At 59.1% G+C, this 52,979-nt stretch carries 67 protein-coding genes and 3 tRNA genes (1 of these 70 only partly in view); 35 read left to right on the forward strand and 35 right to left on the reverse strand.

What is annotated here, in order from left to right:
- Positions 1 to 301: the 5' portion of a DUF1654 domain-containing protein gene (locus CKW24_RS16405; protein ID WP_095169224.1), read on the reverse strand. Its footprint begins 17 nt before the window's first position; only the first 301 of its 318 coding nucleotides appear in the window; the start codon lies at positions 299 to 301; its stop codon lies beyond the left edge, outside the window.
- Between the two features lie 490 nt (positions 302 to 791).
- On the opposite strand from CKW24_RS16405, the gene CKW24_RS28190 reads away from it, so the two are divergent.
- On the forward strand, positions 792 to 953 hold the full coding sequence (locus tag CKW24_RS28190) for a hypothetical protein (protein WP_159987303.1): 162 nt from the start codon (positions 792 to 794) through the stop codon (positions 951 to 953).
- Here the strand turns inward: CKW24_RS28190 and CKW24_RS16410 are convergent.
- On the reverse strand, positions 940 to 1,158 hold the full coding sequence (locus tag CKW24_RS16410) for a hypothetical protein (RefSeq protein WP_095169225.1): 219 nt from the start codon (positions 1,156 to 1,158) through the stop codon (positions 940 to 942). The genes CKW24_RS28190 and CKW24_RS16410 overlap by 14 nt on opposite strands.
- 588 nt (positions 1,159 to 1,746) lie before the next feature.
- Here CKW24_RS16410 and CKW24_RS16415 point away from each other — a divergent pair.
- The 8 genes from CKW24_RS16415 (at position 1,747) to CKW24_RS16445 (ending at position 6,408) form a co-directional block, all read left to right on the forward strand.
- Positions 1,747 to 1,995, forward strand: a complete 249-nt coding sequence (locus tag CKW24_RS16415; RefSeq protein WP_095169226.1) for a hypothetical protein — start codon at positions 1,747 to 1,749, stop codon at positions 1,993 to 1,995.
- Positions 1,992 to 2,225 carry a hypothetical protein gene (locus CKW24_RS16420; protein WP_095169227.1) on the forward strand — a complete coding sequence of 78 codons (234 nt, stop codon included), beginning with the start codon at positions 1,992 to 1,994 and terminating at the stop codon, positions 2,223 to 2,225. The genes CKW24_RS16415 and CKW24_RS16420 overlap by 4 nt, the downstream gene beginning before the upstream one ends.
- A complete protein-coding gene (locus CKW24_RS28465) occupies positions 2,222 to 2,356 on the forward strand; it encodes a hypothetical protein (protein ID WP_256585490.1) in 135 nt (44 codons plus the stop codon). Before CKW24_RS16420 ends, CKW24_RS28465 begins: the two co-directional genes overlap by 4 nt.
- 156 nt (positions 2,357 to 2,512) lie before the next feature.
- Complete coding sequence (locus CKW24_RS16425; RefSeq protein ID WP_256585491.1) at positions 2,513 to 3,670, forward strand: hypothetical protein; 1,158 nt, start codon at positions 2,513 to 2,515, stop codon at positions 3,668 to 3,670.
- 52 nt (positions 3,671 to 3,722) lie between these two features.
- Positions 3,723 to 4,712, forward strand: a complete 990-nt coding sequence (locus CKW24_RS16430; protein WP_095169228.1) for a RecT family recombinase — start codon at positions 3,723 to 3,725, stop codon at positions 4,710 to 4,712.
- Positions 4,712 to 5,374 carry a lambda exonuclease family protein gene (locus tag CKW24_RS16435; protein ID WP_095169229.1) on the forward strand — a complete coding sequence of 221 codons (663 nt, stop codon included), beginning with the start codon at positions 4,712 to 4,714 and terminating at the stop codon, positions 5,372 to 5,374. The genes CKW24_RS16430 and CKW24_RS16435 overlap by 1 nt, the downstream gene beginning before the upstream one ends.
- A 2-nt stretch (positions 5,375 to 5,376) precedes the next feature.
- Complete coding sequence (locus tag CKW24_RS16440; RefSeq protein ID WP_095169230.1) at positions 5,377 to 5,970, forward strand: hypothetical protein; 594 nt, start codon at positions 5,377 to 5,379, stop codon at positions 5,968 to 5,970.
- Between the two features lie 69 nt (positions 5,971 to 6,039).
- A complete protein-coding gene (locus CKW24_RS16445; protein ID WP_095169231.1) occupies positions 6,040 to 6,408 on the forward strand; it encodes a hypothetical protein in 369 nt (122 codons plus the stop codon).
- 855 nt (positions 6,409 to 7,263) lie between these two features.
- Here CKW24_RS16445 and CKW24_RS16455 read toward each other — a convergent pair.
- The gene (locus CKW24_RS16455) at positions 7,264 to 7,458 is read right to left on the reverse strand and encodes a hypothetical protein (protein ID WP_095169233.1); all 195 of its coding nucleotides are present in this window, start codon (positions 7,456 to 7,458) and stop codon (positions 7,264 to 7,266) included.
- A gap of 93 nt (positions 7,459 to 7,551) precedes the next feature.
- Here CKW24_RS16455 and CKW24_RS16460 point away from each other — a divergent pair, with 93 nt between their 5' ends.
- Entirely contained in the window at positions 7,552 to 8,481 is a 930-nt protein-coding gene (locus CKW24_RS16460) for a DNA adenine methylase (RefSeq protein WP_256585492.1), read from the forward strand.
- Here CKW24_RS16460 and CKW24_RS16465 read toward each other — a convergent pair.
- Positions 8,449 to 8,835, reverse strand: a complete 387-nt coding sequence (locus tag CKW24_RS16465; RefSeq protein WP_095169234.1) for a hypothetical protein — start codon at positions 8,833 to 8,835, stop codon at positions 8,449 to 8,451. The two genes, CKW24_RS16460 and CKW24_RS16465, sit on opposite strands and share 33 nt — an antisense overlap.
- Positions 8,836 to 8,893: 58 nt before the next feature.
- Here CKW24_RS16465 and CKW24_RS16470 point away from each other — a divergent pair, with 58 nt between their 5' ends.
- Positions 8,894 to 10,939: a DNA cytosine methyltransferase gene (locus CKW24_RS16470; RefSeq protein ID WP_095169235.1), complete on the forward strand. Its 2,046-nt coding sequence runs from the start codon at positions 8,894 to 8,896 to the stop codon at positions 10,937 to 10,939.
- Positions 10,940 to 11,006: 67 nt separating this feature from the next.
- On the opposite strand, the gene CKW24_RS27935 is transcribed toward CKW24_RS16470, so the two are convergent.
- Complete coding sequence (locus CKW24_RS27935) at positions 11,007 to 11,810, reverse strand: hypothetical protein (RefSeq protein WP_143501224.1); 804 nt, start codon at positions 11,808 to 11,810, stop codon at positions 11,007 to 11,009.
- Between the two features lie 165 nt (positions 11,811 to 11,975).
- Here CKW24_RS27935 and CKW24_RS16475 point away from each other — a divergent pair, with 165 nt between their 5' ends.
- The 7 genes from CKW24_RS16475 (at position 11,976) to CKW24_RS16500 (ending at position 15,318) form a co-directional block, all read left to right on the forward strand.
- Positions 11,976 to 12,338, forward strand: a complete 363-nt coding sequence (locus CKW24_RS16475) for an HNH endonuclease (protein ID WP_095169236.1) — start codon at positions 11,976 to 11,978, stop codon at positions 12,336 to 12,338.
- Complete coding sequence (locus CKW24_RS16480; protein ID WP_095169237.1) at positions 12,335 to 12,691, forward strand: hypothetical protein; 357 nt, start codon at positions 12,335 to 12,337, stop codon at positions 12,689 to 12,691. Before CKW24_RS16475 ends, CKW24_RS16480 begins: the two co-directional genes overlap by 4 nt.
- Positions 12,688 to 12,882 (forward strand): hypothetical protein, encoded by a 195-nt coding sequence (locus CKW24_RS16485; RefSeq protein WP_095169238.1) that lies wholly within the window; start codon positions 12,688 to 12,690, stop codon positions 12,880 to 12,882. Before CKW24_RS16480 ends, CKW24_RS16485 begins: the two co-directional genes overlap by 4 nt.
- Before the next feature lie 49 nt (positions 12,883 to 12,931).
- The gene (locus CKW24_RS16490; protein WP_095169239.1) at positions 12,932 to 13,279 is read left to right on the forward strand and encodes a phage protein NinX family protein; all 348 of its coding nucleotides are present in this window, start codon (positions 12,932 to 12,934) and stop codon (positions 13,277 to 13,279) included.
- Between the two features lie 191 nt (positions 13,280 to 13,470).
- On the forward strand, positions 13,471 to 13,809 hold the full coding sequence (locus CKW24_RS27940; RefSeq protein ID WP_143501226.1) for a hypothetical protein: 339 nt from the start codon (positions 13,471 to 13,473) through the stop codon (positions 13,807 to 13,809).
- 46 nt (positions 13,810 to 13,855) lie between these two features.
- Positions 13,856 to 14,269, forward strand: a complete 414-nt coding sequence (locus tag CKW24_RS28470; protein WP_256585493.1) for a hypothetical protein — start codon at positions 13,856 to 13,858, stop codon at positions 14,267 to 14,269.
- Positions 14,200 to 15,318: a tyrosine-type recombinase/integrase gene (locus CKW24_RS16500; RefSeq protein WP_256585496.1), complete on the forward strand. Its 1,119-nt coding sequence runs from the start codon at positions 14,200 to 14,202 to the stop codon at positions 15,316 to 15,318. Before CKW24_RS28470 ends, CKW24_RS16500 begins: the two co-directional genes overlap by 70 nt.
- Before the next feature lie 69 nt (positions 15,319 to 15,387).
- On the opposite strand, the gene CKW24_RS16505 is transcribed toward CKW24_RS16500, so the two are convergent.
- The 9 genes from CKW24_RS16505 to thrS form a co-directional block, all read right to left on the reverse strand.
- Positions 15,388 to 15,464 (reverse strand) — tRNA-Pro (locus tag CKW24_RS16505).
- A gap of 89 nt (positions 15,465 to 15,553) precedes the next feature.
- Entirely contained in the window at positions 15,554 to 15,910 is a 357-nt protein-coding gene (locus tag CKW24_RS16510) for a MerR family transcriptional regulator (protein ID WP_027620568.1), read from the reverse strand.
- Positions 15,891 to 16,193, reverse strand: coding sequence for an integration host factor subunit alpha (gene ihfA, locus CKW24_RS16515; RefSeq protein WP_002553164.1), 303 nt, complete (start codon positions 16,191 to 16,193; stop codon positions 15,891 to 15,893). The genes CKW24_RS16510 and ihfA overlap by 20 nt, the downstream gene beginning before the upstream one ends.
- A 3-nt stretch (positions 16,194 to 16,196) precedes the next feature.
- A complete protein-coding gene (pheT, locus tag CKW24_RS16520) occupies positions 16,197 to 18,575 on the reverse strand; it encodes a phenylalanine--tRNA ligase subunit beta (protein WP_095169242.1) in 2,379 nt (792 codons plus the stop codon).
- A gap of 26 nt (positions 18,576 to 18,601) precedes the next feature.
- Positions 18,602 to 19,618, reverse strand: a complete 1,017-nt coding sequence (gene pheS / locus CKW24_RS16525; RefSeq protein WP_095169243.1) for a phenylalanine--tRNA ligase subunit alpha — start codon at positions 19,616 to 19,618, stop codon at positions 18,602 to 18,604.
- Between the two features lie 109 nt (positions 19,619 to 19,727).
- Complete coding sequence (gene rplT, locus CKW24_RS16530) at positions 19,728 to 20,084, reverse strand: 50S ribosomal protein L20 (protein ID WP_003174975.1); 357 nt, start codon at positions 20,082 to 20,084, stop codon at positions 19,728 to 19,730.
- 28 nt (positions 20,085 to 20,112) lie between these two features.
- Positions 20,113 to 20,307 carry a 50S ribosomal protein L35 gene (rpmI, locus tag CKW24_RS16535; protein ID WP_002553160.1) on the reverse strand — a complete coding sequence of 65 codons (195 nt, stop codon included), beginning with the start codon at positions 20,305 to 20,307 and terminating at the stop codon, positions 20,113 to 20,115.
- A gap of 60 nt (positions 20,308 to 20,367) precedes the next feature.
- Complete coding sequence (infC, locus tag CKW24_RS16540) at positions 20,368 to 20,919, reverse strand: translation initiation factor IF-3 (protein WP_172435341.1); 552 nt, start codon at positions 20,917 to 20,919, stop codon at positions 20,368 to 20,370.
- Entirely contained in the window at positions 20,919 to 22,841 is a 1,923-nt protein-coding gene (gene thrS / locus CKW24_RS16545) for a threonine--tRNA ligase (protein ID WP_095169244.1), read from the reverse strand. Before thrS ends, infC begins: the two co-directional genes overlap by 1 nt.
- Before the next feature lie 385 nt (positions 22,842 to 23,226).
- Between thrS and CKW24_RS16550 the strand changes: the two genes are divergently transcribed.
- Together CKW24_RS16550 and CKW24_RS16555 are read left to right on the forward strand one after the other, a co-directional pair.
- Entirely contained in the window at positions 23,227 to 23,523 is a 297-nt protein-coding gene (locus CKW24_RS16550) for a hypothetical protein (protein ID WP_095169245.1), read from the forward strand.
- A gap of 296 nt (positions 23,524 to 23,819) precedes the next feature.
- Complete coding sequence (locus tag CKW24_RS16555) at positions 23,820 to 24,032, forward strand: cold-shock protein (RefSeq protein WP_003179963.1); 213 nt, start codon at positions 23,820 to 23,822, stop codon at positions 24,030 to 24,032.
- 73 nt (positions 24,033 to 24,105) lie between these two features.
- Here the strand turns inward: CKW24_RS16555 and CKW24_RS16560 are convergent, their stop codons facing one another.
- The gene (locus CKW24_RS16560) at positions 24,106 to 24,420 is read right to left on the reverse strand and encodes an I78 family peptidase inhibitor (RefSeq protein WP_095169246.1); all 315 of its coding nucleotides are present in this window, start codon (positions 24,418 to 24,420) and stop codon (positions 24,106 to 24,108) included.
- A 170-nt stretch (positions 24,421 to 24,590) separates the two neighbouring features.
- Positions 24,591 to 24,896, reverse strand: a complete 306-nt coding sequence (locus tag CKW24_RS16565) for a hypothetical protein (RefSeq protein ID WP_095169247.1) — start codon at positions 24,894 to 24,896, stop codon at positions 24,591 to 24,593.
- 132 nt (positions 24,897 to 25,028) lie between these two features.
- Here CKW24_RS16565 and CKW24_RS16570 point away from each other — a divergent pair, with 132 nt between their 5' ends.
- Positions 25,029 to 25,241, forward strand: coding sequence for a hypothetical protein (locus CKW24_RS16570; RefSeq protein ID WP_095169248.1), 213 nt, complete (start codon positions 25,029 to 25,031; stop codon positions 25,239 to 25,241).
- 32 nt (positions 25,242 to 25,273) lie between these two features.
- Here CKW24_RS16570 and CKW24_RS16575 read toward each other — a convergent pair whose 3' ends face one another.
- The 8 genes from CKW24_RS16575 to CKW24_RS16610 form a co-directional block, all read right to left on the reverse strand.
- Positions 25,274 to 26,302, reverse strand: a complete 1,029-nt coding sequence (locus tag CKW24_RS16575; RefSeq protein WP_095169249.1) for a nucleoside hydrolase — start codon at positions 26,300 to 26,302, stop codon at positions 25,274 to 25,276.
- Between the two features lie 36 nt (positions 26,303 to 26,338).
- Positions 26,339 to 26,743 (reverse strand): D-ribose pyranase, encoded by a 405-nt coding sequence (gene rbsD / locus CKW24_RS16580; protein WP_095169250.1) that lies wholly within the window; start codon positions 26,741 to 26,743, stop codon positions 26,339 to 26,341.
- A complete protein-coding gene (gene rbsK, locus CKW24_RS16585) occupies positions 26,740 to 27,657 on the reverse strand; it encodes a ribokinase (protein WP_095169251.1) in 918 nt (305 codons plus the stop codon). The genes rbsD and rbsK overlap by 4 nt, the downstream gene beginning before the upstream one ends.
- 23 nt (positions 27,658 to 27,680) lie before the next feature.
- Positions 27,681 to 28,700 (reverse strand): LacI family DNA-binding transcriptional regulator, encoded by a 1,020-nt coding sequence (locus CKW24_RS16590; protein ID WP_095169252.1) that lies wholly within the window; start codon positions 28,698 to 28,700, stop codon positions 27,681 to 27,683.
- A 2-nt stretch (positions 28,701 to 28,702) separates the two neighbouring features.
- Entirely contained in the window at positions 28,703 to 29,680 is a 978-nt protein-coding gene (locus CKW24_RS16595) for an ABC transporter permease (protein WP_095169253.1), read from the reverse strand.
- Positions 29,677 to 31,230, reverse strand: a complete 1,554-nt coding sequence (locus CKW24_RS16600; RefSeq protein ID WP_095169254.1) for a sugar ABC transporter ATP-binding protein — start codon at positions 31,228 to 31,230, stop codon at positions 29,677 to 29,679. The genes CKW24_RS16595 and CKW24_RS16600 overlap by 4 nt, the downstream gene beginning before the upstream one ends.
- Positions 31,231 to 31,287: 57 nt before the next feature.
- Positions 31,288 to 32,244: a sugar ABC transporter substrate-binding protein gene (locus CKW24_RS16605; RefSeq protein ID WP_095169255.1), complete on the reverse strand. Its 957-nt coding sequence runs from the start codon at positions 32,242 to 32,244 to the stop codon at positions 31,288 to 31,290.
- Between the two features lie 161 nt (positions 32,245 to 32,405).
- Positions 32,406 to 32,852 carry a hypothetical protein gene (locus CKW24_RS16610; protein ID WP_095169256.1) on the reverse strand — a complete coding sequence of 149 codons (447 nt, stop codon included), beginning with the start codon at positions 32,850 to 32,852 and terminating at the stop codon, positions 32,406 to 32,408.
- A 345-nt stretch (positions 32,853 to 33,197) separates the two neighbouring features.
- Here CKW24_RS16610 and CKW24_RS16615 point away from each other — a divergent pair, with 345 nt between their 5' ends.
- The 3 genes from CKW24_RS16615 to CKW24_RS16625 all read left to right on the forward strand — a co-directional run bounded on the left by CKW24_RS16615 (position 33,198) and on the right by CKW24_RS16625 (position 35,449).
- A complete protein-coding gene (locus CKW24_RS16615; protein WP_095169257.1) occupies positions 33,198 to 34,286 on the forward strand; it encodes an asparaginase in 1,089 nt (362 codons plus the stop codon).
- 190 nt (positions 34,287 to 34,476) lie between these two features.
- Entirely contained in the window at positions 34,477 to 34,755 is a 279-nt protein-coding gene (locus tag CKW24_RS16620) for a DUF1654 domain-containing protein (RefSeq protein ID WP_095169258.1), read from the forward strand.
- A gap of 4 nt (positions 34,756 to 34,759) precedes the next feature.
- A complete protein-coding gene (locus tag CKW24_RS16625) occupies positions 34,760 to 35,449 on the forward strand; it encodes an endonuclease (protein WP_095169259.1) in 690 nt (229 codons plus the stop codon).
- Positions 35,450 to 35,488: 39 nt separating this feature from the next.
- On the opposite strand, the gene CKW24_RS16630 is transcribed toward CKW24_RS16625, so the two are convergent.
- Together CKW24_RS16630 and CKW24_RS16635 are read right to left on the reverse strand one after the other, a co-directional pair.
- Positions 35,489 to 36,400: a siderophore-interacting protein gene (locus tag CKW24_RS16630; protein WP_095169260.1), complete on the reverse strand. Its 912-nt coding sequence runs from the start codon at positions 36,398 to 36,400 to the stop codon at positions 35,489 to 35,491.
- Between the two features lie 72 nt (positions 36,401 to 36,472).
- Positions 36,473 to 36,838 carry an SPOR domain-containing protein gene (locus tag CKW24_RS16635; RefSeq protein WP_095169261.1) on the reverse strand — a complete coding sequence of 122 codons (366 nt, stop codon included), beginning with the start codon at positions 36,836 to 36,838 and terminating at the stop codon, positions 36,473 to 36,475.
- Positions 36,839 to 37,085: 247 nt separating this feature from the next.
- Here CKW24_RS16635 and csrA point away from each other — a divergent pair, with 247 nt between their 5' ends.
- Positions 37,086 to 37,277 (forward strand): carbon storage regulator CsrA, encoded by a 192-nt coding sequence (gene csrA / locus CKW24_RS16640; protein ID WP_008057174.1) that lies wholly within the window; start codon positions 37,086 to 37,088, stop codon positions 37,275 to 37,277.
- 157 nt (positions 37,278 to 37,434) lie between these two features.
- On the opposite strand, the gene CKW24_RS16645 is transcribed toward csrA, so the two are convergent.
- Entirely contained in the window at positions 37,435 to 37,890 is a 456-nt protein-coding gene (locus CKW24_RS16645; RefSeq protein ID WP_095169262.1) for a DUF2214 family protein, read from the reverse strand.
- A 208-nt stretch (positions 37,891 to 38,098) separates the two neighbouring features.
- Here CKW24_RS16645 and CKW24_RS28195 point away from each other — a divergent pair, with 208 nt between their 5' ends.
- A complete protein-coding gene (locus tag CKW24_RS28195; protein ID WP_159987304.1) occupies positions 38,099 to 38,239 on the forward strand; it encodes a hypothetical protein in 141 nt (46 codons plus the stop codon).
- Positions 38,240 to 38,558: 319 nt separating this feature from the next.
- Here CKW24_RS28195 and CKW24_RS16655 read toward each other — a convergent pair whose 3' ends face one another.
- Positions 38,559 to 39,203, reverse strand: coding sequence for an FMN-dependent NADH-azoreductase (locus tag CKW24_RS16655; RefSeq protein WP_095169264.1), 645 nt, complete (start codon positions 39,201 to 39,203; stop codon positions 38,559 to 38,561).
- 97 nt (positions 39,204 to 39,300) lie between these two features.
- On the opposite strand from CKW24_RS16655, the gene CKW24_RS16660 reads away from it, so the two are divergent.
- Positions 39,301 to 40,158 carry a LysR substrate-binding domain-containing protein gene (locus CKW24_RS16660; protein WP_095169265.1) on the forward strand — a complete coding sequence of 286 codons (858 nt, stop codon included), beginning with the start codon at positions 39,301 to 39,303 and terminating at the stop codon, positions 40,156 to 40,158.
- 17 nt (positions 40,159 to 40,175) lie between these two features.
- Here the strand turns inward: CKW24_RS16660 and CKW24_RS16665 are convergent, their stop codons facing one another.
- A complete protein-coding gene (locus CKW24_RS16665; protein ID WP_256585494.1) occupies positions 40,176 to 40,796 on the reverse strand; it encodes a hypothetical protein in 621 nt (206 codons plus the stop codon).
- Between CKW24_RS16665 and CKW24_RS16670 the strand changes: the two genes are divergently transcribed.
- On the forward strand, positions 40,786 to 41,313 hold the full coding sequence (locus CKW24_RS16670) for a GNAT family N-acetyltransferase (protein ID WP_095169267.1): 528 nt from the start codon (positions 40,786 to 40,788) through the stop codon (positions 41,311 to 41,313). The genes CKW24_RS16665 and CKW24_RS16670 overlap by 11 nt on opposite strands.
- Positions 41,314 to 41,397: 84 nt before the next feature.
- On the opposite strand, the gene CKW24_RS16675 is transcribed toward CKW24_RS16670, so the two are convergent.
- Positions 41,398 to 41,474 (reverse strand) — tRNA-Val (locus CKW24_RS16675).
- A gap of 183 nt (positions 41,475 to 41,657) precedes the next feature.
- Between CKW24_RS16675 and CKW24_RS16680 the strand changes: the two genes are divergently transcribed.
- Entirely contained in the window at positions 41,658 to 42,941 is a 1,284-nt protein-coding gene (locus CKW24_RS16680) for an FAD-binding oxidoreductase (RefSeq protein ID WP_095169268.1), read from the forward strand.
- Positions 42,942 to 42,982: 41 nt separating this feature from the next.
- On the opposite strand, the gene CKW24_RS16685 is transcribed toward CKW24_RS16680, so the two are convergent.
- The 3 genes from CKW24_RS16685 to CKW24_RS16695 form a co-directional block, all read right to left on the reverse strand.
- The gene (locus CKW24_RS16685; protein WP_177440675.1) at positions 42,983 to 44,191 is read right to left on the reverse strand and encodes a DSD1 family PLP-dependent enzyme; all 1,209 of its coding nucleotides are present in this window, start codon (positions 44,189 to 44,191) and stop codon (positions 42,983 to 42,985) included.
- 71 nt (positions 44,192 to 44,262) lie between these two features.
- Positions 44,263 to 45,594, reverse strand: a complete 1,332-nt coding sequence (locus CKW24_RS16690) for a D-arabinono-1,4-lactone oxidase (RefSeq protein ID WP_177440677.1) — start codon at positions 45,592 to 45,594, stop codon at positions 44,263 to 44,265.
- Positions 45,595 to 45,679: 85 nt separating this feature from the next.
- The gene (locus CKW24_RS16695; RefSeq protein ID WP_095169271.1) at positions 45,680 to 46,066 is read right to left on the reverse strand and encodes a cytochrome c5 family protein; all 387 of its coding nucleotides are present in this window, start codon (positions 46,064 to 46,066) and stop codon (positions 45,680 to 45,682) included.
- Between the two features lie 420 nt (positions 46,067 to 46,486).
- Between CKW24_RS16695 and CKW24_RS16700 the strand changes: the two genes are divergently transcribed.
- Both CKW24_RS16700 and CKW24_RS16705 read left to right on the forward strand, forming a co-directional pair.
- The gene (locus tag CKW24_RS16700) at positions 46,487 to 48,112 is read left to right on the forward strand and encodes an NADP-dependent glyceraldehyde-3-phosphate dehydrogenase (protein ID WP_095169272.1); all 1,626 of its coding nucleotides are present in this window, start codon (positions 46,487 to 46,489) and stop codon (positions 48,110 to 48,112) included.
- Between the two features lie 30 nt (positions 48,113 to 48,142).
- Positions 48,143 to 49,222 (forward strand): FUSC family protein, encoded by a 1,080-nt coding sequence (locus CKW24_RS16705; RefSeq protein WP_177440673.1) that lies wholly within the window; start codon positions 48,143 to 48,145, stop codon positions 49,220 to 49,222.
- Between the two features lie 7 nt (positions 49,223 to 49,229).
- On the opposite strand, the gene CKW24_RS16710 is transcribed toward CKW24_RS16705, so the two are convergent.
- Positions 49,230 to 50,123, reverse strand: a complete 894-nt coding sequence (locus tag CKW24_RS16710) for a DMT family transporter (protein WP_095169273.1) — start codon at positions 50,121 to 50,123, stop codon at positions 49,230 to 49,232.
- A gap of 132 nt (positions 50,124 to 50,255) precedes the next feature.
- Here CKW24_RS16710 and CKW24_RS16715 point away from each other — a divergent pair, with 132 nt between their 5' ends.
- Complete coding sequence (locus CKW24_RS16715; protein WP_095169274.1) at positions 50,256 to 50,693, forward strand: Lrp/AsnC family transcriptional regulator; 438 nt, start codon at positions 50,256 to 50,258, stop codon at positions 50,691 to 50,693.
- A 57-nt stretch (positions 50,694 to 50,750) separates the two neighbouring features.
- Positions 50,751 to 51,080, forward strand: coding sequence for a YceK/YidQ family lipoprotein (locus tag CKW24_RS16720; protein WP_095169275.1), 330 nt, complete (start codon positions 50,751 to 50,753; stop codon positions 51,078 to 51,080).
- Between the two features lie 65 nt (positions 51,081 to 51,145).
- Here the strand turns inward: CKW24_RS16720 and CKW24_RS16725 are convergent, their stop codons facing one another.
- The gene (locus CKW24_RS16725; RefSeq protein ID WP_095169276.1) at positions 51,146 to 51,817 is read right to left on the reverse strand and encodes a Bax inhibitor-1/YccA family protein; all 672 of its coding nucleotides are present in this window, start codon (positions 51,815 to 51,817) and stop codon (positions 51,146 to 51,148) included.
- Positions 51,818 to 51,941: 124 nt separating this feature from the next.
- Here CKW24_RS16725 and CKW24_RS16730 point away from each other — a divergent pair.
- Both CKW24_RS16730 and CKW24_RS16735 read left to right on the forward strand, forming a co-directional pair.
- Positions 51,942 to 52,029, forward strand: a tRNA-Ser gene (locus CKW24_RS16730).
- A 292-nt stretch (positions 52,030 to 52,321) separates the two neighbouring features.
- A complete protein-coding gene (locus tag CKW24_RS16735; RefSeq protein WP_095169277.1) occupies positions 52,322 to 52,966 on the forward strand; it encodes an NAD-dependent DNA ligase in 645 nt (214 codons plus the stop codon).
- Positions 52,967 to 52,979 lie beyond the last annotated feature (13 nt).

Genomic DNA, 52,979 nt, shown 5'->3' on the forward strand with positions numbered 1-52,979 from the left:
CCTCAATGGCAAATGCGTCATCCACTTCAACCACGCGATCCTCCTCAGCCTGAGGCTCCCACTTCAGGGTCACCGACTCGTCGTCGTTGAACGTCATGTCTATCCCGTCCGTCTCGGATAGAAATCCCATCACCTCCTCCCACTCGCGATCGCCATCCGTATCCAGGCGATGGATCGTTACCCAGCGCTGAACCTGCGCCGCCGGGTGATTAATCATCGAGGATACGCGTAGTCCCAACCGCTCTACCCCGCTGATTTCTTCCCTCTGCGCTGGTTTTCCCTGCTTCTTCGCCTTCGTCATTTGCAACTCCAAATGCTGTATATCCATCCAGTACAGACAGACTATAGCGAAGCTTTACAGAAATGTAACTACCAATTCCCGGCGAGCAGGGAGTGGTGGCAAAACAGCGCTCGCCAAATCAATTTAGCATTTGCTATTGACGTATTATTTAGCAGTTGCTAATTTACGTCCATCGCAGCGCTACAGGGACTGCGAAGGGCCTCAACAGACCCGCCGCTCTTTAACAGCTCGGGAACCTCGCAGATCGATCCCCAGACATGGGCACAGCGCGAGCAACAAATTCGATCTCCATGCCAGCTCTGGAACTGGCCGGACTCCCTACAAGGGAGAACGCCAAACCATGCAAGCCAGCCGGCGAAGAACACCGAACACGAAATGTGTGACGCCGGCCAGGTGGGGAAACCGAGGCGCCAAGCATGGGGCGGACAACAGATTTCACTGGCTGGCCTTGGCGACAGGGCCAGACGGGAAATCAACCGAGGAAAGCGCCATGAAAACACAAGCCCTGCAAGTCGAAGTGCGATTCCCGAAGAAGGGCGAGGAAGAGTTCGACTTGATCGTCGAGCAATTGGCAGCGGCAGTGTACGAGAAGGTGAAGGAGCGCCTAGAGCAAGATGCTAAAGGCGCTAGAGGCGATATCAGCGACGCTTGAACGCTTTATCGAGACGCTTTTTCATGTCCTGAACAAGCTTGTCGGCCTCTTTCTGGGCTGCCTCTCTCAACTTTGCCGTAACAGCCGCTTTATCCCCGATATCCGCGCTGCATTCGCTGCATCGGACCATCTGGTCGACCTCATCGTCATCTGGAATTACGAGCATCTTGCTCCCGCACGCTGCACATACTGCAGAAATCTGCATAAGTCTTTCCTTGCTGATTGGTGGAACTCTCAGCATATCCGGGAAGTGCGTCACCTGCGTAGTGGTGAGATGGCTGCTAGCCACTAAACAAACTGCACCACGTCAGCTTGACGATAACTGCCCGAGCACCTGGTACTCCCCAGCACCAGGCCGCATCGGAGTGTGATCTGGTTGCGACGAAGGCGCGGCCTCGATGCCTGGTCGGTGGATTGGGTCAGATCACACCCCGATGCGGACGATTCTGCACCGCGCAACGCGGCCCCCTGCAATCACAGCTTGATAGGTGGCCACTGCCTTCCCAGTGAGCGAACCATAGGAGGATGACCATCATGTAATAGCTGACTGATCCACCTGCGTGGCGCAGCAAGCCTGAAGGCTGCGCCCAATACCCTGACAGGCAGCGGACAGTAGGCGAGTCCGAGGGCATAGCTGGCCAGACTCGACGCACGGGAGGAAGCGCTCCCCGCCTGCATCCCCCTTCCCCGACACCACTCGCATGCACTCCCCTCCGCGCCCAACGGCAACCAGCGGAATGGATGAGTGCAGCCGAGTTTTGTTGGATCAACACCCGCCACTCTGGAGGCGCCCATGTCCACCAGCTATGCAGACAGCGCCCAGGCTCGAGAGTGGGACAAGCGCTTCGACGATTGGGGGCGACCCAAAGCTCCGAAGGAAGACGGCTTCCACGATTACGAGGCTGCCGCACTGGCGCTGAGTGAAGCTCAGGCGGTCCGCGCCGCGCTGCAATTGCAGGAGCGCAAGGCCGCCGCCAAGCGCATCAACGCAGCAGTTGAACAAATCGGTGACTTCTTCGGCATGAATGGAGAAAAGACATGAGCCAGCAGCATCGCGACCACCAGACGGCGGTCACCTGGATCGAGGGTGAAATCAACAACATGATTCGCGACCTCGGCAAGCCCAACGCCAGCTCGGCAGCGACATCAGTCATCACCCTCGCCTACATGTTGCGCGCCATCGACGACGATGAGCACCGGCACTACCGGGCACGCATCGACCAGATCTACGACACCTACAACGCTTCGATCACGCAGGGAGCTGCAGCATGACCATCATCGCTCGTAACGCCAAAGCAATGGCCGAAGCCCTGCAGCGCCAGGGCTTTTTTCTGGTGGCCGATCTACCGCAGCGCATCAAGATCAAAACGCGCCGCGGCATGTTGATTGCGAGGGTGTCGTGACGGCTCACCAGCGGGCGCGCCGCCTGCTGATCTGGCGCGGCTCTTTCCCCGCCCTAACCCTCTTTGCCTTCCTGATGCTGCTCAGCGCTCTCGCCGATCGCATCACTCAATAACTCACACCTTCAAACGCTGCGCACCGCGCGGTAAGGAATAGTCATGTCCGCAAATAAACAAGCACTCACGCAAGACTCGCTCGAAATGGGCGAAGCTGAAGACGCACAAAACTCTGTCGTCCCTTCGGTTGCCGTCACCGACATCGCCGAATACCGGCCGCACGAAGAACAGATCGTTCGCCTGGAAACCACTTACGCAAAGCTGGTTGTTGATTGCTCGACCAGTGAAGGTTTGGCGAATGCGAAGGAGGTTCGGGTCGATATACGAGATGTGCGCTATGCCTTGGCCAACACCACCAAGACGGCGCTGATTCCGTACCAGCAGAAGGTCAAGGACGCCCAAGCTCGCGTCAACCAGGTGAAGGAATTCGGCGAGGCGCTGAAGGATCGAGTCTTGGCAATCGAAGCGCCCGTTGATGAAGCAATCAAGGCCGAAGAAAAGCGCGTCGCTGATGCGAAAGCCGAGCGCGAGCGTATCGAGGCTGAGCGTGTGGAAGCCATCCGGGCAAAAATCACCCGTTTCAGCTCTGTCGCTGCTGCATATGCAAGCCGAAGCGCTGCCGATGTCGCGAACATCCTGCAAGGCGTCAAGGAGTCGGTGATTCTGCCGGATGAATATGCCGAGTTTGAAGCTGAAGGCACCATCGCCCGAGACAACGCTATTGAACAGCTGGAAACGCTGCACAAGTCTGCCGTTGAGCGAGAAGAGGCTGCCGCCAAGCTGCTGGCCCAGCAGAAAGAACTCGACGACCTGCGCGAAAAGCAGCGGATTGCCGACGCTGAATCTGAGGAGCTGCGCAAGCAACGCGCCGAGGAAGACCGCCAGCGTTTGAAGAAACAGCAGGACGATCTGGACCAGCAGCGTCGCGACATGGAAGCGCAGCAACGCCAACAGCGCGAGCAGCAGGAAGAGCAACAGCGCCAGCAGCGCGAACGCGACGCACAGTATCAACGTGACCAGGAAGAGCTGGCCCGTCTGCGCGCCCAGGCCGCAGCGCCAGCTCCAGCCACCCCAGCGGCTGCCCCAGTGGTCGCAGAGAAGGCCGAAGTAACGCCTATCAGCGCACACGCAGCCGCTGCTGAATCCGAAGGCGTGACTACGACCGCCCCACTGGTTGACGACATTGTCGAGGTCGTAGCCCTTGGCTTCGACGTGGACCTCGACACTGCTCGCGCCTGGCTTCGCGCCATCCGCTTCTAACCACCTTTCCATCTAAAGGCCGACACATTCATTGTCGACCACGGAGAGCGCAATGACCGACTCAGACACTCAAGCACCAACGGGCCTCGCCACTTACCACGATCCTTCGCACAACGCGGCAGCGCTCATCCTCGATCCAGGCACCATGAAGTCGATGAGCGACCTCGCGATGATGATGTCGAAGGGCGTGACAACAGTCCCCAAGCATCTGAAGGGCAATCAGGCTGACTGCATGGCGGTAGTGCTGCAAGCGATGCAGTGGCAGATGAACCCTTTCGCTGTTGCGCAGAAGACGTTCATCGTCAACGGCGGCGCGCTGAGCTACGAAGCGCAGCTCGTCAACGCCGTGATCACCTCCAAGGCACCAGTGAAAGGTCGTTTGAACTTCGAATGGTTCGGCGCCTGGGAAAACGTCATCGGGAAGATGCGCGAAGTCACCAGCAAAACCAAGAAGGACGAGGACACCGGCGAGTTCAAGAAATACCGCGTTCCTGCCTGGAGCTTTGACGACGAGAAAGGGCTCGGAATCAGGGTCTGGGCAACCTTCAAAGGCGAAGACGAACCCCGCATTCTGGAGCTTCTGCTCACTCAGGTCCGCACCCGGAACTCCACGCTTTGGGCGGAAGATCCGAAGCAGCAGATTGCCTACTTGGTGACTAAAAAGTGGGCTCGACTCTTCTGCCCTGACGTCATCCTCGGCGTCTATACACCCGATGAGTTCGAAGACTCATACGGCGGCGAAATAGATATCACCCCCGCGAAGCAGGCTTCAAACACCGCTGCCGCTGCCGGTGTTTCGTTCGGTCCGAAATCCCCCTCGCCGGAAATAGACGGAGTATTCGCAGACCTTTTGGTTGTCGCGAAGCGGCAGGACATCGACGCCTATGCGACAGCCTGGGCAGGTCTCAAGCCTAAGCAACGTGCCGCGATCGGACTGGAGTGCCACGAAGCGCTGAAGAACATGGCGGCAACCGTTGATGGCGACTTTACCGACATGACTGGCACCAATGATGGCCTGGCCCAGGCCGAGGAAGCGGCGTAGTGAGAGCGGACCTTCAAGGCACTGAAAAGTGGCATGCAGACCGATCTGGCCGAGTAACAGCCAGCCGGTTTAAAGACGTGATGGCCTGGGGGAAACCTGACAAAAATGGGAAGCGCGAGCCTATGGGCGCGCGCACCTCATACATGCGCGAACTGTGCTTCGAGCGTCTAGCAAAGAAGTCCAAGCACAACGTCAGCAGCGCTTCCATGAAGTGGGGTCACACCGAAGAACAGAAGGCTCAGGATGCCTACGAGATGCTGACCGGCAACATCGTCGTGCCGTCAGAGTTCATCGTTCATCCGAAGTACGACTGGCTCGGCTGTTCACCAGACGGCCTGATCAACGATGACGGTGGCACTGAATCGAAATGCCCTTTCAACGAGGCAATACATGTCAGGACTTGGCTCGAAGGCATGCCCGAAGAACACATGCCGCAGGTCCAGGGCTGCATGTTCGTCACAGGTCGAAAATGGTGGGACTTTCTGTCCTTTGATTCACGCCAAGATGAAGAGTGTCAGCTCTACATCGAGACGATTTACCGCGACGAAGACTACATTGCCAACCTGCACAAAGAGCTCGTCCAGTTCAACCTGGAACTGAATCGCATGGTTGATGAGGTCGCGGACAAAGCGCGGGCGCAAGCCCATAGATTAGGAGCTTGAGCATGATCAGCAATCACCTCAGTCTGGTCGAGCAGCTTCGGCCCAAGTCGAACGAACTGGCGGCCCAGGTCGCCCAGTTCCTGGCCAGCGGCGGCCAGATCAAAGTTGCCGAGCCAATCGGCTACAAACCAAAGCCAATCAGCTACAGCAATCAGATGCCGCCGGCACCCAAGCCGTTTGTTCGGCGCCGGGTTGAAGCTCCTCCCCCGCCACCAACTGCATTCGATGCCCGCCAGCAGGCGCGTGAAAAGCTGGTCGATCAAGTTCGCGGGTTGAGCACTACGCACACCCAAGTGGAAGTTGCGGCAGCCGTTGGCATCAGCAGGAAGGCTATCTACAACATCGCCAAAGAGCATGACATCACATTCCAGCGCCCAACCCGGGGCGGCGCCAACGATTCGGCGCGACTCGAGCAGGTTGCGGCCCGGGACGCGAGGCTTGCCGAACGGATCAGAGCGTTCCTTGAGCTGGGCATCACCCGGCGCCAGTGCTGCGGCAGGCTGGCCATCGGCAACAAGGCCTTCGAGCGGATCATCAAGGCCCACGGCATCGACTACCCCAAGGCTCATCAAGGCAGTACTTCATGCGCCGCATAGCCCGCATCCAGCAACGCAAACGACAAACCTGGCTCGCACTGCCGGCCAGCGGAATAGAAGAGGTAGGCCATGGCCGAGGTACAGCAGCAGGAGCCGACGGCAGAAGCCATCAAGCAGAAGAAAAAGCGCGAGAAGGCGGCAGCGAAGGACGCAGCATTGGGCGTCGAGAAGTTTACGATTGAGGTGGCCGGCATCTTCAAGGCCGACCTCAAGCGCCTGATGAAAGAACATGGCTTCAACAACCAGCAGGAAGTTCACCAGAACTTGTTGCGCAACGTGATCGCCGCCGACTTTGAAACGGCGGCAAAGATGCTCAAGTGTGTCACGACACCTTTTGTTGTTAGCGAAAAGGTGTCGCGTATTCTGATGGTGGCCGGTTTGAAGTCGCTTGCCGACGACCCGCCCGAGCCCGACGACGAAATCGAAAGACCCGCATAACCCACCCTACTCGCTGCATCCGGTAACCGGAGGGCGGTAGCCAGCTCAGCCTCTCGCGTTCGAAAGATCTTGCTGCCTGGCTCGATACGAAAGAAAAGCAAGGTTCACGACCACAAGGCCACACACAAACGCGGACTCATAATTGCCTACTTTGAGAGCCAGCGTGATAGCTAGCCCCAAAAAGGTCTGCGCAAATATCAGGTATAAGCTCATCTGCCCTAGTGTCACACCGACCTCCTTGATCCGGCTCCAAGCCGGTCACCCGTAATACCCCATATCACTGGACAGCGCCAGCCAGCGCATCCCTATCGCTTTGCTTTCGTACCGGGAATAAGCCAACCCACTAAAAAAACGCTCGCAGGACCAATAAGCCAAGTGACAGTCGTGCCTGGGCTGACAATTGGCACGACGATAGCAATTGCAAGCAGGCCTATTCCTGCCCAGAGCCGCTTACGCGGCGTGAACCATTCGCGGAACGCTTCAAGCTTTTTACTGGCCACGGACACTCTCCCTGATAAACAACTCGAAAAGATTTCACTGCTATCAACGAATGACGCAAGCCGGCCTACGGGGCTTAACGCTTATCGTGAGCGTCGGGATTTAAAGTACTACCTAGAAGCAGGACTCCGGGGGTCAGGATGAAACCCCAATAACCATTGAAGCTTGGATAGAAAAGCGGCCCGACCACCGAAGTGACAATTAAAGTGAATCCTGCCCATAACCGCTTACGCGGCGTAAACCACTCGCGGAACGCTTCAAATTTTTTACCGACCATTACTACTCCCCCTGGCAACCAACTCGAAAAACTTCACTTCTACCAACGAGTCACGCCAGCCAGGCACGACAGGGACCGCCTCAGCGCTTGTCGTGAACTGTCGAGGGCCAAGCACTAAAGAAAATTATCACTCCTGGAATCGATACGTAGATCCAGTTGTTGCTTGGATACAAAACAAGTCCGGTGATCCATGTAATCAGAAAAGCACCACCCACTCGACGCCGACGCTTGGGGGTGAACCACTCGCGGAACGCTTCAAGCTTTTTACTGGCCATTGCCACTCTCCCCGACAACCAACTCTAAAAGATTATCACTCCTATCAACGAATCACGCCAGCCGGCGAGGCGGCGTCCACCTGGAAAACAATCATGACCATCACCGCGCCGGTCATCCGCTACCACGGTGCCAAGTTCCGGCTCGCACCCTGGGTGCTGCAACACTTCCCACCGCACACCTGCTACGTCGAATCTTTCGGCGGCGCCGCCGGCGTGCTGATGCAGAAGCCTCGATCGTACGCAGAGGTTTACAACGACCTGGACGGCGACATCGTGAATCTGTTCCGGGTCCTGCAGGATCCGGTTACGCGATCGGGACTTACAGAGCGCCTTGTCTTCACGCCCTACTCCCGCGAAGAGTTCGAATTGTCATGGGAGATGAGCGCCGAACCGATCGAGCGAGCGCGGCGAACGATCATCCGAGCACAGATGGGTTTCGGGTCCGCCGGCGCAACCAAAGATGTTACAGGCTTTCGCATCGACACGAAGCGGCAGTACGGCACAGCCCAGGCACTGTGGGCGGCGTACCCAGAACAGCTTGCCGAGGTTGGCCAGCGCCTCAGCGGTGTTCTGATAGAGAACCGACCGGCGATCGAGGTCATCACCGCCCATGATGGCCCACAAACCTTGCACTACGTCGACCCGCCCTACGTGCACGAAACCAGGTACAAAGGCGCGTCGAGCGGCCGGTACTACAAGCATGAGATGGACGATGCGGCACACCGAGATCTGCTCGGTGTTTTGCTCGAGCTAGAAGGAATGGTCGTGCTGTCGGGATACCCAAGCGACCTATATGCCGAGCTTCTTCCTGGCTGGGCGAGCTACAGCACTTCGGCGCGCATATCCGCTGGGCGCGGCACCGCAAGCCGCACTGAATGCATCTGGCTGAATCCAGCCTGCGTCGAGCGTGTCAGCCAAATCGGGCTGGACCTCGGCGAACGAGCGTACCCCTTCATCCCCACTTCAACGAATCACGCCAGCCGACGAGAGTCACTTGAGATCGAGAATGAGGAGAAGCAATAAGCCTTCCTCAATTGAAGTGATCTTTACAGACCAGTGTTCAGCCTGTGCGGTATCGGTAAAGCTCTTCGGAAACTGGGCCCTCAAGTGGTCCTGGCTGTACCTTTTCGTTCGTGTAACTGGGGGCCGCCATTGAAATGTCAGAGACTTCCTGGTCGGCATGATTGCGAACCAACGCTCGCCGTCGACTTCAAGCCCTACGGATAGAACATCGCCTTGGGGTTTGCGCCCGCAAGAAACCTCCTTCAGGCAGACAAAGGTTCCTATCAACAGCGCGAACGCTTCTTTCGCGCTTCCATCCTGGATGTATTCGTAGAACTCAGTAATCCAACCCGAATCTTCTCCGATTTTCAGCATCACCAATCCTCCACCAGAACCCTAAAACACTGTAGCCGTTTGGCGACGAGGCACCCCTATGTCCGCACAACAGAAGAAACACCCCTTCGATTTCAAAACTCAATACGGACTCGGCTTCAGCACTCAGGACGATGAGATCGTTGTCGATTTCTTCTGCGGTGGCGGCGGTGCCGGTACCGGGCTGGAGATAGGCCTGGGGCGGGCGGTGAATGTCGCGAAGAACCACAGCCCTCAGGCGATCAGCATGCACACCGTCAATCACCCAGGCGCTGTGCACTACACCACCGACGTGTTCGAGGGTGATCCGGATGCCGAGTGCGGCGGCAAGGCAGTGGGCTGGTTCCATATGTCACCAGACTGCACGCACCACAGCCAGGCGGCCGGCGGCCAGCCGCGCAAGCGTGAGATTCGAAACCTGTCGTGGATTGGCTTGAAGTGGGGCGGCAAGAAGAAGCCTCGCGTCATCAGCTTGGAAAACGTGAAACAGATTCTCCAATGGGGGCCGTTGATTGCCAAGCGCTGCAAGGTGACCGGCCGAGTAGTGAAGCTGGGCGGCGCCATCGCCGAACCGGGCGAAGTGGTTCCGGTCCACCAGCAGTTCCTGGTGCCCGACCCAAAACGTCGCGGGCAGACCTGGGCCGTATTCGTGGCCGAGCTCCAGCACCTTGGCTATGTCGTCGAGTGGCGTGTGATCAAGGCCTGCGACTTCGGAGCACCGACCAGCCGTGAACGCCTATTTATGATCGCCCGCTGCGACGGCCAGCCGATCGTGTGGCCTGAGCCGACCCACGCTAAATACCCGGTCAAGGGCCAGAAGAAGTGGCGCACCGCCGCCGAGTGCATCGACTGGACGATCCCGAGCAAGAGCATCTTCGACCGGCCGAAGCCGCTGGCACCGGCCACCCTGCGCCGAATCGCCAAGGGCATGAAGAAGTTCGTCATCGATGCCGCTGCCCCTTTCATTGTGCCGATCGCAAACTGGTCTGGCGAAAGTGTGCAGTCAGCGCATGACCCGCTGCGCACCGTGACCTCCTGGCCGCGCGGGGGCTCGTTCGCCATGGCTAGCCCGATTATCGCGCCAGCCACACACCAGGGCAGTGACCGTGTCAACGATCCGCACGCCCCGCTGCCGACGGTGACCTGCGCCAATCGCGGTGAGTTGACGCTGATCAGCCCGGTACTGGTCGGAGCCGGAGGGCCCGAGTACAGCGGCAAGCCAACAACAGCGGATCAGCCTGCAGGGACGCTGATGACGCAGAACCACCGTGCACTCGCCGCTGCGCACCTGGTGAAATTCCGGTTTGCGGACGAAGGCAAGGCGCTCGACGAGCCGCTGCCGACCATCACCAGTGGCGGTAACTACCAGCGTCCGGCCGGCGCCGCGCACGCCATGGGCATCTCAACGGTGTTCATGGCCCAGATGAATGGCGGGTTCAACACCACGGCTGCCAAGAGCATCGAAGACCCGATGACCACGGTGACCAACACCGGCAGCCAGCAGCAGTTGGTGACCGCCAACCTGGTGCACCTGCGCGGAAACTGCGATGCACGTGACGCCGTTGATCCGCTGCACACAATCAGCGCTGGCGGCACCCATCACGGTCTGGTCACCGCCTTCATGGAGCGTCAGTTCGGCGCTAGCGTGGGCCAGGCCGTGGACGAGCCAGCCCCTACTATCACTGCCGGTGGTGGCGGCAAAAGTTCGCTCGTCGAGCTCCAGCTCTCGCCAGAGGTTGAAGCCGGCGCGCTGCGGGTCGCGGCCTTCCTGATCAGCTACTACGGCACCGAGAACGTGAGCGCCGCCGGCGAGCCAGCACCAACCATCACCACCAAGGATCGGCTCGGTCTGGTCACCGTCACAATCAAGGGCACGCCGTATGTGATCGTCGACATCTGTCTGCGAATGCTGCAACCGACCGAGCTGTACAAAGCCCAGGGCTTCCCCACCGACTACATCATCAGGCACGGCGCCGACGGCAAGCCGTTCACCAAGACTCAGCAGGTGCATATGTGCGGCAACAGCGTCAGCCCGCCGCCGATGGCAGCACTGGCTCGGGCCAATGATCCGTGGCGCGCCCAACAACGCCAAGAACGCGCAGCATAACTATCCCGCTTCACCGGCCGAGCATGGCCCGGCAGATACCAAAGTACCAACAAGCCCAAAATGGGCATCATCCATAGACAGCTTCAAACTTCACAACATACTCTCCCGCTGGAATAAAGGGGGACCCTGCCATATGTATATTCAATGAACCATTCTGGTCAGTGCCCTGCCTCAGCTTAATTGATTTAGGATCAACATCATCTGGCAAACTCTCCATAGTGAGATTTAAATACTTTATTGCATCTGATATATTTTTTGCACGCAATCTATAAGTTGCATTCCGGGTCGTTCTTCCAAGATCAAATCTAATGACACCTTCTAATTTATTGGGTTCGTCACAAGTAGTTTCTTGGCTCACGTTTATCGCCGAATGGGTCGCGGGAGGGTTGAAATCACCCGAAGGGAAAATTGCCCGAGCTTGAGCACTAGCAATGTCACGCGCCATTTTTGCAAGCACGTTATTAACTCTAGCCTCTAGTTCCGGGCCTGAAGTCTTAACCGAATCTAACTCACCCTTCAAACTCTCGTATAGATCATCAGCGAGCTGTGGATTTGAAGCTCCGGCGCTCTGAGTCCAATGCTTGACCGCTGTTTGAACAATTTCAGTAATATTGTTTTGTACGCCAGTAACTGATGTTTCAATTTTATTCACTGACGACTGAACCGAATCTAACGCTTCGGTAGATTTTTTGTAAAACTCCCAAGATATCCACGCGGCGAACATAGATAGGAGAAACGCGGCGATTGCAAGGCCAAACGAAATTACAGAGAACAAGTCCAACTGATAGACTTTTCCATTCCCAACAAACAGATTAACTATCGACACTGCCAAAACGAATATTGCCGAATATAGTACGATTTTCTGTCGCATGAGCCATCCCTTGCTGAGTTCTTAGAGGGCGAAAATCTAACCCACCCAATGTCAAAATGCCATCTCCGCACGAGAATTCGTATTGAAGACAACCGCAACGCACTGAACAAAATAACTCGATCCCCTCCCCCTTCAAAGTCAGCCGCTATAGCGGCAAGGATTTCTATGCGCCTGAAGAAAGCTGAGCGCGAGCAAGTGCGCCTGAAATACGGCGGGCACTGCGCCTACTGCGGCGTCCTGCTGGGTGACCGGTGGCACGCCGACCACCGAGAGCCAGTGATCCGGGTCAGCGATGAGCGCGTGGCCGAGCAGGCCGAGAACCACAACCTTGAAAACATGATGCCCGCCTGTGCGCCCTGCAATATCAGCAAGGGTCGACAGACGCTGGATGGCTGGCGGTCCTGGATCGCTGGGCACATCAACTCCCTCAACAGTTACCACCCCATCTATCGCCTGGCCAAGTCCTACGGACTGATAGCCGAGACCGGCGCGCCGGTGGTGTTCCACTTCGAAAAGGTGACGCCATGAAGCTCACAGAAAAACAGCAGAGAGTCCTCGAGGAGCTGCGCAAGATCGGCCGGGAAAATGCCTATCTCTATCGCGACACCCAGCCATATCTGCACCAGAAGGATTGCGAGAAGCTGGCACTTGGTGACCAGGCGTGCGTGTTCGGCATGGGCGGCCTTACCTTTCAGGTTGGGCACCGCCTGGGCGTATCGGCACCATCTGTGCTTAGCATCTTCAAGGCTCTTCGGCGCAAAGGGCTGGTGATTCGCGAAGAGAGCTATCCGGAATACCAACGAGCGCGGTACTGGTGGCCTGTTGGTCTGGCTGCTGAGTTGGCCGGCGAGCTCTTGCCTGTCAGCGAGGTGGCGTCATGATCAAGCTGACCGAAAAAGTCCACGTTGCTGCCAACCAAATCTCGAAGATCGTTGTGAGCGATTACGACGAGAAGGTGAATGTCTACCTGGTCGACGGCGACGCCATCGTTGTGATGGCTGACTGCGGAAAGAGCAAGTTCGACAAGCAGGCAGAGATCGTCGCGGCAGTACGCGCGGAGGCGAAGTCATGATCGCCCTCGCCTGGTTCGCCTACGTGTACTGCTACAAGGGGCCGCGGTGATGAATACACATGTCAGAGTGAAGACGGCCGATCTGATTGGCCAAGCCCTGAACTGGGCAATGGCCCTGGCCGAAGGGAAGCAGGCCAGGATCACCAAGAGCGGTGTTCGCCTTGCCTTGGGCGGAAGCACTTACAGAAAGATTAATCCAGCCACGGATGAAAAGGCAGGGACACTGGCGATACTGCGGCACTGCGTCCGTTTTGACGTTCGGCTGCCAGGCCATCAGTGGGCCGCAAGGGTTGGCGAAACCGTCGCCGGCGGACCAACCATCACCATCGCAGCTTGTCGCGCTATCGCAGCTGCCAGCCTGGGCGACGTCATCGACATCCCGGCCGAACTCATCTAACCCCTCTTCCACCTACCAGCCTACCGGTGAACGGCGGAAGAGGGAAAGTGTTCGCCCTGCACGCACAACCTCGCCATCCATGGACTGGTAAAGAGTTGGCAGCAGGGGAACAGCTGAAACGATACACCAACTGAATTAGAGCTTCCAATTCTACTTATGACCTGCCGATGACCGGCGGGCGAGGACTTCCCGTGCTCAAACAAATCGGAAAACTCATCACTGAACCACTGCGCAAAGGCGACGAGAGCCGACCGCTTCAGTGGCGTCTCGGGATGCGACTGAACCACATCCACAACGACCTGCATTCCAATCACCCGCGCCTCTGGAACTCCATCGTGATGGCCGGCCGAGCACTGATCTGTAAGCCATTCGGCCATCGCTGGACAAGGTTCGAAGCCGTGAAGTACGGCGACTTTGGAAACTCCCGGACGTGCAAGATCTGTCGCATCAGTCATGGCCAGCAACACGGCATCGACACCTACCACGAAACCCATCGCCCCGGCGGCTGGACGAAGATCGAGAAACGCTAACCCTTCCCCACCTTCTGCCGCCACGCGTGGCATGGAGAACTTTCCGATGGCAAACGCTACCGCGGCCAAGGCCAGCAGCATCTCGCCGAGGTTCATCCGATTCATGGATGCACCCGGCTATCTCGGCATGTGCCGGGATGAATTCAATAAAACGGTCCGACCAAACGTGCGCGAGTTCCCGATCGGGAAACAGGGCGTCGGCTTCGACCGTATTGAGCTCGATCAGTGGGCGGACGAATACATCGAGGCCAAGTCGATTGAAAAAGCAGCAAATCAGGACAACAATCGCCCTCGCAGCGAGCGCCAGGGTGGAGACAAAGGAGTTAGCCCATGGCGAGAAAAGCGATCTCCGGCCTCTACCAGAAAGGTGGAGTCTGGCAAATCGACAAAGTGTTCCGAGGCGAGCGCCTTCGAGAGAGCACTGGAACTGGTGACCGGCAAGAAGCCGAGCAGTACTTGATTCACCGGCTGGAACAACTTCGACAGCAGAAGGTATACGGCGTACGCCGCACCCGAACCTGGGCGGAAGCCGCAACAAGGTTCCTGATCGAGAGCAAGGATCAGCCCTCGATCAAGCTGACGGCGCATCACCTGAAGCAGCTCCACCCATACCTCAAGGACCTGCCGTTGACGCACATCGATGACCAGGCACTTGAGCCGTTCGTGAAGGATCGTTTGAAGGGAATGGTTTTGCCATGCGGGAAGCAGTTGAAGCCGGTAGCGCCTCGCACGATCAACATCTCGATCGAGCGGGCAATACGGGTTCTTACGCTTTGTGCAAGGAAGTGGCGGGATGAAGAGCGCAGGCCCTGGCTTGATTCGGTGCCAATGCTGGCCAAGCTGGATCTGAAGAAAAAGGTTCGTGAGCCCTACCCCATGACATGGGAAGAGCAATCAATCCTTTTTGGAGAATTGCCGGCGCACCTGCAGACGATGGCCCTGTTCAAGGTGAACACGGGTTGCCGCGAGCAGGAGGTCTGCAAATTGAGGTGGGATTGGGAAATCTCGGTGCCAGAACTAGGCGCCAGCGTATTCCTGATACCGTCCGACTTTGGCGGCCGAAACGAGCGGTCAGGTGTCAAAAATGGCGATGAGCGCCTAGTCGTGCTGAACAGCGTGGCGAAATCGATCATCGACAAGCAGCGCGGCCTGAGCAAGGACTGGGTTTTTCCGTACAACGGCAACGCGATGCACCGGATGAACGACTCAGCCTGGAAGAAAGCGCGGGTGAGAGCGGCGAAACTCTGGCAGGAGGAAAACCTTCGCCCCGCTCACCCAGGGTATGCATCAATTAGGGTGCATGACTTGAAGCATACGTTTGGTCGTCGCCTTCGTGCGGCAGGTGTCACACAGGAAGATCGAAAGGCCTTGCTAGGACACAAGAACGGCAGCATCACCAGTCACTACTCGGGCGCTGAGCTCGGGCACCTGATTGAGGCTGCAAATATGGTATCAGCAACTGACTCTCGCGGGCCGGTGCTGACGATATTGAAGAGGAGAACTGGATGAAGTCCCGAAAAACTCCCCACAAATGAAAAAGCCCAACTGGCTAGAATTGGGCTAAGTCATTGAATTATATGGTCGGGACGGAGTGATTCGAACACTCGACCCCTAGCACCCCATGCTAGTGCGCTACCGGACTGCGCTACGCCCCGACTAGGCGTGTTACCTGTTGCTGTTCTCGACGAACGCTCAAGAATATAACGCAAGCTTTTGAAAACTGGAAGTATTTAAAAGCAGAATTTTATTTCTTGAGGACCACCAGTACATCTTCGAGCTCGGAGATCATCTGGCGGATCATCTGTTTGTACTGGGTGGTGTCGTCTTTGGCTTCATCGCCGGACAAACGCAAGCGTGCGCCGCCGATGGTGAACCCCTGGTCATAAAGCAACGCACGGATCTGCCGGATCATCAGCACGTCTTGGCGCTGATAATACCGGCGGTTTCCGCGGCGTTTGACGGGGTTGAGTTGAGGAAACTCCTGTTCCCAATAGCGTAGTACGTGCGGTTTTACCGCACATAACTCGCTGACTTCACCAATGGTGAAGTAGCGTTTGCCTGGGATGACGGGAAGCTCGTCGTTATGACTTGGTTCCAGCATAAGCCTCAACTCGGGCCTTCAACTTCTGCCCTGGACGAAAGGTGACCACACGGCGAGCCGTGATCGGGATTTCTTCTCCCGTTTTCGGATTGCGGCCAGGCCGCTGGCGTTTGTCCCGAAGGTCGAAGTTGCCGAAACCGGACAACTTCACCTGTTCGTTGTCTTCAAGAGCGTGCCTGATTTCTTCAAAAAACAGTTCGACCAATTCCTTGGCCTCCCGTTTGTTCAGGCCCAGCTCTTCATACAGACGTTCCGCCATTTCAGCTTTCGTCAGAGCCCCCATACGTCACTTCCTTAACGTGGCGTTCAACCTTTGTTCGAGCGAGGTGAGGATGTTTTGCGTCGTGGTATTCACCTCATCGTCATTAAGAGTGCGCGATGGATGCTGCCAGGTCAAGCCAACTGCAAGGCTTTTTCTATGAGGATCAATGCCTTTACCCTGATAAACGTCAAAGAGCCTGAGGTCTGTCAGCCATTCGCCTGCATTTTCACGGATTACATCCATGACGGCACTGGCGGCAACGCCTGCGTCGGCCAGCAACGCGAGGTCACGGCGCACTTCAGGAAAGCGCGATAACTCGTGGAATTTAGGCATTTTGCCCAAGGCCACTTCGCCCAATACCAGCTCGAAGACGAACACCGGACGGTCGAGACCGAGGGTTTTCGACAGTTCGGGGTGCAGCGCGCCGATGAAACCGACTTCGCGACCTTCACGCTCGATGCGCGCGGTCTGACCTGGGTGCAATGCCGGGTGGCTGCCCGGGGAGAAGGTGAACGAGTCCAGCGCACCGGCGAAGCCCAGCACTGCTTCCACGTCAGCCTTGACGTCGAAGAAATCCACCACGTCGCGGCCCTGTGCCCAGCCTTCCGGCAGACGGCTACCGCAGACTACACCGGCGAGCATCGGCTCTTGCTTCAGACCTTCCAGCTGACCGACAAAACGCAGGCCGCTTTCGAACAGACGCACGCGATCCTGCTGACGGTTCAGGTTGTGCTGCAGGGCTTTGACCAGACCAGGCCACAAGGACGAGCGCATGGCAGCCATGTCGTTGGAGATCGGGTTGGCCAGCAGCAGCGGTTCAACGCCCGGATTGAACAGTTCGAACTGTTTCGGATCGATGAAGCTGTAGGTGATCGCTTCCTGGTAACCACGGGCTACCAGCAGACGACGCAACTCAGGCAGGTCGCTACGGGCTTCGGCCTTGGCTTGTGGTGCCAGGCGCGCTTGCGGGTAACGGACCGGCAGGCGGTTGTAGCCGTACAGGCGGGCCAGCTCTTCGATCAGGTCGACTTCCAGGCTGATATCGAAGCGATGGCTTGGCACTTCAACGCGCCACTGCCCTGCCCCGTCCGCCGCGATGATCAGGCCCAGGGCGCTGAGCAGCCGCTCGACTTCGACCGGATCCATTTCCATGCCGAGCATCTGGGTGATGCGCTGGGCACGCAGGGTGATCGGCGCGATTGACGGCAGGTACTGCGCGTTGACGGTCTCGATGATCGGGCCGGCATCGCCGCCGGTGATGTCCAGCAGCAGGCCAGTGGCGCGCTCCATGGCTTCACGGGCCAGTTGCCAGTCCACGCCGCGCTCGTAGCGGTGCGAGGCATCGGTGTGCAGGCCGTAGGAACGGGCCTTGCCAGCAACCGCGATTTGGTCGAAGAACGCGCTTTCCAGGAAAATGTCCCGCGTCGTGGCGGATACGCCACTGTGCTCGCCCCCCATCACACCGGCGATTGCCAGGGCACGGGTATGGTCGGCGATGACCAGGGTGTCGGCACGCAGGCTGACTTCCTGACCGTCGAGCAGGACCAGTTTTTCGCCTTCTTCAGCCATGCGCACGCGGATGCCGCCGTTGATTTCGGCAAGGTCGAAGGCATGCAGCGGTTGGCCCAGCTCGAGCATCACGTAGTTGGTGATGTCGACGGCGGCATCGATGCTGCGCACATCGGCGCGGCGCAGACGCTCGACCATCCACAGCGGCGTTGGCTTGGACAGGTCGACGTTACGGATTACCCGGCCCAGGTAACGCGGGCAGGCGGCGGGTGCCAGCACTTCTACCGAGCGCACTTCGTCGTGCACGGCAGGCACGGCAGCCACCACTGGACGGGTTACCGCAGCGGCGTACAGCGCGCCCACTTCACGGGCCAGGCCAGCCAGGGACAGGCAGTCGCCGCGGTTCGGGGTCAGGTCGACCTCGATGCTGGCGTCTTCCAGGCCCAGGTAAACCCGGAAGTCTTCGCCTACCGGCGCATCGGCCGGCAGTTCCATCAGGCCGTCATTGCCCTCGCCCACCTGCAGTTCGGCTTGCGAGCACAACATGCCGTTGGACTCGACGCCACGCAGCTTGGCTTTCTTGATCTTGAAGTCACCTGGCAGTTCGGCACCGATCATGGCGAACGGAATCTTCAGGCCCGGGCGCACGTTCGGCGCTCCGCACACGACCTGGAAGGTTTCGGCACCGTTGCTGACCTGGCACACGCGCAGCTTGTCAGCGTCCGGGTGTTGCTCGGTGCTCAGCACCTCGCCCACTACGACGCCATTAAACACACCGGCGGCCGGGGTAACGCTATCGACCTCAAGACCGGCCATCGACAGACGAGCAACCAGCTCGTCGCGACTTACCTGCGGGCTTACCCAGCCGCGCAGCCATTGTTCACTGAATTTCATCCTGCTCTCCTAAAAATTCGTTACGACTAGCGAAATTGCGCAAGGAACCGCAAGTCGTTGTCGAAGAACAGACGCAAGTCGTTCACGCCGTAACGCAGCATGGCCAGACGCTCCACGCCCATGCCGAAGGCAAAGCCTGAGAACTCTTCCGGATCAATGCCGGACATGCGCAGCACGTTCGGGTGCACCATGCCGCAGCCCATCACTTCCAGCCAGCCGGTCTGCTTGCAGACGCGGCAGCCTTTACCGCTGCACATCACGCATTCCATGTCGACTTCAGCGGATGGCTCGGTGAACGGGAAGTACGAAGGACGGAAACGCACGGCCAGTTCTTTTTCGAAGAACACCCGCAGGAACTCTTCGATAGTGCCTTTGAGGTCGGCGAAGTTGATATCGCGATCGACCAGCAGGCCTTCGACCTGGTGGAACATCGGCGAGTGGGTGATATCCGAGTCGCTACGGTACACACGGCCTGGGCAGACGATGCGGATCGGCGGCTGTTTCGACTCCATGGTGCGGACCTGTACCGGCGAGGTATGGGTGCGCAACAGCATGTTGGCGTTGAAATAGAAGGTGTCGTGCATCGACCGGGCCGGGTGGTGGCCTGGGATGTTGAGCGCCTCGAAGTTGTGATAGTCGTCTTCGACCTCAGGGCCTTCGGCAATGCCGTAGCCAATGTGGGTGAAGAACTGTTCGATACGCTCCAGAGTCCGGGTAACCGGATGCAGACCGCCTGAGGTCTGGCCGCGGCCAGGCAGGGTCACGTCAATGGACTCGGCGGACAGTTTGGCAGCCAGGTCGGCGGCTTCAAACAGCACCTTGCGCGCATTGAGAACCTCTGTGACACGCTCCTTGGCAACGTTGATCAGGGCGCCGACTTGCGGACGCTCTTCTGCCGGCAAATTCCCCAGGGTCTTCATCACCTGAGTCAATTCGCCCTTCTTGCCAAGGTAGTGAACCCGGATTTGCTCCAGGGCATTGATATCTTCAGCGCTTTGCACAGCCTCTAGTGCTTGAGAGACGAGCGCATCCAGGTTTTCCATGTACAGACTCCAGATACAAAATAGGGGAAGAGCTTGAAGGCTCTTCCCCTATTTATGACGTTTACCACCTTGGGCTACAGGAGTAACCCAGGGTGACTGTCGGGGGTACTTAAGCCAAGGTGGCTTTAGCTTTCTCGACAATCGCAGCAAACACCGCTTTTTCGTTCACGGCCAGTTCAGCCAGAACCTTACGGTCGATTTCGATGGACGCTTTTTTCAGGCCAGCGATGAAACGGCTGTAGGACAGACCGTTAACACGAGCACCAGCATTGATACGAGCGATCCACAGAGCGCGGAACTGACGTTTTTTCTGACGACGGTCACGGTAGGCGTATTGGCCAGCCTTGATTACCGCTTGCTTGGCAACACGGAATACGCGTGAACGCGCGCCGTAGTAGCCTTTAGCAAGTTTCAGAATTTTTTTGTGACGCTTACGGGCAATGACGCCACGCTTTACACGAGCCATGAGTTACTTCCTCTATTCTTGACTAAAATTAACGAAGGCGCAGCATGCGCTCGACTTTTGCCACGTCAGACGGATGCAGCAAGCTGCTACCGCGCAGTTGACGCTTACGCTTGGTCGACATTTTAGTCAGGATGTGGCTCTTGAAAGCGTGCTTGTGCTTGATACCGTTAGCAGTTTTCAGAAACCGCTTAGCAGCACCACTTTTCGTTTTCATTTTTGGCATGTTCGGATACTCCGCATTCAGTTGATAAACATAATCAGAAGGCCTGCCGTGCCCTGATGATTACTTCTTCTTTTTCGGGGCGATGACCATGATCAGTTGGCGTCCTTCCATCTTAGGATGCTGTTCGACCGAACCGTACTCGAGCAAGTCACCTTCAACTCGCTTGAGGAGTTCCATCCCCAGCTCCTGGTGGGCCATCTCACGGCCGCGGAATCGCAAGGATACCTTGGCCCTGTCCCCATCACTCAGGAAACGTACCAGGTTGCGCAGTTTTACCTGGTAATCCCCTTCCTCCGTCCCTGGACGAAACTTGATTTCTTTAACCTGGATCTGCTTCTGGTTTTTCTTGGCCGCAGCAATCTGCTTCTTCTTTTCGAAGATCGACTTGCCGTAGTCCATCAGCTTGCAGACAGGAGGTACTGCATCGGCGGAAATTTCCACCAAATCGAGCTTGGCTTCTTCAGCCTTAAGAAGCGCGTCTTCAATTGACACAATCCCAAGCTGCTCGCCCTCAGCCCCAATTAACCGAACCTCGCGTGCCGAGATATTCTCGTTGATCGGGGCTTTCGGTGCAGCTCGTTTATCTTGTCTCATTTCACGCTTAATAATAATTACTCCGAATCTGGGCGACCACGCCGGGAAACCGCTTGCGCGAGAAACTCAGCGAACTGGGCGACGGGCATCGAGCCCAGGTCAGCACCTTCACGAGTACGCACAGCGACAGTCTGCATCTCGACTTCCCGATCTCCGATAACCAAGAGATAGGGAACCTTGAGCAAAGTATGCTCGCGGATTTTAAAGCCGATCTTTTCATTTCTCAAGTCGGACTTGGCACGAAAACCGCTTTGATTGAGAGTTTTTTCAACTTCAGCGGCAAAATCTGCCTGTTTATCAGTGATATTCATGATCACTGCCTGGGTCGGAGCCAGCCACGCAGGGAACGCGCCCTCGTAATGCTCGATCAGAATCCCGACAAATCGCTCGAAGGAACCCAGGATCGCCCGGTGCAACATGACCGGGTGCTTGCGACTGTTGTCTTCGGAGACGTATTCGGCTCCCAGACGGATCGGCAGGTTAAAATCGAGCTGCAAGGTACCACATTGCCAGACGCGACCGAGGCAATCTTTTAGCGAGAACTCGATCTTCGGACCGTAGAACGCACCCTCACCCGGCTGCAGATCGTACGCAAGGCCCGCGCTGTCTAGCGCTGCGGCCAGTGCCGACTCGGCGCGATCCCACAGCTCGTCGGAACCGACGCGTTTTTCCGGACGAGTGGACAGCTTCATTTCGACTTCGGTGAAGCCGAAATCGCGATAAACGTCCATGGTCAGCTTGATGAACGCAGCGGACTCGGCCTGCATCTGCTCTTCGGTGCAGAAGATATGGGCGTCGTCCTGAGTGAAGCCGCGCACCCGCATGATGCCGTGCAGCGCACCCGATGGCTCGTTCCGGTGGCAGGCACCGAACTCGGCCAGGCGCATCGGCAACTCGCGGTAGCTCTTCAGGCCCTGGTTGAACACCTGCACGTGGCATGGGCAGTTCATTGGCTTGATGGCGTAGTCGCGGTTTTCCGACTGGGTGGTGAACATGTTGTCGGCGTAGTTGGCCCAGTGCCCGGATTTCTCCCACAAGCTACGGTCAACGACCTGTGGAGTCTTGATCTCCAGGTAGCCGTTGTCGCGCTGCACCTGGCGCATGTACTGCTCGAGCACCTGGTACAGGGTCCAGCCGTTCGGGTGCCAGAACACCATACCCGGTGCTTCTTCCTGGAGATGGAACAGGTTCAAGCGCTTGCCGATCTTGCGGTGGTCGCGTTTCTCGGCTTCTTCGATGCGCTGGATGTAGGCCGCCAGTTGCTTCTTGTCAGCCCAGGCAGTGCCGTAGACGCGCTGCAACTGCTCGTTCTTGGCATCACCGCGCCAGTAGGCGCCGGACAGCTTGGTCAGCTTGAAGGACTTCAGGAAGCGGGTGTTCGGCACGTGCGGGCCGCGGCACATGTCGACATATTCTTCGTGATAGTACAGGCCCATGGCCTGCTCGTTCGGCATGTCCTCGACCAGGCGCAGCTTGTAGTCTTCGCCACGCTGGGTGAACACGTCGATCACACCGGCACGCGGGGTGACTTTCTTGATTACGTCGTAATCTTTCTCGATCAGCTGGTGCATACGCTGTTCGATGGCCGCCAGGTCGTCCGGAGTGAAAGGACGCTCGTAGGCGATATCGTAATAGAAGCCTTCGTCGATGACCGGACCGATCACCATTTTCGCCGTCGGGTACAGCTGCTTGACCGCGTGGCCAATCAGGTGCGCGCAAGAGTGGCGAATAATCTCCAGCCCCTCTTCATCTTTGGGCGTGATGATTTGCAGGGTGGCGTCGCTGTCGATGACATCGCAGGCGTCGACCAGCTTGCCATTGACCTTGCCGGCCAGGGTGGCCTTGGCCAGGCCAGCACCAATGGATGCGGCGACTTCGGCTACGGATACCGGATGATCGAACGAACGTTGACTGCCGTCGGGAAGAGTAATAGTGGGCATGGCGCCTCCTCTCCTAGTGGTGACCCCTACCAAAGGTCACGTGGGTTGGGATGAGCAGCCAGTACGCGATTCAGTCCAGGCCATCCAATGATGAACGCCTGCCTTACAGCGGCAGGAGCCTTGCGGCCAACCGGGAACCGAACCAGAGTGACTGGAGATCAAATCAGGGTTCTTCGGGTATCAACCGCGCCTGGCGAATACATCGTCCAGGGCCTGAAAATTCCCAAGCGTGGGATGCTAGCACAGATGAACGGTCATCGCCGCGCGCTTGTTGCGTTGCCGCGGATTTGCGCGGATTTGCCGCCACAAGTGAACTTGAGATGTACGAACCCCCTCAAATGCCCTGAGAATCGCGACACCTTACTGACCCACAGGAGTTTCCGTCATGCGCCTTATCCGTCTTTTTGCCCTTGCCGCGCCATTGGCCATGCTGCTTCCGCTGAGCGCCCAAGCAGCCTGGCCTGCAGGCGCGCGTGATGCCTTCATGAAGGATTGCACCCCGGCTGCCGCCCAAACCATCGGCGAGGCAAACGCGAAGAAACACTGCGCCTGCGGTGCCGACGAGTTGAACAAGAAGTTCACCACCCAGGAAATCACTCAACTGATGAGCAAGCAGACCCCGCCTTCACCTGAACTGGTGAAAAAGGCGCAAGTCGCAATTGCCGCCTGCAAGGCCCAGTAAACAGCGTTTCGAGGGGGTGTTTTTACCCCGAAAAGTGGCCTGAAACGGCGAAAAAACTGCCAGAACCAACAATTTATGCAGGTTTTACAGCTTTTTTTATCGCTTTTATTTTTGGCTGAAACCCTTGTAAACCGGGGCTTTCAGGCAATTTCAGCGAGAAAGAAAGCGCAACGGCAGAGCAAACCGTGCTGCTGGGGGGGTTCCAAGTCGAACATTTCGACTATGATACCCCGGTGTGCCCAGTTGGCCTGAGCAGCACAGTACTACTGAAAATATATGTTTCTTGGAGATACACCATGTCTAATCGCCAAACCGGCACCGTTAAATGGTTCAACGATGAAAAAGGCTTCGGCTTCATCACTCCTCAAGGTGGCGGTGACGACCTGTTCGTACACTTCAAAGCTATCGAAAGCGACGGTTTCAAAAGCCTGAAAGAAGGCCAAACCGTTTCCTTCGTGGCTGAGAAAGGCCAAAAGGGTATGCAAGCTGCACAAGTTCGCCCAGAGTAATTTCCCGGCGCACTAAAAAAACCCCGTCCATGTGACGGGGTTTTTTATGGGCGTTATTCCAGCCGCTGCGCTGTCAGCCGCAGTTGACCCGGGTAATTACCAGGCCAGCATCGGTGTTCAGGTTCAAGCGATCGGAACGGTATTCCAGGGTGATCATGTCGTTTGGCCGCAGGATCCGCGCGCTCTGTGAGCCGGAACGGGTGCGAGCCTCTTCGAGCAATTGTGGCGAAGCTTTCTTGCCGATGGTGAATTCGGCGGCTTTGGCCTCACAGCGACCGCTGCCCGCCCCTGCCACTACGGGGTCTTTTGCCGACTCGGTGGTGCTGCTGCAACCGGCCAACATGACCGCGGCCAGCACAGTACCCAATGACGCGAGCTTCCAAGGCATGAAGCCTCCTTACAATAATTAAGCTGAATTCGTGCGACAACCGACCACCATTGAGACGTTTGGTTCATGGTTGCGGCCATCACCTTGCCCTCAAACGCGTCGAGCGCGCAAGTTTGCCCGAGCCATCGCGCGCTGTTCAGCGCACAATCGTCACTGAATATGAACAGGTCTCAATAGACGTCGATGTAGTCGTAGGGCGGATTGGGCCAGTTCTCCTTCAGCGCGTTGAAGATCTGCATGACCCACACTTCATCGCTGGCGGCGATTCGTCCGACGTAACCCGAGCCCTTGGCCCAGGTCTCTAGGCGAAACAGCAGGCCGTCGATCTCGCTGCCGCCGACAACGCCCGAGGAAATGTAGGCGATACCGCCCTTGGTCACCCGCAATTGGGTGTGCTCATCGTCGCTGGCAGCCGCGAGCAACTGGCGTACCGCCTCCAGGCTCAAGCCGCCCGGGGTGTTCAAATCAATCTGCACAGCAGGGTCCTTGGACAGTGATCAAAGACCAAGTGTCGCATAGCCCTCCTTTGATGCCTAAGTCGGAGTGCCAAATGCGCGGCAAAATGGTTAACTCCTCTCTCAGACTTTTCCGACTTCACGAGCGCCATCATGACCACCGTAAGTATCGACGCCGACATCAAAGCCAAATGGCCACAGGGTCATAGCTCCTATAGCCCTGGCAGTCCGGAAGAGCTTGCAATCATCAGTATCGATCTACTGGTCAAGGAACTGGGGGCCGACGCGGCCCACACCTTCATCGCCCAGATTTTCGAGAAGTACCCTTCCGAGCACAAGGGCAGTAGCGCCTTGGAGCGCGAGTAACCCCCGCAGGCTGGCACCCACGGGGACAAGCCTTATTTCAGGCGCGCCAGGCGCTCGGTCAGCAGGTCGAAGAAGCCCTGGGCATCGCCGCTTTCCACCCAGAAGGCATTTTTTGGCGCCTTGAGGCCGTCATACCAGTCGACGATGGTCTGGCCGAAGGTCGGGCCTTCGCGGCTGTCGACCACGACATTCACGGCGCGCCCACTGAACAGCTCAGGCTTGAGCAGGTAGGCGATCACGGTAGCGTCATGCACCGGGCCGCCTGTCATGCCGTAATGCTCCATGTCGCCCTTGACGTATTCATTGAGAATATCGCCCACCAGCTTGCTGGCCTTATTGTTCAGCGCGGCAATCTGCTGCAGGCGCGCCTCGCTGGTGAGGATCTTGTGGGTCACGTCCAGCGGCAGGTAGGTCAGCTTCACGCCGCTCTTTTGCACCACCTCGGCCGCCTGCGGGTCGGCGAACAGGTTGAACTCGGCCACCGGGGTGATGTTGCCGCCATTGAAGTGGGCACCCCCCATCACCACCACTTCCTTGATGCCCTGCGTGATGTCCGGAGCCTGGATCAGTGCCAGTGCCAGGTTGGTCTGCGGCCCCAGCATGGCGATGGTAATGCTGTGAGGCTTGGCGGCACGCAGGGTGTCGATCAGGTAGTTGACCGCATGGCCTTCGGTCAGCCCGGCCTTGGGCTCATGCACCGCCACCCCCGACAAGCCTTCCTTGCCATGAATGTCCTCGGCATAGATCGGCGTGCGCAGCAGCGGCTTCGGCGCGCCGGCATACACCGGCACCTCTTCGCGCCCTGCCCACTCCCGGGCCAGCCGCGCGTTGCGCGAGGTCTTGTCCAGGCGCACGTTACCGGCAACGGTGGTCAGGGCGCGAATGTTCAGCTCCTCGGGCGATGCCAGGGCAAACAGTAGCGCCACTACATCGTCGGCACCCGGGTCGGTGTCGATGATCAGGTCAATCCGGGGTGCCGCGTGAGCAGCTGTAGCGGTAAGCAGGGACAAAAGCAGCAGGCTCCTGAGCACATGATGAATCTGTTGAGCATAGCGGTGCATGGCGCACTCCTTGTGCGTGAATGAAACGGATCAGGTTCAGAACGTCACCCCGGCCACCAGCACGATGTTGCTGTACGGCTGGCATTCGCCGGTGCGCACAATCGCCCGTGCCCGGCGGCTGAGTTGCTTGAATTCTTCGTGACTGAGCAAGCGCCGCTCGCCGATCGCTCCCTCGGCCGTCAACGCCTCGAGCACCGGCAGTGCCAGCGGCTGCTTGAGCAGGATTTCTTCGGCCAGCACGTGGCTTTCGACCTGCATCTCGCTGAGCACCACCTTCAAGGTGCTGACAAAATCAGGAATGCCCTGGGTCAGGGCCAGGTCGATCAATTCGACACCGGGCGGCACCGGCAGACCGGCATCGCCGATCACCAGCATGTCGCCATGTCCCAGCGAGGCGATCAGCCGTGACAGGGCGACGTTGAGCAGTGGGGTCTTTTTCATGGCGCGACAAATCCTTGAACGTCGGACAGGCGAGGAATCGAAGGTTGCGCGCCGGCACGGGTCACCGACAGCGCAGCCGCCACTTGACCAAAACCAATGGCCTCGGCTTCGCCTTTGCCGCTGGCCAATGCCGCGGCAAAACCACCGACAAACGTGTCGCCGGCTGCCGTGGTGTCGAGCGCCTTTACCCGCGGTGCCGGGAAGTGCTGAAAACCCTGGCCATTGGCAAACAACGAACCCTCGGCGCCGAGGGTGATGATGACCTTGCCGGCCCCCATGGCGATCAACTGGGTAGCCGCAGCCTTGGCGGTCTGCAGAGAATCCACGGGCAGCCCGCTGAGCGCCGCGGCTTCGCTCTCGTTGGGAATCAGGTAGTCGATGCTCGCGTACCACTCCGCCGGCAGCGCACCGCTGGCAGGTGCCGGATTGAGGATCACCGTCTTGCCCAGTTCGCGACCACGGCGCAGCACGTGCCCCACCGTGTCATACGGCACTTCCAGTTGACAGATCAGCACATCGGCTGCCTGCAGGACCACGTCAAACTGCTCGACCACGGGCGGCGTCAACGCGCCATTGGCACCGGCTACTATCACGATTGCGTTCTGACTGAGGTCGTCGACCACAATCAGTGCCACGCCACTGCTACCCTCGACAGTGCTGAGCGCCTGGCAATCAATCTGCTCGGCCAGCAAAGCCTCGCTCAGCTCCCTGCCATAGGCATCGCTGCCAACACAGCCGACCATCGCCACCTGCGCCCCCAGGCGTGCCGCGGCCACCGCCTGGTTGGCGCCCTTGCCGCCCGAGACCGTGGCGAACGACTGCCCGATCAAGGTTTCGCCGCCACGGGGCAAGCGCGGCGCACGGGTCACCAGGTCCATGTTCAAACTACCTACAACCACTACTTTCGCTGGCATGTATCGATACTCATCAAGTCGCTTCAGCGCAAAGAGTCGAAGACGCCAGACAACGGCGCAGTCGACTCTCGCAGGACAATGCTGGGCGTCACGATCTGCTGATCGGTCGCCAATTGGGGGGCCGCGATCCGGCGCAACAGCACTTGCGCCGCCATTTCTCCCAGTTGCAGGATCGACTGGCCGACCGTGGTCAGCGCCGGGTAGACGTAGCGGCTCATTTGAATGTCGTCAAAACCGATCACCGACAGCTCGCTCGGCACCCGGATGTTGCGTTCAGCAGCCGCGCGCAGCACGCCGATGCCCATCATGTCGTTGCCGGCGAATATCGCCGTCGGAGGGTTGCTCGCCAACAGCGTGGCCGCCGCGTTGTAACCGCCGGTGCTGGTGAAGTCGCTTTCGAGCATGCGCTCGGTCGGCACCTGCACCCCAGCCTCTTTCAGCGCCCGGCAGAAACCGGCCAGGCGCATCTGGGCCACGCTGGTGTGCGCCGGACCGCCGATGCTGGCGATGTCACGATGGCCCAATTGCAGCAGGTGCTGGGTTGCCAGGTAGGCTCCGTACTCGTGATCGATGCGCACCAGGTCCGCATCCAGCCCCTCCAACCCACGGTCGACAATAACCATCGGCGTGCGCACGCCCGCCAGGCCCTGAGCCAGCCCGCTGTCACCACCGGCGGAGGCGACGATCAGGCCGTCGATGCGCTTTTCCAGAAGCACCCGCAGGTAGCTGCGCTGCTTGTCCGGGTTATCGTCGGAATTGCACAGAATCACGCAGTAGCCATTACGCTCGCAGTAGTCCTCGATGCCCCGGGCCAATTCCGCGAAGTACGGGTTGAGGCTGTTGGGCACCAACAGGCCGATGGTCGCGGTGGTCTTGGCCTTGAGCGAGCGGGCCACGGCGCTGGGCACGTAGTCCAGGCGCTGGATCGCCGCCTCGACTTTCAGCCTGACCTCCTCGCTCACCGGACGGGTCTTGTTCAGTACATGCGACACCGTGGTGTAGGAAATCCCCGCGAGCGCCGCCACATCCTTGATCGTTGCCATGGTTAGCTCCGGCGCCGGGCGCGTTGGCTGCGATAGGTGTCGAGCACCACCGCAATCACGATCACGGCACCGGTAATGATGCGCTTGGTCGGTTCAGTGGCGCCAATCTGCGCGAGCCCTGCTGCCAGTACGGAAATGATCAGCACGCCGAAGAAGGTACTGATCACCGAACCGCGCCCGCCCATCAGGCTAGTCCCGCCGATCACCACGGCCGCGATGACTTGCAGCTCCAGGCCGGAACCGGCATTCGGGTCAGCCGCCTCCAGGCGCGATATCTGGAACAGCGCCGCGACTCCAGCCAGCAACCCCATCAGGCTGAACACCAGAATCTTGTAAGGCTTGGGATTGATCCCCGCCAGGCGCACCGCCTCTTCGTTGGTGCCGATGCCAATCAGGTAGCGCCCAAACACGGTACGAGTCAGCACCGCCTGGGCGATGAAGATGATCAGCAGGGCGATGATGAACGACGGCGAGATACCAAAGGCTATTGGATTGGACAGCCAGGCGAAGGCATCGCCGATGTAGGCGGTACGCGAGCCGGTCATCTGGTAGGCCACGCCGCGGGCCATTTCCAGCACCCCCAGCGACACGATGAACGAGGGAATGCGCCAGGCCACGGTGATCGAGCCGGTAATGGTTCCGGCCAGTGCCGCAGCGGCCATGCCCAGCAGCGCTGCCGGCAGGACACTCCAGCCCCAGCCGAGGATCGCCACGCTGACCGTGGATGCCGCCAGGGCCAGCACCGAGCCCACCGACAGGTCAATCCCACCGATGATCAGCACGAACGTCATGCCAACCGCCAACACCATCAAGTCGGGAATCTGGTTGGCCAGGGTGCTGAAGGTGTCGTACGACAGGAAATGACTGCTCAATGCCGAGAACAGCGCAATCATCGCCAGCAAGGCACCTGCCAGGCCCAGATAGGTACCCAGGCCGTAAAAGTTGCCACTACGTTTGCCAGCGGACACTGCAGTTTTCATGGAAGATCCCTAGGCGCTGCTTCGTTGAGCAACGCATCACGTTTTTGGTAGCCGGCAAAAGCGGCGGCAAGCAAATCATCCTGGCTCCAGTTGTCGCGCTCGAAGGTCTCGACCAGCCGCCCCGCCGACAACACGCCGATACGGTCACAAATCAGCATCAGTTCACGCAGGTCGCTGGAAACCACCACCAGCGCCTTGCCTTGACGCGTCAGGTCGCCGAGCAAGGCGTAGATATCAAACTTGGCCCCGACGTCGATACCGCGAGTCGGCTCATCGAACATCAACACCGTACACTCGCGCTCGAGCCAGCGACCGATCACCACCTTCTGCTGGTTACCGCCGGACAGCTCGCCCACCAGTTGGGTCGGGCTGGAACTGCGAATGCGCATGGCATCGATCTGCCGTTGCGCCAGCGCGGTCTCTGCACCCGGGTTGACGATCCCGCCTCTGGAAATCTCCGGCATGTTGCCCAAGGCGATGTTGGCACTGATCGATTGCGTCAGCAGCAGGCCCTCGCCCTTGCGGTCCTCGGTGATCAGCGCGATCCCGTGGCCCACCGCATCGGCCGGCGAGCGGATGCTCACCACCTGCGCAGGAGAGCCCAGGGCCACCGTGCCGCTGTCCGCCGCGTCGGCGCCGAAAATCAGGCGCAGCAGCTCGGTACGCCCGGCTCCGATCAAGCCGGAGATCCCGAAGATTTCCCCAGCGCGCACCGTGAAAGACACATCCAGCACCTTGTCCGCCCGACTCAAGCCATTGACGGTGAGCGCTGCAGCACCCATCTGCCGAGGCCCCAGGTCAATGTGCTCACCCAGCTCGCGGCCGACCATCAGGTTGACCAGTTGCTCGCTGTTGTAGTTGGCCATCGGCTCGACGCAGACCAGTTGGCCGTCGCGCAACACCGCAATGCGCTGGGCCACACGTGCCAGCTCTTCGAGTCGATGGGAGATATAAATGATCGCCACACCCCGGGCTTGCAGGCGACTGATCTGTTCAAACAGCATCTCGACTTCACGGGCCGTCAGCATGGCTGTCGGCTCGTCGAGAATCAGCACATGGCAGTCGCCGATCAGGTTGCGGGCGATTTCGACCATTTGCTGATGACCAATGCCCAACTCCCCCACCAGCGTGTCCGGGTCGATTGCATCGAGGCCGACCTGCGCCATGGCCTCGATCGCGGCACTGCGCAGGCGCTTGCGACTGATCCAGCCGCCGTTGCTGGGCAGGTTGTCGAGAAACAGGTTTTCCGCCACCGACAAGGTCGGTAGCAGGTTGAGTTCCTGCATAACCATGCGGATCCCCAAGGCTTCGGCCTGGGCACGACTGCCCGGGCGATACTCCTGGCCCTGGAACTGCATATGCCCGGTAGTCGGGGTGACCAGGCCGCCGATAATCTTCGACAGCGTGCTTTTGCCGGCACCGTTCTCACCGGTCAGCGCCAGCACTTCGCCGCGCATCAGCGTCAGGTCAATGCCGGCCAACACCGGGTGCGCATACGTCTTGCCGATACCGCTGACCGCAAGGACAGCGCTCGAGGCACTCACTGACATAACAAACTCTCCATGCGCTCGCCCGCACGGGCGAGCGCCATTGTGATGCCAGACGGGTTATTGGGTGACCAGTTCAACCGGCGTTTCGATCACGCCTTGTGGGCCACTGTCGACCTTTTCGCCCTTGAGGATTTTCAGCGCGGTTTCGATGCCAAACACCGCCTGTTTCGCTGCGAACTGGTCGGCGGTGGCCAGGACCCGGCCGTCCTTGAGCATCGGCTTGATGGCATTGATGTTGTCATAACCCACCACTTGCACCTTGCCCGCCTTGCCGGCTGCCCGCACTGCGGAAACGGCGCCTACCGCCATGCTGTCGTTACCGGCCAGCAAGGCCTTGATCTGTGGGTATTCGCTGAGCATCGAGGAGGCAACCTGATTGCCCTTGTTGATCTCCCAATCACCGGATTGCAGCGACACCACCTTGATCTGCGCCGCCTCCATCGCATCCTTGAAGCCCGCGGTACGTGCCTGGGCGTTGGTGGTGGTGGAAACCCCTTCGATGATGCCGACTTCGTCACCGGCCTTGAGTTGCTTGGCCAGGTATTCCCCAACCAGGCGTGCGCCCTTGCGGTTGTCCGGACCGACAAAAGGCACGCTGATGTTCTTGCTCTTGAGCACATCCGGGTCGAGCTGGTTATCAATGTTGATCACGGTGATACCGGCGTCGACGGCCTTCTTGATCACCGGCACCATCGCCTTGGAGTCGGCGGGCGCAATCACCAGCGCATTGACCTTGGAAACGATCATCTGCTCGACAATACGAATCTGGTTGGCGGTGTCGGTTTCGTCCTTGATCCCGTTGGAGACCAGGTCAAAATCGCCAGGGTGTTGTTTCTGGTAGGCCTTGGCGCCATCTTCCATGGTCAGGAAGAACTCGTTGGCCAGGGATTTCATGACCAGGGCGACCTTGGGTTTTTCAGGGGTGTCGGCGAAAGCCGAAGAGAGGGGCACAGCGGTGGCGGCGGCAGCCAGCATAGCGACAGCAAGAAGACGTCCAGCGAATGGCAGCTTCATGGGTTCACTCCGATCTTATGATTATTGTGAGCAACGCGTGCATCGCCCGCAGCACCACAGCCATTGCTGTTCTTCACAGGCGCCGCTGCGCAAACGTTTGCGTAGACCGAACTATGCGAACCCTGCCGCTATTTGTCAACGACTGGCCAAGGCCTGGACACTCAAGCGGTGGTGTTGACCAATCCGCCGGACGAACCTTTGCCCAGCTCCTTGGCCAGGGCCGCCGCGGTTTGCATCAGGGCTGCGCTGGTTGAGGCAATCTGCCCTTGAATGCCCGCGACCATCGTCGCCTTGGCTTCAGGCGCCAGATTGGATGCAGCCTGGGCAGCAGCCAACTGCTCCTGTTGCTTTTGCAACAACGCCTGCAATTCCTTCATGCGCTTTTGCAGGGCTTGCACCAGGACATTGCCACCGGACTCTGCGGAGGACGGACTTGGCTCGGCCTGCTGCCTGGAGCTGACCACTGGTTTACCAGCGCCCTCCTCCTCGACCGGCAGCACTTCGCCCGAGGCGTTTGCCAGTGCCTTGTCGGACGTCTGGACAATCACCAGGGGTTTGTCGCTGACACGAACCGTCAGGCCAGGGGTTGAACCGATTGCAATGGTCATCTGAGCTCCTTGGAAAAATGATCCTTCAAGGAACATCGGCCGGCGCAGCGTTTTCTTGAGAGCCCTTCATTGCCAGTTACGTAGGAAGATTACCCAAACTCAGTAGGACTTTTCGGACAACCGAACGCCGTTCGCAGATTTCGTCGGAATTCCGGACACGCCTCGTTACATTGCCCTCAAGAATCTATATTTAATCGTTATAAATCAATTACTTATAAGTTTATTGAGTCTTCTTCACGGCTGGTACAAATCCTGCTCTAACCCCCTACCCCCGGCATACAGATCGGCCTGGGGGAATCTAGATGAACCTGCATCAGCACCGTCATCACTATTAGAGAGAAAATAATGAAATCTGCCTTCAACACCCTTGTTCCGGGCGCCTTGGCCCTCCTGCTGCTTCTGCCGACAGCCCTGCAGGCAAAAGAAGTCGCCAACCAGCAAAAACTGGCGAATGTGGTGATCCTCGCTACCGGCGGCACCATTGCCGGCGCTGGCGCCAGTGCCGCCAACAGCGCGACCTACCAGGCCGCCAAAGTCGGGATCGAGCAACTGATCGCCGGCGTACCCGAGCTGAGCCAAGTGGCCAATGTTCGTGGTGAGCAAGTGATGCAAATCGCCTCCGAGAGCATCACCAATGAAAACCTGCTGCAACTGGGCCGCCGCGTGGCCGAGCTGGCTGACAGCAAGGACGTCGACGGCATCGTCATCACCCACGGCACCGACACCCTGGAAGAAACCGCCTACTTCCTCAACCTGGTGGAAAAAACCGACAAGCCAATCGTCGTGGTCGGCTCGATGCGCCCAGGCACTGCCATGTCGGCAGACGGCATGCTCAACCTGTACAACGCCGTCGCGGTAGCCGGCAGCAAGGACGCACGCGGCAAGGGCGTGCTGGTGACCATGAACGACGAGATCCAGTCGGGTCGTGATGTCAGCAAAATGGTCAACATCAAGACTGAAGCGTTCAAGAGCCCATGGGGCCCGCTGGGCATGGTCGTCGAAGGAAAATCCTACTGGTTCCGCCTGCCGGCCAAGCGCCACACCATGGATTCGGAATTCGATATCAAGACCATCAAGAGCCTGCCTGACGTAGAGATCGCCTACTCCTACGGCAACGTCAGCGACACCGCGTACAAGGCCCTGGCTCAATCCGGCGCCAAGGCGATCATCCACGCCGGCACCGGCAATGGCTCGGTATCTTCGCGCGTCGTGCCGTCCCTGCAAGCCCTGCGCAAGGATGGCGTGCAGATCATCCGCTCTTCCCACGTCAATGCCGGCGGTTTTGTCCTGCGCAACGCAGAGCAGCCAGACGACAAATACGACTGGGTCGTGGCGCATGACCTGAACCCGCAAAAAGCCCGGATCCTGGCCATGGTTGCCCTGACCAAGACATCCGACAGCAAAGAGCTGCAACGGATGTTCTGGGAATACTGATTGAGTGCGTGCGACCCGCCCGGGTTGCACGCTTGCCCTCCTGACTCGCCCGTCCGGGCGAGTCAGCGCCAACCCTGGCGCCAGCGCTGCAAAAAAAACCTGCCGACGCACACTAAAACGCAAAACCTGTGGTCTGAGAGATCTTCTTGAATTTTAAGCAGTTGCGAAAATGCTTACAGTTAAATACTGTATGCACGTACAGCTTAATAAGGACTATCCCGTGGCCACCTCCCAAGCAAACAGCAACCCACCTGGTTCTTACGAACGCATGGGTCTACGCATTCAAAAAATCATCAATTCGCCGAACGCACAAAAAGCCAAGGCTGCACTGATCTTCCGTCTCCCCGATGAGCCGGTTGATGAGTGGGAACGCCTGCTTGAGGAAATCGCCGAGAACGACAACGTCACCCTCGCCCACCGCGACGACGGTGGCGTGCAGATTTTCTGGGTAGTGCCGAAGGAAGATTGAGTCGATGATGGTTCGTTGTTTTGCTTTGCTGCTACTCCTGGTGGCGGCCAGCGCACACGCGCAGGCGCCACGTACGTTTAACGAAGCGAAAAAGATCGCCTGGACGCTCTACGCGCCGCAGTCCACCGAGTTCTACTGCGGCTGTAAGTACACCGGCAATCGGGTCGACCTCGCGGCCTGTGGCTACGTGCCACGGAAAAACGCCAACCGCGCGGCACGTATTGAATGGGAACACATAGTGCCGGCCTGGCAGATCGGCCATCTGCGCCAGTGCTGGCAGGAAGGTGGGCGGCAGAACTGTACCCGCCATGATCCGACCTACCAGCGCGCCGAGGCCGACTTGCACAACCTGGTGCCCAGCATCGGCGAGGTCAACGGCGACCGCAGCAATTTCAGTTTCGGCTGGCTGCCGGTAAAAAGCGGGCAATATGGTTCGTGCCTGACCCAGGTCGACTTCAAGGCCAAGAAGGTCATGCCGCGCCCCTCCATCCGCGGCATGATCGCCCGCACCTACTTCTACATGAGCAAGCAGTACGGCTTGCGCCTGTCCAAGCAGGATCGACAATTGTACGAGGCCTGGAACAAGACCTACCCGGTGCAAGTCTGGGAGCGCCAGCGTAACCAGAAGGTGGCTTGCGTCATGGGTCGCGCCAACGAGTTTGTCGGCCCGGTAGACATGAAGCTCTGCAGTTAAGACAAGGCCCGGGGTATAGCGCCCCGGGCCCCTGACGAGCTAGCTTCCAGCCTTGTTGTAACGCCAGTACCCCATGAGGTTGAGCATTTGCCGAGGAATCTGCCGCTCACCGACCAGGTACTTGCGCACACTCATCACAGCAGCACTCTCCCCAGCGATCCAGGCATAAAAAGCAGCACCCTGGGCGGAACCGGTTTCCCAGAGAATCTCCTGGTCGATATCGATGTCGGGCAATGCCCCAGAGTCGCCAACTGCTGAATTGAAATCCGGTAGTTGGGCGCTCTGCACGGCCTCAACCATCAGCATGCCCGCAGCGCCAGACGCACGCTCATCACGAATCAGCCATTGCACCTCGAGCCCCGGCCACTGGGGCACCGGCAACCGGTCAGCGGCGGTCTGCACTTCGAAAAACGCCTGAGTCGCGGGCGGCGCGTGTTGCCCGGCCAACTCTTCAAGGATGCCCAGTGCCGCTGGCAGTGCGGTGGCATCGGCCATCAACAGCAACTGCCCCAGCTCCATGGGCGGCTTCCATTCAAAACCACCGGTTTGCTCGGCGCTGAAACGCCGGTCAGGTGCCACGATCTGTAGGTTCGCGCCCGGCTGGGCATGCAGTGCCCAGCGTGAAGCCGGACCTGTTTCGCCATGCAGGACAAAGTCGATATCCACCTCACCCTGCGCAGGACGCAGGTGGCGAATGGTGTAGGTGCGCATCGCCGGGCGTTGCGCCAGAGGCAGGGAACGGTAGCCGGTGTGCCAGTCCGCATCATGGGCCAGCCTGGCAAGGCTGCCATCGGCAGCCGGGAAAAACAGCTTTACCCGCTGGTCCGGCGCCCAGGTGGCCATGCCGGTCACCATGGGGCCGGCCAGCGTCACGCGCATCAGATGCGGGCTCAGCTCCTGCTTTCGTTGCAGGACGGCGTCGAACACTGTGTAAGGGGCAGCGCGGGCCATGGGGACCTCCCTGAGGGTGATGAGTCGTTATCCCCTATAGACGGATAACGTCGCTCACCCTTTAGGCAGGCATTACTTGACGCTGTTGTGCTCGATGACCAGGGTCTCGATGTTCTGTTTCTTCGCCTTGACCAGGGCGGCGGCCACCTGAGCCTGGCGTGACTCAGCCTCAGCCTTGGAATTGAATGGCCCTACCAGCACACGTTGTTTGCCGTCTTGCGTGACGACGTAGGAAACAAAGCTATGCTCGATCAACCACCCGGTCAGATCGCTGACAGCCTGCGGAGTCGAACCTTGCACCAACACATCCCACTGCGGCACAGCGACCTCTGTCGGACTGGCCACAACCGCCGCCTGGGGCTTCTTCGGCCCTTGCCCGGCCTGCTCACCGCACCCGGTCAGCGCCAATACCGCGATCACCCACATCAATTTGCGCACAGCTTTTCCCCCTGAATGCCAAAGGCGCAGATCTTATCACTCAAAAATGCCTCTCAACCCAAGCAAACAGGGGATAAAACAACGAGAATGATGATTGCAGCCTCTGTATAGTCGCACCCCGGGAATTAATGCAGCGTCTACGCGTCAGAAAGAAGCACCCAAACCGTGACACTTCGCACTAATCTATACGTATTACCGACATCTGCACGTGTGTCAGGTGCCCTACAAAGCTATCAAGGAGAAGATCATGCTGATACTCACCCGCAAAGTCGGTGAAAGCATAAACATCGGTGACGACATTACCATCACCATTCTGGGCGTTAGCGGCCAGCAGGTCAGAATCGGCATCAATGCCCCGAAAGACGTTGCGGTGCATCGAGAAGAAATCTACCAGCGCATCCAGGCAGGCCTGACTGCCCCGGAAAAACCGCAAACCTGAGCCTGAACAGCAATCAGTAGCCAGCCTGCTTTTTAGAGTAATGGCTGGCTAAAGATTCTGCGCCTCACCAACAACGTCGATACTAACGGGATCTCCCCAGACGACGCTGTCAGCCGATTCTCTTTTCTCCCGTCGAAACCGACGCCTGCCCAAGCCGTCAGCCGAACGTCACTGCGCGTGCCATGCCCGTGGCCGCTACCACCATCAGCACAATCAACAACGCCTCGACATGACAGATACGGGCAAACAGCGCTGTGCGCCCGACATCGATCGGAGCCTGCCGACCCAATGCGATCCGCCATTTGATCAACGCCAGCATGGGCGCAATTTCCAGCAGCAAAATGATGATGAACAAACTCATTTTCAAGTGGAACAACGGCTGGTGCAGATAGTAGTCCGTGCCCTTTTCGTAGCCGCCAAAGGCCCGCAGCCCTCCCGTCAGCAACAGGATGATCGCCGAAACGCCCCAGAAGTTGTCGGCCAGCAACACGCTGCGGGCCCCGCCGCCATCGGCCGTCACTCGCCGAAAAGCCGTGGCACGGGCCAGCACCGCCCACAACGCGAGGCCATAGGCCAACAGATGAACCGCCGCAAGCAACCAGTGAACAGCCATGGGTTTGACTCCCCTTTCAGGACGGAAAAAACAGCTGCGTCAGTAGTAGTTCATCGCGCCGGACTTCGCTTGCCAGGCGCCAATCGCAGCCCGATTTAAATCAACACCAAAGATAAATCCCTCCGAACAAAACGACTTGTCCTACATCCTGAGATGGCGTAATGGAACTACGATTGCCGGACCACCCCTGCAAGGATTTGCAACACTTGTGATCATCTACGCTGCCACCGCATTTTCCACTCTGGTTGTCATCACGCTCGGCATGGCCGCCTGTGGCTGGTACCGCCATCTGCATCATCACGAATACGAGCCGCTGCCTTCCAGCAGCGAACAGGTAAACCTTCGGTAAAAACGGTTGCCCATCGGAATTCCAGCCCACGACCTTGATCTAGTGGCAAGTTGCCGCTATTGCTTAGACTCACGTTCACGCGGGTCAGAGGAGGCGAGCATGGTTCCAAGATTTGTTGTAGTGCCGGCGATTCCTGCCCAGACCCAATCCTTGCGCACAGGCAAACGCTCCTACTGCAAGGCATCCCCCACAGGATTTAACCTCTACGACAACCGGGACAAGCTGCGCTTGCAACACACCTACCCCAGCCGCTTGGAGGCCGAGGCCGCATGCCAGCGACTCAACGCCGAACGCCTACCGCACCTGACGTCAGTGCCCCTTAACTGTGACAAAGGCTGTCCGCCAAACGCCTGACCTGCTCAGTCGCAGCCTCGCGAGCCGGTAAATCCTGCGCCTCGCCCAAGATGGTTTTCTCGATAATCACTGCGTGGGAATCACTGATCCCGATAAATTGCAGCCAAGCCGCCACGTAAGGCTCCTGGAAGTCGAAGTACTGTGCCGGCGTGCTCGACTGCGACGAAAAATCCAGGCCGCGGGCGTAGACCACCACGGCCTTCTTGTTATGCAGCAAGCCATACAAGCCACGCTCGGGGTCGAACCCGAACAACAGGTCTTTCTGCGACACCAGGTCGATGAAGTGCTTGAGCTTGTAAGGGATACTGAAATTCCACAACGGCACGGACAGGACCAGCAGGTCTGCACGATGCAGCGGCTCGGCCAACGCCCTCAAGGTGCTCCAGGCGGCTTGCTGCGCGGGCGTCAAGGCTGTGCCCACGAGTCCGGCGTACTTGGCGTCCATGGCATGCTGATCAAACTCCGGGAGCGCCATGGCCCACAGGTCGAGGGTGACGATTTCGGTGTCCGGGTGATGCTCCTGATAACGCGCGATGAAACTGCGGGCAACCTGCAGGGATGCCGAACGCTGTTTACGGGGCGAACACTCAATATGTACAAGCCTAGCCATGGATGACCTCAAGGATGGGAATCTGGAGGGCATTGCAACATAGCGCCATTTGAAATATAAATCGTGTTTAACTGTTCAATTGATCACGAATAGAACTATGTTCGACATCCTGCTACTCAAGACTTTTGTCACTGTGGTCGATGAAGCCGGCTTCAGCCGCGCCGCCGACAAACTGAGCCTGACCCAGTCCGCGGTCAGCGGTCATTTGCGACGCCTGGAAGAGCAGATCGGCAAACCGCTGCTCAAACGCACCACCCGCTCCCAGCAATTGACGCCCGACGGCGAACGCCTGATCGGCTATGCCCGCACGATCCTCGCGCTGAACCGGGACGCCTGGGCGGAGCTGACTCGCACACCCTTTCACGGGCGACTGCGAATCGGGCTGTCCGAGGATTTTGTCGAGGCGCGACTGTTGCGCACGCTGCAAGCTTTCGCCGCGCAGTACCCGGGCCTGGAAATCGACATCCAGGTGGGCATCCCCGGCACCTTGCTTAACCAGATGAAACAAGGTCATCTGGAGCTGGTGATCGGCTCGGTCTGCGAAACCGACGAACCGGGCCAACTGCTGTGGCAAGAACCCCTGGTGTGGGCAGGTCCGGCGCAGCCTGTGACCTCGCTACCCAGCCCCCTGCCCCTGGCGCTCTTCCCAGAGCCGTGCCCTTATCGCGAGGTGGCGCTGACACGCCTGGCCCAGGCGGGCATCCCCCAACGTACGGCAATGTCCTGCACCAGCACTGCCGGATTGCGAGCTGCAGTGTTGGCAGGTTTTGCGCTGGCACCGATGGCGGCCAGTCAATTGGGCCAGGGGTTGGTGGCGCTGGGTGCCGAGCATGGCTTGCCGGACTTGCCTGATGCGCAGTTCCGGCTGTTTGCCGCGCCTGAAGCGGATCAACTGATAATTACCGCGATTTCGGCACTGATTGTCGAATATTGCGCGACGCGCAGGGAACCGTAACAGCCCAGGCTTGAGCCCTACAGGGTGATCGACGTTGCCGGATAAAACAGCGTATTGAGCACTAACAGGATCATCCAGAAACCAATCTCCAGGGTTTCGGTAATGGGCTGGATACGCTTCACCGCACCATACACATGCACCACAAACATCAGCGTGAACACCACAAACAGCATGTCAAACGTATAGCTGAAACTGGTGCCGGTAGTTGCAGAACGCAACATCGCCGCTTCCACCACCAGGATGAACGCCCCCAGGCAGCGGCCAAAATAAATCGCCAGGTGCCGATGCTCGGGAATCGTCCAACGCATCGCCCGAGCCCAGGCAATGGGCGCGATAAAGATCGGCAGGGCAAAAAACAGCGTGGTGACGATCATCAAGGTAGTGATGTAGTGCTGACTGTATTGCGCGTAGTGACCGAGCATGACCGACTCCTTTTCCTTGAGGGCAGCCTCTGCGGGCTGAAGCGCAGAATTGCAGCCACCAAGACGGGCGTCCAATGTGAAGTGGTCGCTCAAGACCAAAGAGAATGGGCTTGGGTAGAAGGGATTAGTACTGAAGTCGCTCGCTCTTGTATTCGTCTGCCTCTCCCGGTATTGATCAGTATCAACCCAATGCAGGAAGCAGGCAGTGATCACCATTCGAGAAGCCACCAGGGAAGACATCCACGTACTTCGCAACCTCGGTATCGAGACGTACCGAGAGCACTTTTCTGACCTGTGGACCGCCGCAGGAATGCAGCACTTCCTCAACGAGGACTTCTCAATCTGCGAACTTGAGAAATCCATCGAAGCACCCACCCACCACAACTGGCTCCTGGTATTCGACGAGGAAGGCCGAGCCATAGGTTTTTCAAAGGTCAACTGGTCCAGATCGATCCCTGTATCTGGCGAGATTGGTGCTGAACTGCAGAAGATTTACTTCCTCGAGTCTCAGGCGGGCAAAGGCTACGGCAAACAGCTTCTGCAGTTCATTCAGCAGTCAGCAAAAACCCGCAAGGAAAGCGCCCTATGGCTGGATGTGCTGAAGTCCAACAGCCATGCCCAGCGTTTTTATGAAAGTTGCGGATTTCAGGTACTGGGCGAAATACCCTTCCGTACTGACAAGGCTGACATCGGGATGGTTGTGATGTGCTGCGCGCTTTATCAGTCGGAATGACTAGCTGGCATTAATCGCAGCCAACAAAAAAGGGCCCACCTTTCGGTGAGCCCTTCTAGACCGCCCAGCAGAGCGGATTTTGTTTGGTAGGCGCGATTGGACTCGAACCAACGACCCCCACCATGTCAAGGTGGTGCTCTAACCAACTGAGCTACGTGCCTGCTGTGAGGCGGCATTCTACGGAATTGCGCAGGGGTGTCAACACCTTTTTTTCACCTAACCCTATGAATATGCAAAATATTTAATTTTGCTGCGGCAAACCGGGGTTTGCGCCCGCTGGCAGTGGATTTTTAACTCAGGTAGGATCGCTGCATTCGTAAAATATATTAAACAGAGGCTTCGGGATGGCGAACACTCCTTATCCGCAATCCTATTACGCTGCGTCGGCCAACCCCGTGCCGGCGCGCCCTGAGCTGCAGGGTGAGGTAGAAACCGACGTCTGCGTGATTGGCGCGGGCTACACCGGGTTGTCCAGCGCGCTGTTCCTGCTGGAGAGCGGGTTTCGGGTGACGGTGCTGGAGGCTGCCAAGGTCGGTTTTGGCGCCTCGGGTCGCAATGGCGGACAGATCGTCAACAGCTATAGTCGCGACATCGATGTGATCGAGCGCAGTGTCGGCCCCAAGCAGGCGCAATTGCTGGGGCAAATGGCTTTTGAAGGCGGGCGGATCATTCGTGACCGTGTCGCCAGGTACCAGATCCAGTGCGACCTCAAGGATGGCGGTGTGTTTGCCGCCATCACCGGCAAACAGATGGGTCACCTGGAGGCGCAGAAACGTTTGTGGGAGCGCTACGGCCACAGCCAGCTCGAACTGCTCGACACAACCCGCATCCGTGAAGTCGTGGCCTGCGAACAGTATGTGGGCGGCATGCTCGACATGAGCGGCGGCCACATCCACCCGCTCAACCTGGCGCTGGGCGAAGCCGCTGCCGTGGAATCCCTGGGCGGCTCGATTTATGAGCAATCGCCGGCGGTGCGTATCGAGCGCGGTGCCAACCCGGTAGTACACACGCCGACGGGCAAGGTGCGAGCCAAGTTCATCATCGTTGCCGGCAATGCCTACCTGGGCAACCTGGTCCCGGAACTCGCCGCCAAGTCGATGCCCTGCGGCACCCAAGTGATCACCACCGAACCCTTGGGCGAAGCCCTGGCCAACAGCCTGCTGCCCCAGGACTACTGCGTCGAAGACTGCAACTACCTGCTCGACTACTACCGCCTCACGGGGGACAAGCGCCTGATTTTCGGCGGCGGCGTGGTCTATGGCGCGCGGGATCCGGCGAACATCGAGGCGATCATCCGGCCGAAAATGCTCAAGGCCTTCCCCCAACTCAAGGACGTAAAGATTGACTACGCCTGGACCGGTAATTTCCTCCTGACCTTGTCGCGCCTGCCTCAGGTCGGGCGCCTGGGCGACAACATCTACTACTCCCAAGGCTGCAGCGGGCACGGTGTCACCTACACCCACCTGGCCGGCAAAGTGCTGGCCGAAGCCTTGCGTGGCCAGGCCGAGCGGTTCGATGCCTTCGCCGACCTGCCGCACTACCCCTTCCCCGGCGGCCAGTTGCTGCGCACCCCGTTCGCCGCACTGGGTGCGTGGTACTACGGCCTGCGCGATAAGTTCGACTTCTGATCCCACCCTACGGGCGCGGCTTTACAGCTGCGCCCAGGCGTTCAGGAATATACCGGCCAGGTCTCGACGATCTTGCCGCCACGCACCGCCAGCAAATCGCCAAACTGCAACAACACCGACTCGGTCTGGGTCGGTCGCAGGAACACCTGATCATCCACCGCCAGGCCCACCGCCTGCGAGCCATTGACCATTTCCTGATTTGAACTGCGCCCATACAGCCCGTTGCTCTGCAATCCGGCCGGCGATTCGAACTCGGCCATCCAGTTACCGCCATAGATGAAGTAGGTCTCACGCTGGTTGATGTCCCACCACGACAACAGCCTGGACTTGCCGTCGAGCGCAGGAATCTGCACCGCCCCCGTGCGTTTCAATACCGGGGTCGCGATCCAGGTCGCCGGCACGTGCTCGACCAGCGAGGGCAAATCGTAATGGGTCGGCTTGAGCATCGCCGTACCCACCGACACCTCGCTGCTCAGTGACTCCTGCTGATGCATGCGATAGCTGGGACTGCCCGCGGTATTGAGCGTCAGGTCCGGGCGCCAGAGGTCGGCAAACTGTTGCCGAGTGAAGTCGACGTAGCCGTTGTACTGAGTCATGACCTTGGCAAACAGCTCATCGGCACTGCCGAGGATGCCCGGCACCCCCATGCCGACAAAGGGGTCGTAGCCCATGAGCCCGGCAAACTGCAGGTGCTGCGCGTTGGCACGGATCAGCCCCAGCATCTGCCCCAGGGTGGCCGTGTCTGCCACGCCGCCGCGATGCAGGCCGACATCCAGCTCGATGTTCACCCGCAATTGGGTACCCAATCCCCGGGCCAATGCCAGGTACTGTTGCAGATGCTCCGGAGTATCGAGCAACCATTGCAACTGCCGCGCCGGATCGAACGCGCCTTTGTGGGCTTGATAGAACAGCTCGGCCGAACGCACCGGCAGCGGCTTGCCCAAGAGGATGTCGGACTCGGGGAAAACCAGTGCATCATGATTGAGAAACGGCTGATGAAACGACATCAGTCGCTGGGTTCCCGCGCGCTTGCAGATGTAGGCCAACAGCCCCGGTGACGGCAGGGATTTCTCCACGAGGCGCAGGTGCTTGCCACCGCGCTTGACCGACTGCATCACCACATCGATGTTGTGGTCCAGGCGATCCAGATCGATCAGCAGCACCGGGCGCATCGGGCCGTGCTCCTTCAACTGCTGATTCAGGGCCCTGAAGTACTCGGAATAGGCGCGGCCCCGGTCGCCGGGGCGCAGCAACGCACCCACGCCCAACAGCAACACGCCAAGCCCTGCGGCCCCAGCGAGGAAATTGCGTCGATCGATGCTCATCCACTGACTCCCAGGATCGATGACAAATGCGCGTTGAGGAACTTGCCGCCAGGGTCTAGCGCATCGCGAACCTCACGAAACTCCTGCCAGCGCGGGTACAGCGCTTGCAGGTTACGCGCATTCAAACTGTGCAACTTGCCCCAATGCGGGCGGCCGGCGTACTTCCAGAAAATCGGCTCGATGGCCGCGAAGAAGTTGTGATGGTCCATCTGGTAATGCTGATGCACCGAGATCGAACAACTGTCGCGCCCCTCGAACATGCTCAGGGGGATGTCATCGGCCTTGACGTAGCGGTACTCGATGGGAAACCAGGTGCGCAGGTCCTTGTCAGTGATCAGCTTGATGATCTCGCGCAGGCAGGCCGGGCCATGTTCGGCCGGCACCGAGTACTCCATTTCGTTGAAACGTACCGTGCGCACATTGGCATAGATGTCGAAGGAGTCACCGACCCGATCATCAAAATTGGCAATGTGCCGCAGGCTATTGAGCAAGGTACGACGAGCATCAGGGAAATCACTGACGTACTTGTCGAACTTCTCGATGAGGTTGACGAATTCATTGCCCCCCTCCTCCTCGGCACTGATCGGCGGTGTCGCCGCATCGGTGGTTTCGTTGAGGGCCATCGACAAGGCGTAATCCGAATGGGTGACCACCAGCATTTCCCAGTGCTGGTTGTCGCGGGTGTGTTTTTCCACGTCCTCCAGCAGTTCTTCAGTCTTGGCGATCCACTGGTGTTCGCGCAGCCGGTAGGCGGGGCGATTCTGCATGCGGATCTTGCTGACCACCCCCAATGCCCCCAGCGACACCCGCGCCGCGTTGAATACCTGCGGCTTGTGGCTGCTGTCGCAGTCAAGCACCTCCCCCGTGGCCGTGACCAGTTGCAAACCGGCGACGTAGGCGGAATAGGAGGGAAACTGCTTGCCGGTGCCATGGGTCGAGGTGGAGATCGCACCTGCCAGGGTCTGGTAGTCGATATCGGCCATGTTGCTCAGGCCCTGACCGACTTCCTTCAAGGCCAGGCCCATGCGCGACATCGGCGTGCCGGCGCCAAATTCGGCCTGCAGGGTCTGCGGATCATGACTGAGCAGACCGCTGAAGTTGCTCAGCGACAACAAGGTGCCATCGGTGGGCACCAGGGCGCTGAACGAGTGCGCCGAACCCACCGGGCGAATCTTGCCCGGGGCGCGGCCGATCACCTGCACCAGTTCATCCAGATCCTTCGGCGCCAGGCGAGCCTCGGGCAGGCAGCTCTGGGCACCCGACCAGTTGCGCCAGGGAATCCGTCGTGGCGCGCGCACCAACTGTGCCAGCACCGGGTTGCTGCTCAAGGCCGTCAGGGCGCCGACCAGGCTGGCCCGCTGCAAAAGCTGGCGTCGTGTGAGGTCCATCGTCATCAATCCCACCTTGTGCTTTTTATTGGGGGTGTTGGCCGGACATGAAGCTGATCAGCGCCAGGAAATCGGCTTCGCTGCATTGCATGCACATGCCCATCGGGGGCATGCCGTTGTGGCCGTTGATGGTGTGATCCAGCAGGCTGTCCACGCCTTGTTGCAGGCGCGGCTGCCACGCTACCTGGTCGCCGGTCAGCGGCGCGCCCGAGGCCGGGTTGGCGTGGCACAACTTGCAACTGGTGTCGTAGGTGCGCGCCAACCCGGCATCGGCGGGCATGCTCGCGGCGGCGGCCACGCGATCAGGTGCGCTCTTTGGCTCCTCGCCGCAGCCACCCAGCCCCCCGAGCACCAGCGCCAGCGCCGCCCCACGCCAGGAAAACCGCCACTCGGCTCGAATCAGTGCCCACATAAGTTTCCTCACTTGTTCTGCGCCGCGGCCTGGCGCATTTTTTTTGTAAAGACCGGCCACTGAACACTAAGGCAGTCGCTGTCTGGGGTTGAGGGCATTGGGGGTCAACAAGGGGGCTTTCGAGGCCATGCGCGTCGAACTGCCCCCGACCAAGGCGTGACGGTTTGTTACACCTGCGGCGCGCCAAATCGACTACTCTTGGGCCAGACGTTTACAGCCAAACCGCTCTAGAATGCACTTTAGCGGGGAGGTAGCCGACCTTGTAGCCGCTGGCGAAGCCTGCGTTCGAGTGCGCACGAAGTGGATTGATCACCAGCAGCTTGCTAGGCGTATAACCCATAGAGCGATATTTTGCCTGCACGCCGTCTGCCGACCCCAGGTCCTCAGCCAGCGTGCCCACATCCAGTACGGGGTAGTTTCATGAGCACACAAAACATTCTCAGCACACTGTTTCCTGCTCTCGCCGACATCCCCGAGCCGTACCGCCCAGGTGAACCGATCGAGCAACGCGAGTACCTGGTGGAGGGCACCCTGCGCACGTGGAACGGCCCACTGGCGGTGGTTCGCAGCCCGGTGTACCTGGACGTCGACGGGGTCGACGAACAAGTCATTCTCGGCAGCACCCCGCTGCTCGATGCCGAAACCGCCCTCACCGCCCTCGACGCCGCCGTGCGCGCCTACGACCGGGGCCAGGGCAGTTGGCCGACGATGCGCGTGGCCGAGCGGATCCAGCATGTGGAGGCGTTCCTGGGGCGCATGCGCGAACAGCGCGCGGCCGTGGTCAAGCTGTTGATGTGGGAAATCGGCAAGAACCTCAAGGACTCGGAAAAAGAGTTCGACCGTACCTGCGACTACATCGTCGACACCATCAACGCCCTCAAGGAGCTGGACCGTCGCTCCAGCCGCTTTGAACTGGAGCAGGACACCCTCGGCCAGATCCGCCGCGTACCGCTGGGCGTCGCCCTGTGCATGGGGCCTTACAACTACCCGCTCAACGAGACCTTCACCACCCTGATCCCGGCGTTGATCATGGGCAATACCGTGGTGTTCAAGCCCGCCAAACTGGGAGTGCTGCTGATTCGCCCGCTGCTGGAAGCCTTCCGCGACAGCTTCCCGGCCGGGGTGATCAACGTGATCTACGGCAGTGGCCGCGAGACCGTCAGCGCGCTGATGGCCAGCGGCAAGATCGACATCTTTGCCTTTATCGGCACCAACAAGGCTGCCAGCGACCTGAAGAAGCTGCACCCCAAGCCCCACCGCTTGCGTGCCGCCCTGGGGCTGGATGCCAAGAACCCTGGCATCGTGCTGCCCGAGGTTGATCTGGACAACGCGGTCAACGAAGCCGTCACCGGCTCGCTGTCGTTCAACGGCCAGCGCTGCACCGCGTTGAAAATCCTGTTTGTGCATGAAGAGGTGGTCGACCGCTTCATCGAGAAATTCAACCACAAGCTCGCCACCCTCAAGCCCGGCATGCCCTGGGAAAACGGCGTGGCACTGACGCCACTGCCGGAGTCGGGCAAGGTCGACTACCTGCACGGCCTGGTGGATGACGCCGTACGCAAAGGCGCCAAGGTGATCAACGCCAACGGCGGCCAGGCCCGTGGTTCGTTCTTCTACCCGGCGGTGCTGTACCCGGTGACCACCGACATGCGCGTCTATCAGGAAGAGCAGTTCGGCCCGGTGGTGCCTATCGTGCCTTATCGTGATCTGGATACGGTGATCGACTACGTCCTGGAGTCAGACTTCGGTCAACAGCTGAGCGTATTCGGCACCAACGCCGCCGAAGTGGGACGCCTGGTGGACACCTTTGCCAATCAGGTCGGCCGCATTAACATCAACGCCCAGTGCCAGCGTGGCCCGGACACCTTCCCGTTCAACGGAAGGAAGAATTCGGCTGAAGGCACGCTGTCTGTACACGACGCCTTGCGTACGTTCTCGATTCGTACCCTGGTGGCGACCAAGTTCCAGGAGAGCAACAAAACCTTGATCAGCGACATCATCCGCGGCCGGGAGTCGAGCTTCCTGACGACCGACTACATTTTCTAGCACACGACTCAAGGACACCCCGGCAACCCGATGACCGCCTTTCGCTCACTGCGCCTGCCACCCTTGTTGCGGCGCCTGCTACGGCCCTTGCTCGACCCGTACCGGCGCTACCGCAACGCCCGGGTGATCCACGCCATCCGGGTCTCGCTGGGCCTGCTGGCGACCATCCTGCTGACCACGGGGATCAACCTGCCCCATGGCGAATGGGCATCCGTCACCATGCTGGTGGTGATCGGCGGCCTGCAACACCACGGCAACATCGGTAAAAAAGCCGCCGAGCGCGCCTATGGCACATTGATCGGGGCCGCCGTGGGGTTGCTGCTGGTGCTACAGCAGGCCTGGCTTGGCCTGCCGTGGCTGACCTACTTCGGCATGTCGGTGGTCTGCGGCTTCTTCTCCTACCACGCCATTGGCAAGGGCGGCTATACCGCGCTGCTGTCGGCGATCACCGTGTTCATTGTCGCCGGCCACGGCGACAACCATGTCACCGATGGACTGTGGCGTACCGTGGATATCCTTATCGGCATCGTCCTGGCCCTGGCATTTTCCTTCGCCCTGCCGCTGTATGCGGTGTACTCCTGGCGCTACAAACTGGCTGGGGCACTGCGTGACTGCGCAAGCATCTACAGCCGGATCATCAGCGGGCAGTCGGTAACCGACGACCACTACCTCAAACTCCTCGGGCGCTTGAACGGCGTGATGGTGCAACTGCGCTCGCTGATGCCCTCGGTGTCCAAGGAAGTACGCATCTCCATGACCGAACTGGACGCCCTGCAACGCAACTTGCGGCTGTGCATCAGCACCCTGGAAATCCTCGCCAACACCCGCCCCGACACCCGCGATGAACATGCCATGGCGCAGATGCAACTGGCGCTCAGAGCCGAGCATCGCGAGATTCGCCGCCTGCTGATCGGCATGGCGCGCGCCCTGCAATCGGGCGCCACCGAGCGACTTGAGCGCAACAGCAGCGAGCCGCTGCTGCAAAACGCGATGGAGGCACCGGTGTACAGCGCGCTGGACGGCTACCGGTTGTTGACCCGGCAACTGGCAAACAACCTCAACGAGATGCGCCAGCGCCTGGTCAAGTCGGCACCCCACTGGAAGATCTGAGAAGCGCTCAGGACGTCACGGCTTTGCGTGTGGCGCTGCCCCAACCTTGTTGCATGCCGGCAGCCGCCAGCAGAATCGCCGCCACACCGATCCATTGCAGCAGCTCCAGGCGATGACCAAAAGCCAGCCAGTCGACCAGAATGGCCGCGATCGGGTAGATGAACGACAGCGCTCCGGTCAACGCGGTCGGCAGTTTCTGAATTGCGCCGTACAACAGCACGTACATCACCCCGGTGTGGACAATGCCCAGGGTCAGCAGGCTGGCCCAGGCCGTCGAGTGTTGTGGCAACGCCGACCAATTGGCCCAGGGCGCCAGCAACAGCACGCCGGTGCAGACCTGGATCAGCGCAATCAAGTGCGGCGGCGTGCCGGTCAGGCGCTTGATGATCAGCGCAGCAAAGGCGTACAGCAGCGCCGCGCCCAACGCCAGGGCAATCCCCAGCAGGTACTGATCGCCGCCCGCGCCCTGCTCGCCATGGGCACTGACGATCGCCAGCATCCCGAGAAACGACAGCCCCAGCCAGGACAGCTTTTGTATGCTGATCTTCTCGCCGAGGAACAACGCCGCCAGCCCCACCAGCATGAACGGCTGCACGTTGTACACCGCCGTGCCGATGGCAATCGAAGCCCGCGAGTAGGAAGCAAACAGCAGCACCCAGTTACCGACAATCGCCACCCCGCTGAGTACGGCCAACAGGAAGGTGGTGCGACTGAGCAGGCCCGGACGTAAAAAACCGAACATCGCGCAAATCAGCAACAGGGTCGCGGCGCCGAACACGCAGCGCCAGAACACCACATCCAGTACAGGCTGGCCGCTGACCAGCACGAACCAGCCGATGGTTCCGGAAATCAGCATGGCGGCGGTCATTTCCAGCGAGCCGCGGCGAAGGGTGTTGTCCATGATCAGGTTCCTCGTTGTGAGCGCAAAGTATGGCGCTGAGGTATCTGCCGCCTCCATGGCCAAATGCAGGCTAAACTGCGGATTCACCTTTTTTATCAAGGCAATTTTGAGTTATTGCCTAAGAGGCTTCAGATGACTGACGACATTGATCAACTGCTGATCAGCGCCCTGATGCAGGACTCCCGGCGCTCGCTCAAGGCCCTGGCACAGATCAGCGGCCTGTCCTCACCCAGCGTCGCCGAGCGCCTGCGCCGCCTCGAAGAGCGCGGCGTACTCACCGGCTACACCGTCGAAATCGACCCCAAGAGTTTTGGCTACCAGTTGCAAGCCATCGTGCGCATCCGCCCACTGCCCGGCCAGTTGCAGCATGTCGAACGACAGATCCAGGCCATCCCCGAGTTCACCGAATGTGACAAGGTCACCGGCGACGACTGCTTCATCGCGCGCCTGCACGTGCGCTCGATGGAACAGCTCGACACCCTGCTCGACCGCCTCAACAGCTACGCCGAGACCAACACCGCGATCGTCAAAAAAACCCCGGTCAAACGCCGCCTGCCGCCGATGGCGTGAGTGTGGTCCGACGCACAACGGCGTAGAGTGCAATTTTTCCGGCGAAGGATTGGCGGCATGAGAATTCACGGCGTGCTCCTGGCAACGATGCTGCTGTCAGGCTGCGGAACGGTACAGACGGTGGTGCGCAGCGACGAAGCGGCGGCAGCCAGCCTCAAGGAACAGAAAAGTTACTGCGGCGCCGTACCCCGTATCTACAGTGGGGTGACTTATGACTTCTGCACCCTCTACGCACCACTGAAGGAAGGTATCGACGCGCAAAAACACGACAACGGCACCATCATAGTGTTGATCGATGCGCTGATTTCCGGCGTGCTGGACACCGCCCTGCTGCCGTACACCATCTACCGGCAACAGGCCGACGGCAGCATCATCCTCACCGAGTGAAGCCCCGCCGAATGCCAGGCAAAAAAAACCCGCCGAAGCGGGTTTTTTAGTATCAGGAGCGCCGATCAGTCATCGCGGCTCATGATGCCGAACAGCTGCAACAAGCTGACGAACAGGTTGTAGATCGATACATACAGGCTGATGGTCGCCATGATGTAGTTACGCTCGCCGCCATGGATGATGGCGCTGGTCTGGAACAGGATGCAGACCGAGGAGAACAGCACGAAGCCAGCGCTGATCGCCAGTTGCAGGCCGCTGATCTGGAAGAACATGCTCGCCAGCACCGCGCCCAGCAGGACGAAGAAACCTGCTGTGATGAAACCACCGAGGAAGCTCATGTCCTTGCGGGTAATCAGCACGTAGGCCGACAGGCCGCCGAACACCAGAGCGGTCATGGCGAAGGCCGAGCTGACCACTTCAGCGCCGCCCTGCATGCCCAGGTAACGGTTAAGGATCGGGCCGAGCAGAAAGCCCATGAAACCGGTCAGGGCAAAAGCCGACACCAGGCCCCAGGCCGAATCACGAAGTTTGTTGGTGAGGAAGAACAGGCCATAGAAGCCGATCAGCACCACAAAGATGTTCGGATAACCGACCCGCATCTGCTGCGCCACGAACGCCATCACACCGCTGAAGGCCAGGGTAAGGGCGAGCAAGCCGTACGTGTTGCGCAGGACGCGGCTAACCTCTAGCTGCTCAGCCTGCACGCTGTTATTAACTGCGTAATCCTGTTCGCGCATGGCGACACTCCTGTAGGTTTGAAACGTTCAGTCGCAAAGATCATAACAGACGCTCTGTAACTAGCTATGCAGAGAGTTTGACAGTGTGTTTCATTCGGGTATTATGGCGCCCGCAAAGCAGTTTGGAAGCGTGGCCGAGTGGTTTAAGGCAACGGTCTTGAAAACCGTCGATGGGCAACTATCCTAGAGTTCGAATCTCTACGCTTCCGCCACATTTATACGAAAAAGCCCTGATTATTCAGGGCTTTGTCGTTTCTGGGGTTTGGCTTTCCTGTCACCCCTGCGCTGATTTTCCCTGATGGAACAGCCAGAAATCATCGTTGATTCCCGGTCATCTCCCTGGCGTCCTGCCAATCGAACACCCATCCCAATCGCCCTGATTCATGACAACAAACTGAAGCGCGTAACATGCTATTAGAAACAAATCCGGCCGGGTTGATGCAGCCATCTGGCCCGGTGGATACTTAAAGCTCTCGCTGCACCACATCACGACAAGGAATTCAGATGACTGACATTCACGGCGAATTCGAGCGGAGCAAGTACTTCCATCGCTCGCGGATCGACAGGCGTTCAGCGGATGCACTCGTTGGCTTGGCAGCAGGCCTCGCCGCCGACGGCGTCGTATCGACCGCCGAAGGGCTGTTCCTCAGGGATTGGCTGGAGACGAATCTGGCCCACCTTGATGATCCGGTCATCAACCTGCTTTATTCACGCCTCGCCAATATGCTCCTGGACGGGGTGCTGGATGCAGACGAATCCCTTGAGCTAATCGGTCTGCTGCAAGGGTTTTCTGGCCTGAGCAGCGAAAAGCCCAAGGCTGGCGATCACACCTTCACCCCGCCCAATGACCTCCCCTTCAATCACCCTGAACCCGCTATCACTTGGGACGGCAATTTGTTTGTTTTCACCGGAATCATGGCCTATGGACCGCGTAAAGACTGCCAGGTCCTGGTGGAGGAGCGTGGCGGCATTATTGGCGGCGGGGTCAGCAAGAAAATTCATTACCTGGTGGTTGGCAGTATTGGCAATGACCAGTGGCGCCATAGCACCTATGGGACAAAGATAATCAAAGCGGTCGAACTCAGAGAGGCCGGCTCCCCTATCGCCATCATCGGTGAGCAGCAATGGCAGCGTGCCCTTTTTGGCTGACGTATTGAGCTGG

The organism is Pseudomonas sp. Irchel 3H3 (genome assembly GCF_900187635.1).
Classification (GTDB): Bacteria; Pseudomonadota; Gammaproteobacteria; order Pseudomonadales; family Pseudomonadaceae; genus Aquipseudomonas.

Bases quoted from the DNA above. Each gene is read 5' to 3' on its own strand.
- CKW24_RS28190 (WP_159987303.1), top strand. From the start codon at position 792: ATGAAAACACAAGCCCTGCAAGTCGAAGTGCGATTCCCGAAGAAGGGC.
- CKW24_RS16410 (WP_095169225.1), bottom strand. From the start codon at position 1,158: ATGCAGATTTCTGCAGTATGTGCAGCGTGCGGGAGCAAGATGCTCGTA.
- CKW24_RS16415 (WP_095169226.1), top strand. From the start codon at position 1,747: ATGTCCACCAGCTATGCAGACAGCGCCCAGGCTCGAGAGTGGGACAAG.
- CKW24_RS16420 (WP_095169227.1), top strand. From the start codon at position 1,992: ATGAGCCAGCAGCATCGCGACCACCAGACGGCGGTCACCTGGATCGAG.
- CKW24_RS28465 (WP_256585490.1), top strand. From the start codon at position 2,222: ATGACCATCATCGCTCGTAACGCCAAAGCAATGGCCGAAGCCCTGCAG.
- CKW24_RS16425 (WP_256585491.1), top strand. From the start codon at position 2,513: ATGTCCGCAAATAAACAAGCACTCACGCAAGACTCGCTCGAAATGGGC.
- CKW24_RS16430 (WP_095169228.1), top strand. From the start codon at position 3,723: ATGACCGACTCAGACACTCAAGCACCAACGGGCCTCGCCACTTACCAC.
- CKW24_RS16440 (WP_095169230.1), top strand. From the start codon at position 5,377: ATGATCAGCAATCACCTCAGTCTGGTCGAGCAGCTTCGGCCCAAGTCG.
- CKW24_RS16445 (WP_095169231.1), top strand. From the start codon at position 6,040: ATGGCCGAGGTACAGCAGCAGGAGCCGACGGCAGAAGCCATCAAGCAG.
- CKW24_RS16455 (WP_095169233.1), bottom strand. From the start codon at position 7,458: ATGGCCAGTAAAAAGCTTGAAGCGTTCCGCGAGTGGTTCACCCCCAAG.
- CKW24_RS16460 (WP_256585492.1), top strand. From the start codon at position 7,552: ATGACCATCACCGCGCCGGTCATCCGCTACCACGGTGCCAAGTTCCGG.
- CKW24_RS16465 (WP_095169234.1), bottom strand. From the start codon at position 8,835: ATGCTGAAAATCGGAGAAGATTCGGGTTGGATTACTGAGTTCTACGAA.
- CKW24_RS16470 (WP_095169235.1), top strand. From the start codon at position 8,894: ATGTCCGCACAACAGAAGAAACACCCCTTCGATTTCAAAACTCAATAC.
- CKW24_RS27935 (WP_143501224.1), bottom strand. From the start codon at position 11,810: ATGCGACAGAAAATCGTACTATATTCGGCAATATTCGTTTTGGCAGTG.
- CKW24_RS16475 (WP_095169236.1), top strand. From the start codon at position 11,976: ATGCGCCTGAAGAAAGCTGAGCGCGAGCAAGTGCGCCTGAAATACGGC.
- CKW24_RS16480 (WP_095169237.1), top strand. From the start codon at position 12,335: ATGAAGCTCACAGAAAAACAGCAGAGAGTCCTCGAGGAGCTGCGCAAG.
- CKW24_RS16485 (WP_095169238.1), top strand. From the start codon at position 12,688: ATGATCAAGCTGACCGAAAAAGTCCACGTTGCTGCCAACCAAATCTCG.
- CKW24_RS16490 (WP_095169239.1), top strand. From the start codon at position 12,932: ATGAATACACATGTCAGAGTGAAGACGGCCGATCTGATTGGCCAAGCC.
- CKW24_RS28470 (WP_256585493.1), top strand. From the start codon at position 13,856: ATGGCAAACGCTACCGCGGCCAAGGCCAGCAGCATCTCGCCGAGGTTC.
- CKW24_RS16510 (WP_027620568.1), bottom strand. From the start codon at position 15,910: ATGCTGGAACCAAGTCATAACGACGAGCTTCCCGTCATCCCAGGCAAA.
- ihfA (WP_002553164.1), bottom strand. From the start codon at position 16,193: ATGGGGGCTCTGACGAAAGCTGAAATGGCGGAACGTCTGTATGAAGAG.
- pheT (WP_095169242.1), bottom strand. From the start codon at position 18,575: ATGAAATTCAGTGAACAATGGCTGCGCGGCTGGGTAAGCCCGCAGGTA.
- pheS (WP_095169243.1), bottom strand. From the start codon at position 19,618: ATGGAAAACCTGGATGCGCTCGTCTCTCAAGCACTAGAGGCTGTGCAA.
- rplT (WP_003174975.1), bottom strand. From the start codon at position 20,084: ATGGCTCGTGTAAAGCGTGGCGTCATTGCCCGTAAGCGTCACAAAAAA.
- rpmI (WP_002553160.1), bottom strand. From the start codon at position 20,307: ATGCCAAAAATGAAAACGAAAAGTGGTGCTGCTAAGCGGTTTCTGAAA.
- thrS (WP_095169244.1), bottom strand. From the start codon at position 22,841: ATGCCCACTATTACTCTTCCCGACGGCAGTCAACGTTCGTTCGATCAT.
- CKW24_RS16550 (WP_095169245.1), top strand. From the start codon at position 23,227: ATGCGCCTTATCCGTCTTTTTGCCCTTGCCGCGCCATTGGCCATGCTG.
- CKW24_RS16555 (WP_003179963.1), top strand. From the start codon at position 23,820: ATGTCTAATCGCCAAACCGGCACCGTTAAATGGTTCAACGATGAAAAA.
- CKW24_RS16560 (WP_095169246.1), bottom strand. From the start codon at position 24,420: ATGCCTTGGAAGCTCGCGTCATTGGGTACTGTGCTGGCCGCGGTCATG.
- CKW24_RS16570 (WP_095169248.1), top strand. From the start codon at position 25,029: ATGACCACCGTAAGTATCGACGCCGACATCAAAGCCAAATGGCCACAG.
- CKW24_RS16575 (WP_095169249.1), bottom strand. From the start codon at position 26,302: ATGCACCGCTATGCTCAACAGATTCATCATGTGCTCAGGAGCCTGCTG.
- rbsD (WP_095169250.1), bottom strand. From the start codon at position 26,743: ATGAAAAAGACCCCACTGCTCAACGTCGCCCTGTCACGGCTGATCGCC.
- rbsK (WP_095169251.1), bottom strand. From the start codon at position 27,657: ATGCCAGCGAAAGTAGTGGTTGTAGGTAGTTTGAACATGGACCTGGTG.
- CKW24_RS16590 (WP_095169252.1), bottom strand. From the start codon at position 28,700: ATGGCAACGATCAAGGATGTGGCGGCGCTCGCGGGGATTTCCTACACC.
- CKW24_RS16595 (WP_095169253.1), bottom strand. From the start codon at position 29,680: ATGAAAACTGCAGTGTCCGCTGGCAAACGTAGTGGCAACTTTTACGGC.
- CKW24_RS16600 (WP_095169254.1), bottom strand. From the start codon at position 31,230: ATGTCAGTGAGTGCCTCGAGCGCTGTCCTTGCGGTCAGCGGTATCGGC.
- CKW24_RS16605 (WP_095169255.1), bottom strand. From the start codon at position 32,244: ATGAAGCTGCCATTCGCTGGACGTCTTCTTGCTGTCGCTATGCTGGCT.
- CKW24_RS16610 (WP_095169256.1), bottom strand. From the start codon at position 32,852: ATGACCATTGCAATCGGTTCAACCCCTGGCCTGACGGTTCGTGTCAGC.
- CKW24_RS16615 (WP_095169257.1), top strand. From the start codon at position 33,198: ATGAAATCTGCCTTCAACACCCTTGTTCCGGGCGCCTTGGCCCTCCTG.
- CKW24_RS16620 (WP_095169258.1), top strand. From the start codon at position 34,477: ATGCACGTACAGCTTAATAAGGACTATCCCGTGGCCACCTCCCAAGCA.
- CKW24_RS16625 (WP_095169259.1), top strand. From the start codon at position 34,760: ATGATGGTTCGTTGTTTTGCTTTGCTGCTACTCCTGGTGGCGGCCAGC.
- CKW24_RS16630 (WP_095169260.1), bottom strand. From the start codon at position 36,400: ATGGCCCGCGCTGCCCCTTACACAGTGTTCGACGCCGTCCTGCAACGA.
- csrA (WP_008057174.1), top strand. From the start codon at position 37,086: ATGCTGATACTCACCCGCAAAGTCGGTGAAAGCATAAACATCGGTGAC.
- CKW24_RS16645 (WP_095169262.1), bottom strand. From the start codon at position 37,890: ATGGCTGTTCACTGGTTGCTTGCGGCGGTTCATCTGTTGGCCTATGGC.
- CKW24_RS16655 (WP_095169264.1), bottom strand. From the start codon at position 39,203: ATGGCTAGGCTTGTACATATTGAGTGTTCGCCCCGTAAACAGCGTTCG.
- CKW24_RS16660 (WP_095169265.1), top strand. From the start codon at position 39,301: ATGTTCGACATCCTGCTACTCAAGACTTTTGTCACTGTGGTCGATGAA.
- CKW24_RS16665 (WP_256585494.1), bottom strand. From the start codon at position 40,796: ATGGTGATCACTGCCTGCTTCCTGCATTGGGTTGATACTGATCAATAC.
- CKW24_RS16680 (WP_095169268.1), top strand. From the start codon at position 41,658: ATGGCGAACACTCCTTATCCGCAATCCTATTACGCTGCGTCGGCCAAC.
- CKW24_RS16695 (WP_095169271.1), bottom strand. From the start codon at position 46,066: ATGTGGGCACTGATTCGAGCCGAGTGGCGGTTTTCCTGGCGTGGGGCG.
- CKW24_RS16700 (WP_095169272.1), top strand. From the start codon at position 46,487: ATGAGCACACAAAACATTCTCAGCACACTGTTTCCTGCTCTCGCCGAC.
- CKW24_RS16705 (WP_177440673.1), top strand. From the start codon at position 48,143: ATGACCGCCTTTCGCTCACTGCGCCTGCCACCCTTGTTGCGGCGCCTG.
- CKW24_RS16710 (WP_095169273.1), bottom strand. From the start codon at position 50,123: ATGGACAACACCCTTCGCCGCGGCTCGCTGGAAATGACCGCCGCCATG.
- CKW24_RS16715 (WP_095169274.1), top strand. From the start codon at position 50,256: ATGACTGACGACATTGATCAACTGCTGATCAGCGCCCTGATGCAGGAC.
- CKW24_RS16720 (WP_095169275.1), top strand. From the start codon at position 50,751: ATGAGAATTCACGGCGTGCTCCTGGCAACGATGCTGCTGTCAGGCTGC.
- CKW24_RS16725 (WP_095169276.1), bottom strand. From the start codon at position 51,817: ATGCGCGAACAGGATTACGCAGTTAATAACAGCGTGCAGGCTGAGCAG.
- CKW24_RS16735 (WP_095169277.1), top strand. From the start codon at position 52,322: ATGACTGACATTCACGGCGAATTCGAGCGGAGCAAGTACTTCCATCGC.